This window comes from Klebsiella sp. YJ (genome assembly GCF_002108615.1).
Classification (GTDB): Bacteria; Pseudomonadota; Gammaproteobacteria; order Enterobacterales; family Enterobacteriaceae; genus Klebsiella; species Klebsiella planticola.
In genome coordinates this window covers 173,015-229,040 of the sequence record NZ_MTEG01000011.1, presented here as the reverse complement: position 1 = coordinate 229,040, position 56,026 = coordinate 173,015, and the positions used below count along the sequence as shown (strand labels likewise).

General features: G+C 58.6%; 46 protein-coding genes (1 of these 46 only partly in view). 24 read left to right on the top strand and 22 right to left on the bottom strand.

Translation table 11 applies throughout. The features are described from left to right. Positions 1-357: 357 nt before the first annotated feature. The 5 genes from BV390_RS13495 to BV390_RS13475 form a co-directional block, all read right to left on the bottom strand. Positions 358-1,362, bottom strand: coding sequence for a LacI family DNA-binding transcriptional regulator (locus BV390_RS13495; RefSeq protein WP_032696477.1), 1,005 nt, complete (start codon positions 1,360-1,362; stop codon positions 358-360). Between the two features lie 30 nt (positions 1,363-1,392). Next, positions 1,393-2,793, bottom strand: a complete 1,401-nt coding sequence (locus BV390_RS13490; protein ID WP_046852994.1) for a sucrose-6-phosphate hydrolase — start codon at positions 2,791-2,793, stop codon at positions 1,393-1,395. Next, on the bottom strand, positions 2,793-4,163 hold the full coding sequence (locus BV390_RS13485) for a sucrose-specific PTS transporter subunit IIBC (RefSeq protein WP_032689082.1): 1,371 nt from the start codon (positions 4,161-4,163) through the stop codon (positions 2,793-2,795). The genes BV390_RS13490 and BV390_RS13485 overlap by 1 nt, the downstream gene beginning before the upstream one ends. Before the next feature lie 136 nt (positions 4,164-4,299). Next, positions 4,300-5,817 (bottom strand): carbohydrate porin, encoded by a 1,518-nt coding sequence (locus BV390_RS13480; RefSeq protein ID WP_032696475.1) that lies wholly within the window; start codon positions 5,815-5,817, stop codon positions 4,300-4,302. Between the two features lie 166 nt (positions 5,818-5,983). Further along, positions 5,984-6,907 carry an aminoimidazole riboside kinase gene (locus BV390_RS13475; protein ID WP_085397019.1) on the bottom strand — a complete coding sequence of 308 codons (924 nt, stop codon included), beginning with the start codon at positions 6,905-6,907 and terminating at the stop codon, positions 5,984-5,986. A 365-nt stretch (positions 6,908-7,272) separates the two neighbouring features. Here BV390_RS13475 and BV390_RS13470 point away from each other — a divergent pair, with 365 nt between their 5' ends. Beyond that, positions 7,273-7,662: a hypothetical protein gene (locus BV390_RS13470; RefSeq protein ID WP_032689078.1), complete on the top strand. Its 390-nt coding sequence runs from the start codon at positions 7,273-7,275 to the stop codon at positions 7,660-7,662. A gap of 201 nt (positions 7,663-7,863) precedes the next feature. Continuing rightward, positions 7,864-8,379 carry an RcnB family protein gene (locus BV390_RS13465; protein ID WP_032689077.1) on the top strand — a complete coding sequence of 172 codons (516 nt, stop codon included), beginning with the start codon at positions 7,864-7,866 and terminating at the stop codon, positions 8,377-8,379. A 99-nt stretch (positions 8,380-8,478) separates the two neighbouring features. On the opposite strand, the gene BV390_RS13460 is transcribed toward BV390_RS13465, so the two are convergent. Further along, on the bottom strand, positions 8,479-9,069 hold the full coding sequence (locus BV390_RS13460; RefSeq protein WP_085397018.1) for a lipid-binding SYLF domain-containing protein: 591 nt from the start codon (positions 9,067-9,069) through the stop codon (positions 8,479-8,481). A gap of 573 nt (positions 9,070-9,642) precedes the next feature. Here BV390_RS13460 and BV390_RS13455 point away from each other — a divergent pair. The 3 genes from BV390_RS13455 (at position 9,643) to BV390_RS13445 (ending at position 12,703) form a co-directional block, all read left to right on the top strand. Then, positions 9,643-10,821, top strand: a complete 1,179-nt coding sequence (locus BV390_RS13455) for a M20 aminoacylase family protein (RefSeq protein WP_085397017.1) — start codon at positions 9,643-9,645, stop codon at positions 10,819-10,821. A 19-nt stretch (positions 10,822-10,840) separates the two neighbouring features. Beyond that, entirely contained in the window at positions 10,841-11,617 is a 777-nt protein-coding gene (locus tag BV390_RS13450; RefSeq protein WP_032689073.1) for an ABC transporter substrate-binding protein, read from the top strand. 132 nt (positions 11,618-11,749) lie between these two features. Beyond that, positions 11,750-12,703: an aldo/keto reductase gene (locus tag BV390_RS13445; RefSeq protein WP_032689070.1), complete on the top strand. Its 954-nt coding sequence runs from the start codon at positions 11,750-11,752 to the stop codon at positions 12,701-12,703. Between the two features lie 40 nt (positions 12,704-12,743). Here the strand turns inward: BV390_RS13445 and BV390_RS13440 are convergent, their stop codons facing one another. From BV390_RS13440 to BV390_RS13425, 4 genes are all read right to left on the bottom strand, one after another. Beyond that, complete coding sequence (locus tag BV390_RS13440) at positions 12,744-13,535, bottom strand: MoaF C-terminal domain-containing protein (RefSeq protein ID WP_032689069.1); 792 nt, start codon at positions 13,533-13,535, stop codon at positions 12,744-12,746. Between the two features lie 25 nt (positions 13,536-13,560). Then, entirely contained in the window at positions 13,561-14,337 is a 777-nt protein-coding gene (locus BV390_RS13435; RefSeq protein WP_085397016.1) for an SDR family NAD(P)-dependent oxidoreductase, read from the bottom strand. An 85-nt stretch (positions 14,338-14,422) separates the two neighbouring features. After that, a complete protein-coding gene (locus BV390_RS13430; RefSeq protein ID WP_064384198.1) occupies positions 14,423-16,156 on the bottom strand; it encodes an arylsulfatase in 1,734 nt (577 codons plus the stop codon). Between the two features lie 76 nt (positions 16,157-16,232). After that, a complete protein-coding gene (locus BV390_RS13425) occupies positions 16,233-17,420 on the bottom strand; it encodes an anaerobic sulfatase maturase (protein WP_085397015.1) in 1,188 nt (395 codons plus the stop codon). Between the two features lie 478 nt (positions 17,421-17,898). Between BV390_RS13425 and BV390_RS13420 the strand changes: the two genes are divergently transcribed. From BV390_RS13420 to BV390_RS13410, 3 genes are all read left to right on the top strand, one after another. Beyond that, positions 17,899-18,582 (top strand): helix-turn-helix transcriptional regulator, encoded by a 684-nt coding sequence (locus tag BV390_RS13420; protein WP_032689061.1) that lies wholly within the window; start codon positions 17,899-17,901, stop codon positions 18,580-18,582. A gap of 117 nt (positions 18,583-18,699) precedes the next feature. Next, a complete protein-coding gene (locus BV390_RS13415; protein WP_046852989.1) occupies positions 18,700-19,887 on the top strand; it encodes an MFS transporter in 1,188 nt (395 codons plus the stop codon). Position 19,888: 1 nt separating this feature from the next. Further along, complete coding sequence (locus BV390_RS13410) at positions 19,889-21,004, top strand: class II histone deacetylase (protein ID WP_032700622.1); 1,116 nt, start codon at positions 19,889-19,891, stop codon at positions 21,002-21,004. Positions 21,005-21,080: 76 nt separating this feature from the next. Here the strand turns inward: BV390_RS13410 and BV390_RS13405 are convergent, their stop codons facing one another. The 4 genes from BV390_RS13405 to BV390_RS13390 all read right to left on the bottom strand — a co-directional run bounded on the left by BV390_RS13405 (position 21,081) and on the right by BV390_RS13390 (position 24,987). Beyond that, positions 21,081-21,638, bottom strand: coding sequence for a DUF3156 family protein (locus BV390_RS13405; protein ID WP_047664295.1), 558 nt, complete (start codon positions 21,636-21,638; stop codon positions 21,081-21,083). Beyond that, entirely contained in the window at positions 21,616-23,115 is a 1,500-nt protein-coding gene (locus BV390_RS13400) for an APC family permease (RefSeq protein ID WP_032700620.1), read from the bottom strand. Before BV390_RS13400 ends, BV390_RS13405 begins: the two co-directional genes overlap by 23 nt. 191 nt (positions 23,116-23,306) lie before the next feature. Then, a complete protein-coding gene (locus BV390_RS13395) occupies positions 23,307-23,672 on the bottom strand; it encodes a cupin domain-containing protein (protein ID WP_032689054.1) in 366 nt (121 codons plus the stop codon). A 13-nt stretch (positions 23,673-23,685) separates the two neighbouring features. After that, a complete protein-coding gene (locus tag BV390_RS13390) occupies positions 23,686-24,987 on the bottom strand; it encodes an NAD(P)/FAD-dependent oxidoreductase (RefSeq protein WP_032689053.1) in 1,302 nt (433 codons plus the stop codon). Between the two features lie 150 nt (positions 24,988-25,137). Between BV390_RS13390 and BV390_RS13385 the strand changes: the two genes are divergently transcribed. From BV390_RS13385 to BV390_RS13355, 7 genes are all read left to right on the top strand, one after another. Further along, positions 25,138-26,631 carry an aldehyde dehydrogenase family protein gene (locus BV390_RS13385; protein ID WP_168185415.1) on the top strand — a complete coding sequence of 498 codons (1,494 nt, stop codon included), beginning with the start codon at positions 25,138-25,140 and terminating at the stop codon, positions 26,629-26,631. Positions 26,632-27,038: 407 nt separating this feature from the next. After that, positions 27,039-28,121, top strand: a complete 1,083-nt coding sequence (locus tag BV390_RS13380) for a YncE family protein (RefSeq protein WP_032689050.1) — start codon at positions 27,039-27,041, stop codon at positions 28,119-28,121. A gap of 57 nt (positions 28,122-28,178) precedes the next feature. Next, positions 28,179-30,374 carry a TonB-dependent receptor gene (locus BV390_RS13375; protein WP_032696463.1) on the top strand — a complete coding sequence of 732 codons (2,196 nt, stop codon included), beginning with the start codon at positions 28,179-28,181 and terminating at the stop codon, positions 30,372-30,374. 163 nt (positions 30,375-30,537) lie between these two features. Then, the gene (pheP, locus tag BV390_RS13370) at positions 30,538-31,914 is read left to right on the top strand and encodes a phenylalanine transporter (protein WP_032689048.1); all 1,377 of its coding nucleotides are present in this window, start codon (positions 30,538-30,540) and stop codon (positions 31,912-31,914) included. Between the two features lie 152 nt (positions 31,915-32,066). Beyond that, positions 32,067-33,308 carry an MFS transporter gene (locus tag BV390_RS13365; RefSeq protein ID WP_032696461.1) on the top strand — a complete coding sequence of 414 codons (1,242 nt, stop codon included), beginning with the start codon at positions 32,067-32,069 and terminating at the stop codon, positions 33,306-33,308. 15 nt (positions 33,309-33,323) lie between these two features. Then, the gene (locus BV390_RS13360; protein WP_032696460.1) at positions 33,324-34,352 is read left to right on the top strand and encodes a sugar phosphate isomerase/epimerase family protein; all 1,029 of its coding nucleotides are present in this window, start codon (positions 33,324-33,326) and stop codon (positions 34,350-34,352) included. Further along, positions 34,349-35,500, top strand: a complete 1,152-nt coding sequence (locus tag BV390_RS13355) for a Gfo/Idh/MocA family protein (RefSeq protein ID WP_032689044.1) — start codon at positions 34,349-34,351, stop codon at positions 35,498-35,500. Before BV390_RS13360 ends, BV390_RS13355 begins: the two co-directional genes overlap by 4 nt. 38 nt (positions 35,501-35,538) lie before the next feature. Here BV390_RS13355 and BV390_RS13350 read toward each other — a convergent pair whose 3' ends face one another. Beyond that, a complete protein-coding gene (locus tag BV390_RS13350) occupies positions 35,539-35,955 on the bottom strand; it encodes an Exc2 family lipoprotein (RefSeq protein ID WP_064384191.1) in 417 nt (138 codons plus the stop codon). Between the two features lie 244 nt (positions 35,956-36,199). On the opposite strand from BV390_RS13350, the gene BV390_RS13345 reads away from it, so the two are divergent. Beyond that, on the top strand, positions 36,200-37,180 hold the full coding sequence (locus BV390_RS13345; RefSeq protein ID WP_049265961.1) for a LacI family DNA-binding transcriptional regulator: 981 nt from the start codon (positions 36,200-36,202) through the stop codon (positions 37,178-37,180). Between the two features lie 3 nt (positions 37,181-37,183). Here the strand turns inward: BV390_RS13345 and BV390_RS13340 are convergent, their stop codons facing one another. Both BV390_RS13340 and BV390_RS13335 read right to left on the bottom strand, forming a co-directional pair. Continuing rightward, a complete protein-coding gene (locus BV390_RS13340) occupies positions 37,184-38,428 on the bottom strand; it encodes a mechanosensitive ion channel family protein (protein WP_032689040.1) in 1,245 nt (414 codons plus the stop codon). Positions 38,429-38,505: 77 nt separating this feature from the next. After that, positions 38,506-39,930 (bottom strand): MFS transporter, encoded by a 1,425-nt coding sequence (locus BV390_RS13335; RefSeq protein WP_085397013.1) that lies wholly within the window; start codon positions 39,928-39,930, stop codon positions 38,506-38,508. Positions 39,931-40,039: 109 nt separating this feature from the next. Between BV390_RS13335 and BV390_RS13330 the strand changes: the two genes are divergently transcribed. Together BV390_RS13330 and BV390_RS13325 are read left to right on the top strand one after the other, a co-directional pair. Next, entirely contained in the window at positions 40,040-40,921 is an 882-nt protein-coding gene (locus BV390_RS13330) for a helix-turn-helix transcriptional regulator (RefSeq protein ID WP_032689038.1), read from the top strand. A 15-nt stretch (positions 40,922-40,936) separates the two neighbouring features. Further along, a complete protein-coding gene (locus BV390_RS13325) occupies positions 40,937-41,980 on the top strand; it encodes a DUF2157 domain-containing protein (protein ID WP_085397012.1) in 1,044 nt (347 codons plus the stop codon). Here BV390_RS13325 and nfsB read toward each other — a convergent pair. From nfsB to BV390_RS13310, 3 genes are all read right to left on the bottom strand, one after another. Beyond that, entirely contained in the window at positions 41,977-42,630 is a 654-nt protein-coding gene (gene nfsB / locus BV390_RS13320) for an oxygen-insensitive NAD(P)H nitroreductase (RefSeq protein ID WP_032689034.1), read from the bottom strand. The genes BV390_RS13325 and nfsB overlap by 4 nt on opposite strands. A gap of 128 nt (positions 42,631-42,758) precedes the next feature. Next, the gene (locus BV390_RS13315) at positions 42,759-43,139 is read right to left on the bottom strand and encodes an MmcQ/YjbR family DNA-binding protein (RefSeq protein ID WP_032689032.1); all 381 of its coding nucleotides are present in this window, start codon (positions 43,137-43,139) and stop codon (positions 42,759-42,761) included. After that, entirely contained in the window at positions 43,139-43,720 is a 582-nt protein-coding gene (locus BV390_RS13310) for a TetR/AcrR family transcriptional regulator (protein WP_047664308.1), read from the bottom strand. Before BV390_RS13310 ends, BV390_RS13315 begins: the two co-directional genes overlap by 1 nt. Before the next feature lie 190 nt (positions 43,721-43,910). Between BV390_RS13310 and BV390_RS13305 the strand changes: the two genes are divergently transcribed. Beyond that, positions 43,911-45,011, top strand: a complete 1,101-nt coding sequence (locus BV390_RS13305) for an MBL fold metallo-hydrolase (RefSeq protein WP_032689029.1) — start codon at positions 43,911-43,913, stop codon at positions 45,009-45,011. A gap of 30 nt (positions 45,012-45,041) precedes the next feature. Then, on the top strand, positions 45,042-45,383 hold the full coding sequence (locus BV390_RS13300; protein ID WP_004859189.1) for a RamA family antibiotic efflux transcriptional regulator: 342 nt from the start codon (positions 45,042-45,044) through the stop codon (positions 45,381-45,383). 42 nt (positions 45,384-45,425) lie between these two features. Here BV390_RS13300 and BV390_RS13295 read toward each other — a convergent pair whose 3' ends face one another. Further along, entirely contained in the window at positions 45,426-47,567 is a 2,142-nt protein-coding gene (locus BV390_RS13295; protein WP_032696619.1) for a TonB-dependent siderophore receptor, read from the bottom strand. A gap of 154 nt (positions 47,568-47,721) precedes the next feature. Here BV390_RS13295 and BV390_RS13290 point away from each other — a divergent pair, with 154 nt between their 5' ends. Further along, positions 47,722-49,344, top strand: coding sequence for an alpha/beta hydrolase-fold protein (locus BV390_RS13290; RefSeq protein WP_032700613.1), 1,623 nt, complete (start codon positions 47,722-47,724; stop codon positions 49,342-49,344). On the opposite strand, the gene BV390_RS13285 is transcribed toward BV390_RS13290, so the two are convergent. Beyond that, the gene (locus tag BV390_RS13285; protein ID WP_085397011.1) at positions 49,273-49,521 is read right to left on the bottom strand and encodes a DUF1158 domain-containing protein; all 249 of its coding nucleotides are present in this window, start codon (positions 49,519-49,521) and stop codon (positions 49,273-49,275) included. The two genes, BV390_RS13290 and BV390_RS13285, sit on opposite strands and share 72 nt — an antisense overlap. Before the next feature lie 501 nt (positions 49,522-50,022). Between BV390_RS13285 and BV390_RS13280 the strand changes: the two genes are divergently transcribed. The 3 genes in view from BV390_RS13280 to BV390_RS13270 are tightly spaced (at most 60 nt apart) and all read left to right on the top strand, a layout consistent with a single transcriptional unit that may run on beyond the window. After that, entirely contained in the window at positions 50,023-52,746 is a 2,724-nt protein-coding gene (locus BV390_RS13280; RefSeq protein WP_046852980.1) for a cation-transporting P-type ATPase, read from the top strand. Between the two features lie 60 nt (positions 52,747-52,806). Then, positions 52,807-53,886 (top strand): efflux RND transporter periplasmic adaptor subunit, encoded by a 1,080-nt coding sequence (locus BV390_RS13275; RefSeq protein WP_032696453.1) that lies wholly within the window; start codon positions 52,807-52,809, stop codon positions 53,884-53,886. 13 nt (positions 53,887-53,899) lie between these two features. Continuing rightward, positions 53,900-56,026: the 5' portion of an efflux RND transporter permease subunit gene (locus tag BV390_RS13270; protein ID WP_047664314.1), read on the top strand. Its footprint extends 966 nt past the window's final position; 2,127 of the gene's 3,093 nt are visible here — the first part of the coding sequence; the start codon lies at positions 53,900-53,902; its stop codon lies off the right edge, out of view.

The following is a 56,026-nucleotide window of genomic DNA, read 5'->3' as shown; positions in this document are numbered from 1 at the left end:
GGGCCTACGGAAAACGCATAGCCTGCGGATATTAGGGGTTTTGTAGGCCGGGTAAGGCGCTAGCCGCCACCCGGCAAAAATGCGAGCACGGTGTCTAAAACGGGTTGGTCATCAGTCTCAGACGGCGAAAGTCGTCGCCGATGGCTGACAGCATGCGCTTTTCCGGAATCGCCCGGCGGCGCGTGGCTTGCGCGGGCCTACGGAAAACGCATAGCCTGCGGATATTAGGGGTTTTGTAGGCCGGGTAAGGCGCTAGCCGCCACCCGGCAAAAATGCGTGCACGGTGTCTAAAACGGATTGGTCATCAGTCTCAGACGACGAAAGTCGTCGCTTCGACACATCCGATGCCGCGTCATTTCAACGATGCCGAATCTGCAGCGTCGCGGGCAGGTAGCGCCGTAGCGGCTCAGGCGTGTTGCCGTCGATCAGCTGGCTTATCAGATCGTAGCAGTGCCAGGCCAGCTGACGGTTATCCTGCTGGACGGTGTCGATACGCAGCGACAGCGAATCGTAGAGATAGTGATCGTCAAAGCTCGCCAGATGAATATCGCAATCCAGTAAATGGTGCTGACTCATATAGCGCAGCACCCCTTCCAGCAGACCGCAGGCGGCGGTGAACAGCGCCTTTGGCGGCCGCCCGAGACGCGCGCAGAGGGCGGCGAACATCTCGTAGCCGGAGCTCGGATGATAGTTGCCGTTAATCACCCACTCGGGACGCAGTTCGACACCGGCGTTTGCCAGCCCCTGAGTAAACCCGGCCAGACGATCGCGGGAGGGCGACAGACGCGGCTGCCCGCCGAGAAACCAGAACTCGTCGCGATGCTGAGGCGCGATGCGGGAAATCAGATCCGCCGTCGGGCTGATGGAGTCGGTCATCACCAGCGGCAGCGTGCTGTCGCTGGGACAGCGGTCAAACAGCACCACCGGCAGCTGTTCGCTGAGCTTGAGGTAATCGGCGTCGTTGTGCATACAGGAGGCGACGATCAGCCCGTCAACCTGGCGGGCAATCATATTATTGACCACCATGGTTTCCTGGCCGGGGTTTTCGTCGGTACAGGAGATCAGCAGTTGAACGCCCGCCTCGCGGCAGAGCATTTCCAGCTCATGAGAGAAGACGGCAAATCCGTAGTTGGTGATTTCAGGCACCACCAGACCGATGGTGTGGCTGCGGTTATCGCGCAGCGAGCGGGCGTGAATACTGGGCTGATAATGTTGTTCGCGCGCAATCGCCAGCACGCGCTCGCGGGTATCCTGCGCCACGCGTAGCTCTTTGCCACGACCGTTCAGCACCAGGCTGGCGGTGGCTTTCGAGACACCCGCCAGCTCGGCGATATCTTTAATGGTAACGCGTTTGGTTTTCATCACGACAACATGCGCCTGAATTTAAAACGCTTATTCTACCATGCATGGCTCCAGCGACCAGTAGCAGAATGTTACCGGCGTCGCGCCGCTGAAAATCAGCTGTGCCGGATAGTCCGGGAAGAGGCGGCTGCTCATTACCCCTTCGCCGTCGTTAATGAAAATCTCCACGCTCGACCGGTCGACGAAGATCCGCAGCGAGCGAACCTCGCCGCGCCAGTAGCGATAGAGCATGTCGTCGCTGGCGAGGCTGCGCCGCGCCAGACGAAGGCCGCGGGTATCGCGCTCGAGGGTCAACGCGCCGCCGAAATCGAGGCTAAACGCGTCGTCACCGGCGGTATCGAGGGCTATCTCCAGCGGCGCCAGCGGCAGAACGTTGCCCTGCCAGCCGCGGACTTCGCCGCGCAGGGCGCTCAGTTCGCGCAGCGGGCGCTGATAGAGTTTGCCGTCCACCCACTCCAGTTCGCGCAGGCAGGTCATTTGGTGGATCCAGCCGTTGGCCCGCGTCGGCTGGCGCATCTCCTCGCCGTCCGGGACGCCCATCCAGCCAACCAGCAGCCGGCGGCCGTCGGTTGTCTGCATGGTTTGCGGGGCGTAGAACTCAAACCCGGCATCCAGCTCGTGCAACTCGCCGTGCGTGAAGGCGGCGCTGGCGTAGTCGAAGCCGCCGGCCATCCACACCGCCGGATAAGTGTTGAGGTAGCGCTCTTTCTCGCGGGTAATCCCCTGCGGGCAGCAAATCAGAATATGCTGGTCGCCAAGCGGGAACAGGTCCGGACACTCCCACATGTAACCGGCATCGTGCAGTCCGTTGATACCGGCGCCGGCGATTTCGCCTTCGTTGGTCCATTGGGAGAGGTCCGCAGAGCTGAACAGCAGCACCTTGCCGCATTTTTGCCGATCCTGTGCGCCTAAAACCATGTACCAGCGGTCTTCATGCCGCCACACTTTCGGGTCGCGCACGTGGCCGGTATAGCCCTCCGGCAGCGGCAGGACCGGGCCGGTTTTGCTGAAGGTGCCGTCGGCATTTTCCGTCGCCAGGCACTGCCAGGCGGTCCGGCTGCCGTCTGCAAACTTGACGTTGCCGGTGTAGCACAGAGTCAGCGTCCCGTTGTTATCCACCGCGCTGCCGGAGTAGCAGCCGTTGCGGTCATACTCTTCGTCCGGCATCAGCGCAATCGGTTCATGCCGCCAGTGCAGCAGATCGGCCGAGCTCCAGTGCGCCCAGCACTTGAAGGTATGATCGCAGGCGAGCGGATTCCACTGATAGAACAGGTGGTAGCGCCCGGCAAATTCGATAAAGCCGTTGGGGTCGTTCATCAGCCCGGTGACCGGCGCATGGTGCCAGCGGGGATAGTGGCTATCGGCCAGCGCACGCGGCTGGCCCTGCATTACGGCCTGCAAAATCGCAGGCAGGCGTGATGGAAGTGACATTATTCCGCGTCCGTTTTGTATTTCAGCAGCAGGGAGACGACAAAGGCAACGCCGAAGGCGATGACCATCCCGATAATGTAGTTCAGCAGTGAACTGGCCTGCACGATTGCCATCCCGGGAATGGCCGTCAGGCCGACCGCAGTCATGTAGACATGCATGGAGACCACCCACGCGCCGCCCGCCGCGCCGCCGATCAGCGCTGCAATAAACGGTTTCACAAAGCGTAAGTTGATACCAAAAATCGCCGCTTCGGTGATGCCCAGCATGGCGGAAAACGCTGATGGCAGGGTAATGGCTTTGATTTTGGCATCTTTGGTTTTAAACCACACCGCCAGACAGGCTCCGCCCTGAGCGACGTTGGCCATCGCCCAAATCGGCAGCAGGAAGTTGACGCCGATGGACGGGTTACCCAGCAGTCCGGCTTCGATAGCGTGGAAGCTGTGGTGAATACCGGTAATCACGATAACCGAATAGAGACCACCAAACAGCAGTCCGGCCAGCCAGCCGGCGTGGGTAATCAGCGTGCTGAGCACGAATGAAATGCCGTCGCCCAGCGCGCGGCCCGCCGGACCGATAATCAGCAGGGCGATAAAACCGGAAATAATCACCGTCAGGAACGGGGTCAGGATCAGGTCCAGCGCGTCGGGGATGACGCGGCGCAGCTGCTTCTCAACAATGCTCATAAACCACACCGCCAGCAGCACCGGGAACACCGTACCCTGATAGCCGATCATCGCAATCTCAAGGCCGAAGAAGTTCATGGTATGGAAACCGGCGGCCACGCCCCAGGCGTTGGTGAGCGCCGGGTGGGTCAGAATGCCGCCGAGCGTCGCGCCGAGGTAAGGGTTGCCGCCAAATTCGCGGGCGGCGGTAAAGCCAATCAGGATCGGCAGAATAATAAACGCCGCGGAGCTGCACATATCCAGGATAATGTAGATAGCGTTGCTCGGGTCGACCCAGCCGTAGGTTTTTACCATGCCGAGCAGGCCCATCAGCAGACCGGAGGCAACGATAGCCGGAATAATCGGTACGAAGATATTCGACAGCAGGCGGGCAATACGTTGGAACGGATTAAGCTTTTTCGCCGCGATATTGGCGGCTTCCGACTTGCTGGATTCGCCGACGCCAGCGGCCTGAATAAAAGCGGCGTACACTTTGTTCACCACCCCGGTGCCAAAAATAATCTGCATCTGTCCGGCGTTGCGAAAACATCCTTTTACGCCTTCAATTTTGCCGATAGCCTGCTGGTCGGCGAGCGCATCATCGACCAGCACCAGACGCAGGCGCGTGGCGCAGTGCGCGGCGCTGGCGATATTTTCCTTGCCTCCCAGAAGCGGAAGCAGCGAGCGGGAAATCTGTTCAAAATCCATAGTACCCTCTGAATGCGTAATAATTTTCGTGTTGTGGTCCCGGGTTTACGGGGGCGCAGTCTCTGCGTCGTTATTGTGTCCGGGACGAGGGCCGGCATGCCGCCGCCCCGGTTTTTCTGGCATCAGGCGTTAACCGTCAGAACCAGGTTTCCATTTGCATACCGAACGACCATTCGCCGCCGGATTTAAAACCGCTGCTGCCTAACGCATCATCGCTGGCGTAATTATCCAGTTTTTTGCTCCAGTCCATCCACGAGGTGTAGAGACGGATCTCCGGGCGGCTGAAGAAATCGCCGATGCTACCGACCTTAAAGGTGGGGGCGAAGGTGAGTTTATAGAAACTACCGTTCACCGCATGGCGGTCGTTGTAGCCTTCGGGTTTGAGATCCATGTACTGGTAGGTACCTTCGTAAGCCAGGGCGAAGTTTTGAGTGATCTCCTGAATCAGACGCAGGTTGAGCGTCGCCCACTGGTAGCTGTCGCCATCGACATAGCGATCTTTACTGCTCTGCGCCAGTACCGCCGGGGCGATAAACCAGTTCTCGCTGAGCGGCGTGGTGCCGTAGCTGGCGAAGCGCCAGGTATTTGCTCCCGGGCGCAATCCGCCGTCGGAACCGACGCCTTTCACTTCGGCCCCTAGCCCGTGGCCATAGAGCAGGGCGGTTTTGCTGAGCCCTTCACGCAGGCCGTAAAAGCTGTCGTTGTGCAAACCGAGCAGCGTATGCACCCCGGTATTCGCCGCATCGCCTTTGACCAGATTACCGTTGGTATCTTTACGCTCGTCATTATCTTTCGCCCGCATCCCGCTGACCATCACCTGCACCGGGCCGATGAAGTTGTTCATGCTGAGGATGTAGTTCTGCACGCTATTGCTCGAATCATCAATATCGCCGAAGTTGCGTCCGTATAATGAGAAGTTACTCCGCAGGCTGTCGTTCCACTTCACGTCATAAATACCACCGCCGGTCCCGGCGAGGAATACCACGTCGGAGTCGACCCAGTGAATATCAAAGTTGTCGCGGTCGAAACGTTTCCCGGCCCACAGGGTTGAACCTTTGAAGGGACCCTCGAAGGTGGGCAGATTGCCCAGCTCGACGAAGGCCTGGCGCACGTTCAAATCGCTGCTGCTTGCCGTCCAGTCGTTGTAGGTGGTTTGACCGTCGGCCACCATCACCTTGAAGCGCGTTGTTGCCCCGTTATCCAGGGTCTGCTTATGTTCGAGATTCATTTCGACATAGGTGTCGGCCTGGTTCCCCAGACGGCCGATGGCTCCGCCGGTTTCCCCCGCCGGTGTCATATAGGCGCCGGATTTGGTACTGGCGGCGGAGTCATTCATTATGACGCCGGAACGGGCGTAGCCGTGGAACTCAAACCCGCTTTTTTCGTCGGCTTTTTTCTCCAGGTTAGCGGTGCGTTGAACGACCTGCTGGGTCGTGTCCTGCGTTTTTTGCTGCTGCGTGGTGAGCTGCTGGACTTTTTTCTCCGCCGACTCGGCGCGGTTTTCCGCGGTTTGAGCCCTGTTTTCCGCATCCTGCAGGCGTTTTTCCAGGGCGATCAAACGGGCTTCGATACTGCTGAGGTCCGTTTGCGCATGAGCTGAGGCCGCGCCGGTTAGCAAAGTAATAACAACCGCGAGTGTGCTTTTTTTATACATGTAGGTCGCATCCCAAACGTAAAATTGACATTATTGTGTTTTTTGCTAAACCGGTTTAAGTGCTATGTTAAACATGACCTTTAACATCTGGGAATATAAATTGCTAAACCGATTTAATAAATGTGATGGATGCAACAAAGTGGGCTGCGAGGGCAGCCCTAAAGGATCAAAATGAGGGGTTAAGATCGTGCAGGTAGGGCAGGGCGGTCATCGCCCCTTTGGCGGTAGTGGCCAGCGCCCCGCAGGTTTGCGCCTGCATGATTGCCGGTTCCAGCGCCGCGGGATCCGTTGGCATTCCCTTAGCGGCAAGGCTGGCAAGCAGTCCGGCGACAAACGCATCGCCTGCGCCGGTGGTATCGACGCTGACCACCGGCTGTGCGGAGAAGTGGGTGTACTGCTGCTGAAAAGCGGCGAGTACCCCGGCTTTACCCTGAGTGACCAGCAGTAGCTCAGGCTGATAGCGCTGGGTCAGGGCGGTTACCCCTTCGGCTAAATCCTCTTTTCCGGCGATCAACGCCAGCTCTTCTTCGGACAGTTTTACCACGTTCGCCAGACGCAGGGCGCGATCGAGGCAGGCGTGCAGCAGCTCCGGGTCCTGCCAGAGATCCGCGCGGATATTGGGGTCAAAGCTGACCCGACCGCCGGCTAATTTTATTCTCTCCATCGCCGCGAAGGTGGTGCTGCGGCTGGGTTCGGCGCTGAGCGCAATGGAGCAGACGTGCAGCCATTCGTTGGCGGCGAAGGGCGGAAGGTCTTCCGGCTGTAAAAACAGGTCCGCGCTGGGGCGAACCATAAAGGTAAAGGTTCTTTCTCCCTCGCCGTCGAGATCGACCACCACGGTAGAGGTCCGGTGCTGCGGATCGCTGCGCATGTAGCGGGTATCCACCTGTTCCTCGCGCAGAGTGTGCTGCATAAAGCGGCCAAAAGGATCGTCGCCGACGCGGCCGATAAACCCGCTGTTGCCACCCAGGCGGGCGATACCTACCGCCACATTGGCCGGCGCGCCGCCGGGACACTGCAACAGGCGACCGCCGCTTTCCGGCAGCAGATCCACTACCGCATCCCCAAGCACCCATACTTTTGCATTCATACTGTTTCCACCTCAATGCTAAACTTAATTAAACCGGTTTAGCTTATTTAAGCATAGCCCGCTGATGAACGAAACGCTGCAATAGATAAAGTGAGAAGCAGGGCAAAAAAACGGCGCGGCCGGCGCGCTGTTTTTGTCCGTCGGTAAGCGGGACGTGGTTCCTTCACCCCCGATGCCTGGCTGGCGTCGCAGGCAGATGGCCTCCGTCTCGCTCTCTGGCGGTAGCAGGCGTCTGAGGAACGGTTGGTCTGAAAATGGGGATAAACGGGAGGATCTGGTTTTAAGAACTATCCCTAAAGTCATGAGCGGAATGTTATGCCATGCTGTTGATGACTCATAACATTAAGCACGTTAGAGAGGAAATGATGAAAAAAGCAATGATTGCGTTATCTGCGATTCTGGTAGCAGCCCCTGTTTTTGCTGCGACAACACACGCAACTGATGATACCGTCGCGGCGGCCCATGAAGGGGCGAACACGGCGAAAGAAAAACTGCACCAGGCCCAGAACGAGGGCGAAGAGCAGAAGCTGAAATCCGAACACGCGGCGCAAGGTAAAAGCGACAGCGTAGGCAGCCAGGTGAGCGAAGGCGCTCAAAAAACCTGGAATAAGACCAAAGAAGGAACGGAGAAGGGTTGGGATAAGACCAAAGAAGGGACGGAAAAAGGCTGGAATAAGACTAAAGCCGCCACCGAAAAAGGCTGGGATAAAACCAAGCAGGGTGCGGAAGAGCTGAAAAATAAAGTCACCGAATAATCCCGGTAGCGTTGCATAAAATAAGGTCGCGAAAGCGGCCTTTTTTTTGCGCCCCATCTGCGGCGATGGATATGACGCTACGGTGATGCCCCTCGCGGTTATGACGCGAAACGAGAATGCCAGGAATTGTCCTGGATATCCTGATACTCACTTTTTCTCCACATTCCGACGGTAAAAAGGAGGCATATCAGGAGGTGTACGATGAAAAAAATGATTTCTCTGGCCGTTATGTTGTCCTGCGCATTAAGCTCGTTAGCCTGGGCCGACGGCCCGAACGGCAACGGTAACCCAGGCCAACAGCAGGTGTGGCAAAACGGTTCTGGTCACGGTAGTCCGGACGGTAATCGCCAGCAGGGACCGGGTAATAATGGTCCTCAGGGCAACGGCGACAGCCATCGCCAGGGCGCGGATAATCGCGGCCCGGAACGTAACAACCCCGGCGACAATCGCGGCAATAATCATGCGCAAGGAAAGTCGCATCAGGAACGCCATGAACAAGACCACTTTGCGTGGAACGGGCATGACTTCCGTAAGGGGCAGCCTGCGCCGGAGCGTTACCGCGGTAATGATTATCGGGTCAGCAACTGGAACGATCGCGGCCTGCCGCCGCCTCCGCAGGGGCAGCACTGGTCGTATATTAACGGCAACTATGTCCTGATTGCGGCGGCCACCGGCATCATTACGTCTATTCTGGTGAACGGCGTCCTTTCACATTAATGTCGCACCGATGCTGCGGAGGCGAATCGGCCCACGGCAAACCCTCTCCCGCTCAGGGAGAGGGGATTACCGCCGGGTGACCTGTTTATTCCGTGAGGTCTATCTTTTATTCAGCTCCTCATCCGGCCAGTACTTATAGCCATTGAGCATCGCCTGAGCGGCGAGCCCTTTCTCGGTAATTTCATAAACGTTCACTTTCGACGGCAGCGAAGAGGTATCCTTGGCAACGCCGCTTGTTGAGGCAGCGACCGGCGCGACACCTTTATCATCATATTTCGCCGCGGCATTAGCGTCTGCGCCGACCATATAGCCCTGGGTAATAAAGGTATGAAGTGCCGCTTTATCGTGGAACACCAGTACGGTACGCTGCTGCTTCACGCCCATCCCCAGCCCCGCGCCGCCCTGGGCCATTTTCATATAGGTATCTTTGCCGGTGCGCAGGTCTCTAACCACGCCGTAGCCGCTGCCAAATCCTAATACCAGAATTTTGCTGCTGTTGCTGGCAAATACGGCATAGCCATCGGCGTGCTGGATATCGCTACGGGCTTCCGGGTAGAGCGAATAGAGTTTGCTCAGCGTTTCGCTGCGTATTTTTTGGATACTGGCGCGCTGCTGGCTGGCGGTATCACCCTGGGCGCTACAGCCGGCCAGCGCCAGCGCTGACGCCAGGAAAAGAGCCTGATATTTCATGTTTGAGTTCTACGCTATTCTGCGTCCATCTTATGGCGCGCGTTTATTTTTCCGTTGGTTCCAGAGGAGGCGTCGCGAATCATCTTCAGGGATGCCCGGGTGATTGCGCTGCGTGCGCTACCGGCGAGCTTGCTGCCCACAACATGGCGCCGCCTGAGGAAATCTGCAGGTATTTAATAAGCTGATTTAAGCGTGGCGATCGTAGAATAAAAACGCGGTAATAATCCAATAGTTAAAAGTTTATATTTAAATTTTGCCTTATTTATGGTCTTAATCACTATTATAATAAGGTTTATTAGCAGAGTGGTGCTGGCCTTTTTTACATTCTGTTGAACGTCCCACTTTTTTTCACATTACCGGTAACCTTCTGAATAATCATTAGTAAACGAGATGAAGCGCACGCCGGAAATCAGAAATCTTGCTTGCATTAAACGCTTATCCAGATAAGTTATTGAGTCTGAGTTTATTCTTCATACTTCACGTTTTGGGGTTCTGGCCCCCCACTTTTCGACAACCGTTTACCTGAAGCCTGAATGCAGCAGAATATCTATTTTTTATTTCCCGGAGACCGGCATGAGCAATTTTGTGATTCCAGAAATTAAAGCAGCTGAAGAAGAAATGATTGCGATCCGGCATTATTTACATGCCCATCCGGAATTAAGTCTGGAAGAGTTTAATACCAGCGAACTGGTAGCGGAAAAACTGGCGGAGTGGGGTTATGCGGTGACCCGCGAGCTGGGGAAAACCGGGCTGGTGGGATCGCTAACGAAAGGGCATTCAGCGCGCACGATTGGGCTGCGCGCCGATATGGACGCCCTGCCTATTTTTGAAACCACGGAATTACCCTGGGCCAGCACCGTTGCGGGGAAAATGCACGCCTGCGGCCACGACGGTCACACCACTATTCTGCTGGCGGCGGCAAAATATATTGCCTCGCCGGCCTGCCAGTTTAACGGCACGGTACATGTGATTTTCCAGCCAGCGGAAGAGGCGATTGGCGGCGCAAACCTGATGATAAAAGACGGGCTGTTTGAGCGCTTCCCCTGCGATTGCGTGTTTGCGCTGCACAATATGCCGGGGCTGCCGGTCGGCAAGCTGGGCTTCTACGCCGGCAATTTTATGGCGTCGGCGGATACCGTCAAGATAACCATTCACGGCTACGGCGGCCACGGCGCCCACCCGGAGCGCGCGGTCGATCCCATTCTCGCCGGCTCGGCGCTGGTGATGGCCCTGCAAAGTATTGTCGCTCGTAACGTGCCGCCGGGGGAAACCGCCGTTGTCACCGTCGGCACCTTCCAGTCGGGCATCGCCTCCAACGTGATCCCGGAAAGCGCGGTGATGGAACTGACCGTGCGGGCGATGAAGCAGGAAGTACGCGACCTGCTGATTAAACGGATTCACGACATCACCGAATTTACCGCCAAAAGCTACGGCGCTACCAGCGAGATTGAGGTCTACGACTCCTACCCGGTGCTGACCAATAGCGTGGAGGAGACCGCATTCGCCAAAGCATTAGCGACGGAAGTCTTTGGCAACGAGCAGGTGCTGGAATCCATTTCACCGATGAACGCCAGCGAGGATTTTGCCTTTATGCTGCAGGCGCGTCCGGGCTGCTATTTCCTGCTGGGAAACGGCGAGAAGGGCGATAAAGGCGGCTGCATGGTGCATAACCCTGGCTATGACTTTAACGATGACATTATTACCACCGGGGCGTCGTTTTTCGCCCGGTTAGTTGAAACACACTGCCGTTGATCTCTGGAGCTCGTAAATAATGAAAAAATCACTACTGCTGTGGGTCGCGCTGATGGCGTCCGCATCGACGCTGGCCGCAGAACAAAAAGAAATTCGTTTTGGCGTCGATCCCACTTTTGCGCCGTTTGAATGGAAAGACCCGCAGGGCAAGCTGGCGGGGTTCGATATTGATTTAGGCAACGCCATCTGCCAGCAGCTGCAGGCGAAATGCGTGTGGGTGGAAAGCAATTTCGACGGCATTATTCCGGCGCTGAAGGCGCGTAAATTCGATGCGATTCTCTCCGGCATGTATATGACCGAGAAACGCAAAGAGCAGATTGGCTTTAGCGACAAGCTGTATAACGGCCCGGTGTTCCTCGTGGCGCGCAAAAATACGCTGACCGGCAATACGCCGGAGCAGCTCAAAGGCAAAACGATCGGCGTGGAGCAAGGCTCGGCGCAGGAGACGTACGTCAATCAGCACTGGCGTCCGGCGGGAATTAATATCGTGGCCTATCAGGGCGCTGACAGCGTGGTTCGGGATCTGGAATCCGGGCGTATTGATGGCGCGGTGCTCTCCGGAATGATGGCGGACTACAGCTTCCTGCAGCAGCCGCAGGGTAAAGATTTCGCCTTTGTCGGCGGAAGTTTGCAGGATAATAAGCTGTTCGGCGCCGGCGCGGCGATTGGTCTGCGTAAAGAGGATGACGCGCTGCGTCAGGAAATTAACCGCGCGATCGCGCAGATTCTCGCCGACGGAACCTATAAAAAACTGTCGGGTAAATATTTTAGCTTTGACGTCTATTCCGGGACATAATGTTGTGATGCGTCCGGCGGGCACGGATGGGCCCGCCGCAAGATTCCTTTTCTGACTCTCCACTCATGGTTCTTTCCCGCCCCTTGCGGCCTGGCGAAGGATGCAGAATATAAGCGATAAGGAGTGAACGGCATGAATACACGTCCATTGGGTAAAACCGGATTTTCCATCGCGCCGCTGGTCTTCGGCGGCAACGTGTTTGGCTGGACCTGCGATGAAAAAACCAGTTTTGCCATTCTTGATGCTTTTGTCGACCACGGCTTTGACGCCATTGATACCGCCGATGTCTACTCCCGCTGGGCGGATGGCAATCAGGGCGGTGAGTCGGAAACCCTGATTGGCCGCTGGCTACAGGCGCGTCCGGGGATGCGTGATAAGGTAAAAATCTTCACCAAAGTGGGCTCTGATTTAGGGTTACCTGGGCAAAAAGGGTTGAAGAAAGCCTGGATCCAGCAGGCCGTGGAAAACTCGCTGCGCCGTCTGAACACCGATTATATCGATCTCTATTTCGCCCACTGGCCGGACCCGGAAACCCCCATTGCCGAGACGCTGAGCGCTTTTCACGCGCTGCAGCAGGCGGGGAAAATCCGCGCGACGGGGGCTTCTAACCTGGATGCCCAGCAGCTTTCCTCGGCGCTGGAAGTGGCGCGGAAAGAGGGGCTGCCGGCCTGGCAGGTGCTGCAACCGGAATACAACCTCTATCACCGCTCCGCTTTTGAGGGGGCGCTGTGCGACCTGTGCATCAGCCGGGAAATAGGCGTCGTCACCTACTACAGCCTCGCCTCCGGTTTCCTGACCGGTAAATACCGTCAACCGTCCGATCTGGCGCAAAGCCAGCGCGGCAGCGGCATCGGGAAATACCTTAATCCGCGCGGAATGCGCATAATCGATACCCTGGAAGAGGTTGCCGCTCAGCACCATGCGAAACCTGGCGAAGTGGCGCTGGCCTGGCTGATGGGCCGGGAAGGGGTGACCGCGCCGATTGCCAGCGCCACCAGCGTGGCCCAGGTCGAGAGCTTTGCTCGTGCTGCTCAGCTGACGCTGAATGCCGCCCAGCTGGCGCGGCTGGAGATTGCCAGCGCCTGACGGAGGCGTGTGCCGGAGCCGTCGGGCTCCGGCGTTACGCTCAGGACGAAGGGTTCGTCACATTCAGAATCTGCGCGCTGGCCCCGACCGGGAAATTGCTCAGCGCGGCAAAATCACTTCCCTGATAGCCGAGAATCTTGCCGTCGGTGCGCATCTGCTGCAGATCGATAAGGATCACGCCCAGCGTCGGAATGATTTTCTCGCGCCAGACGAACAGCGTCAGATCGTCGGCCACCTGCACATAGTGACAGCGATCGACATCCGCCAGACCTTTCTCGACACCGTCCAGACACTGCCAGGCATAGAAGTTATCGTTGAGATAAATATGCTCGTAGCGTTCGGTCGGGCTGTAGGTGTACTGGTTACGCATCCCCACCAGCGCGCGGGTGAAGGTCGGCAGCGGCCCCGGCTCGCGGTTCAGACGGGCAAAATGGAAGCGGGCTTCGACTGCCGTCAGCGGCAGACCCTGCTCGACGCGGCTGAACGCATCGAGGCGTGCGGCTTGCTCCGTCGGTAGCTGACCGTAGACCAGGGTGGCGTTATTTTGCGCCAGGTTGCACACCGCGCTGATGCTGGCGTTCTCCTTGCCGGGATCGAGAAAATCGATAAACAGCACATCGGGGCGAATGGCGGTCACGCGCCCGGAAACGGGCTGGCCGTCCCACAGCAGGGTGTGGGTATCGGCCATCGTCAACTGATGACGGGCGCCATCGGCCAAATAAAAGGTCAGGGGCTTGCCGTCAGGCAAAGAGGTCACCGGCAGGACGTTGCCGTGAGGCGCAAAGCCGTCCGCGAGCGCGCCGACCTGAATAAATACGGCTTCTGAAGTCATGTGAGATCCTTGTTGTGTAAGAACGTTAAGCAAACGCCAGCGTCGGGACATCAACCGAACTGGCGCCGCCGTCGGCAACCAGCATCGCACCGCTGATAATCGACGCCTGCGGGGAACAGAGGAACTGGCAGGCGAGCGCAATCTCCTGCGCGCTGGCCGGGCGGCGCAGCGGGACGTCGCGACACACCTGCTGGTAGGCCTGCTCAAGGCTCATACCCTGCGCGTCCATCAGCGGCTGCATCTCCTCATCGGCCATCGGCGTGGTCACCCAGCCGGGGCAAATGGCGTTGGCGCGTACCCCTTGTGGGCCATAGTCCCGCGCGACCGAACGCATCAGGCCAATCACTGCATGCTTGGCGGTGACGTAACCGCAGGCCTGCGGCCCGGCGGCGAGGGAGGCGATCGAGGCGACAAACAGCACGTTGCCGCGCCGGGCAATCAGCGATGGCAGGCAGGCGCGGACGCTGGCAAACGCGCTGTTGAGATTGCTTTCCAGCGCCGCACGCCACTGCCGGTCGCTGGTCTCCACGACGGCGCCGTTGCCCATGCCGCCCGCGCTACAGATTAAAACGTCGATATGGCCCGCGCGTTCGAGAATCGTCGGCAGCAGATGAGCCTGCCACTCATCGCCGCTGGCGGCATCGCCAGCCAGCGCCACGGCGCCGGTCTCTTCCGCCAGCGCTTGCAAAGGAGCGAGACGGCGACCGGTAATGAACACCGTCTCGCCCGCCGCCGCCATCAGTCGTGCACAGGCGGCGCCAATCCCGGTGCCGCCGCCGGTAATCACTACCACTCTACTCATTGTTTCTCTCCCGGAACGCCTGCTTTGTACCTTAGAAAGGGGATGCGCTCCCGGCTATCGCCCGAAAGAACGAGCGCCGGATGAATCAATCGTGCTGCGGCGCCGGTATCGCCTGCGGCGCGGCAACGGGTTTCATGGTCTGCGGATCCACCGCGAGGTAGCGGCCGGTTTTCGCGTCGATGCCGACATAGTCGATGGCTTTGCCATCGGCGTGAACCACCATGGTGCGTCCGGCAAACGCCGCGTAATCCTGACTCATGGTCTGCACCCGCTGTGGATATTGCGTGGCGAGATCATGGGTTTCCAGCGGGTCCTGCTTAAGATTGAACAGCCCCCACGGCGCGTCCCCCGCCTGCGGGAAGGTTTTTACCAGCCGCCGCAGCTTCCAGTCGCCGTCAATCCAGGCCGCCTGGTTATGCAGCTCGACGCCGTAGCGGGAGCGCGGCGGCTGTAAGGTTTCGCCGGTCAGATAGCGTTTAAAGCTGACGCCGACCATCGGCAGGACCGGTTTTTTCGCCAGCGCTTTGGTGGCATCGATACCGGCGAACTCATAGAGGGTGGGCGCGACGTCATACACCGCCATGGTGGTGGCGTCGATTTTGCCGCGATGGACAATCCCGGGCCCGGCAATCATAAAGTCGGTATTGATGCCGCCCTGGCCGCTGGTGGTTTTGTGGTAGCGCGCGTACGGGGCGTTGCTGACGTTCGCCCAGTGCGGGCCGTAGGAGACGAACGAACCTTTGCGGCCAATATTCTCGTAGCGATTGTCGAACTGCTGCCAGAACGTGGGTTCGGATTCGTAGTAAAAGCCTTCTGCCGGGTTGGCGCCGTTATCGGTTAAAAAGATCAGCAGGGTATTTTTATCACGCCCGGTTTGCTTCAACGTTTCCATCACCGTACCGATCTGCGCATCCATGTTGGCAATCATCGCGGCGTATACCTGCATCACTTTCGCGGTGTATTTTTGCTGCTCCGGCGTCAACGCCGCCCACTCTTTATCGAGATCCAACCCAGGGAGCGGCGTGTCGTCATGGAGGATCCCTGACGCCTTCAGGCGGGCAATTCGCTGGCGATAAACCTCGCCATAACCTTGCTCGTACTGACCTTTAAAACGGGCAATCCATTCATCCGGCGCCTGCAGCGGGTCGTGGGGGGCGGTAAAGGCCAGCCAGGCAAAAACCGGCTGTTGCGGCGGTGTCTCTTTGATCCACTGGTTCATCTGGGCGGCGTAGGCCTCGCTGGAGTAAAAGTCGGCGGGGAGCGAAACCCGCTGGCCGTCGCGGGTGTAGTAGGTGTGGAAGGCTTCGACGGTACCCAGCGGTATCGCATCGTCAAAATGGCTGGTGCCGCCGCCCATAAAGGCGAACGAGTGGCGAAAGCCGCGATCCTTTGGCGTGGCGCCGGGCACAAAGCCGAGGTGCCATTTCCCGGTCATCAGCGTGTTATAGCCGGCATCTTTAAATCGTTCGGCCATAGTGGTGACGCGATCGGTGAGGCGCAGTTCATACCCCTCTTTGCCAAGGGTACTGTCATACCACCACATTCCGCCCATGCCGGCCTGCTGGTTAGTATTCCCGGTCAACAGCATCGAACGGGCAGGGGCTGACATCGGCGACGTGTAGTACTGGCTCATGCGCACGCCCTGTTCGGCCATCGCCTGCAGGTTAGGCGTCGGGATTTCGCCGCCGAAGGGGCTGATATCGGAATACCCCATATCGTCGGCGATAATCACGATGATGTTGGGGCGTTCGGTTTGCGCGCTGTGCGCTGCGCCGGAGAGGATCATGCTCAGCGCGGCGGCCACTGTTTTTTTATTCACTACCGGGTCTCCTGTTCAGGCTCGGGGATGCATCGCGCCCGAAGATGAAGGCGGCGCGACCATGGAAAAATATCGGTTAGCGCGTCGCCCGGCTGCCGATAAAGCGGGCGCGCCAGGCGCGCAGCCCCTTCAGATCGCGGGAGTAGGGGCGCAGCGGAGCAAGAATTTCGCTAAAAAAATGGAAGTAGCCAGCGCACAGCCGGTTGTAGCCCGCGTCGTTAAGATGGGCCGGACAGCCGCCCTGGCAGACGATTTTTACCGCGCACTGCTGGCACTCCCGGCGTCGGCTTTTTTCGCTGCCGAAGGGCAGACGGGTCGCGCTATCCACCGCCTGAGCCAGCGGGCGGTCGTCGAGCTGGCCGAGATGATGCCGGTCGTTAATCAGGTGATCGCAGGCGTAGAGCCGGCCGTCGGGCTCCATCACCAGGTTGCTGCCGCAGCGGGCGGCATGGACGCAGGTGGCGCTGGTGTGGGTAAAATATTGCCCCCACGCCTGCTCAATATTCATCACAAAAACCCGCCCGATATCGCCGCGTTTACGCCACTGGCGCCAGATAGCGACCATAAAGCGCCCCCAGTTATCGGCGCTGAGCCGATAGCCCTGCGCCAGGGCATCGCCCTCGCTCATCAGCGGCTGAAACTGCAGGTAGCGGGCGCCAAGGCTCACGACGTGGTCGTAAACAGAAGCGGCGTGCCGGGTCATCTCGTCGTGGACCACCACCAGTAAATTAAATTCCACCTGATGCCGGTGCAGCAGGGCGATGCCGCGCAGCGCCGCCGGGTAGCTGGCCTGGCCGCGTTTATCCGGACGGTGGTGGTTTTGCAGCGTTTCACTGCCTTCCAGACTGACGCCGACCGTGAAATGATGTTCACGGAACAGGCGGCACCACGCATCGTTGATGAGCGTGGCGTTGGTTTGCAGGCTGTTGCTGATGGTGACGCCCGCGGGGGCATAGCGCTGCTGCAGCGCCAGCGCCTTCTGATAAAAGCGCAGTCCGGCCAGCAGCGGTTCGCCGCCTTGCCAGACGAAATTAATCTCCCGGGCGCCGGCGGGCTGGGCGGCAATATAGCGGCGGATAAACGACTCCAGCGTCGCATCGTCCATTTTCCGCACCGGGGTCTCGCCCTGCGGGTAATAACAGTAGCGGCAGGCGAGGTTGCAGGCCGGGCCAATGGGTTTGATCAAAAGATGAAAGGGCACCGTTGCCCGGGGCTCCATAGCCAGCGGAATTTGTTGCTGGCGTAATGCGGCGATATTCAGCATCGTTTTGATCCTGTCCGGTGAGGTTATTTTATTGGCCATTCTGGCGCGAGGCCGTACTCGGTCCCCGGTTATTTCTTTCTGCCTGCGGCCCTGTTTGGGCAGCAGAAAAACCTGCGCTTCCCTGCAAAGTTAAGCGCCTGATGAAAATGACCTGAGTGATATTTATCAGGTATAGAGGAGTCGTTTAAAAAGACACTCGTTCTAAAGGACGAGATTGGCGCTGAAAAGCGTAAGAATGTGAACCGTGCGACGCCCGCGAATAAAGTTAATAACTTTTGTTTATGTTTTAATGTTATGTCGATAACTCAACGATATGTGGAATAATAATGTCTTAAATAACAATTCATTAAATAAAATTTTGCAACCAATATCACATTGTTAATATGTTAATGATTGTGTTACTTAAATGTGAAATGTATGCTTCCTGTATCGTTGGTCATCCGCGTTTCACGCACTTTAACCTCGACGGGAGGGGATCATGTCTGCTTTATTAAAAGCCAGTCGTAATGATGCGATAATTGCCCGTTGTTTACAGACTATTTCACAGTTAATTCCACTGTCGTCGGCGGTGTTTTATCGGGTTAATCATCGTTTAAAACCAGAACACTATATTTTGCATAATATTTCTGCTAATACGCACCAGCAATATCTGGAGTGTTTTCAGCCGTTAGATCCGCTGCTGCCGTCCCGCTTTAGCCATCAGGCGATTACCATGGCGGCGATGACGCCAGGCGTCTGTGACCGTAACCGTCATTACTATCATGAGTTTATGTTGCCGAATAATGTTCGCGACATGACGGAGGTCTTTATTCGCCGCGACCGACGGATTATTGCCGGCATCTCCTTAATGCGCGACGTCGCTTTCTCCAGCGAAGAGCGTCTGCGCGCCCAGGCGGTGCTGCCGTTGGTGGAGCTGGCAATCCACGATTGTCTCCGGGAAGAGGATGACCTGCCGGCGATGCTGACGGCGAAAGAGCGTGAAATTGTGGGCATGGTCCGTGAAGGGGCCAGTAATAAGCTAATTGCCCGTCAGCTGGATATTTCTCTCTCCACGGTGAAAACCCACTTACGCAATATTTTTGCCAAGACCGAAGTGGTCAATCGTACCGAGCTCGTTTCCCGAACCTGGATGCCATCCGCTCAGCGCACGCTGCATCTGTAATCTGACTCATCGCATCCCGCGCGCGCCGCCGACCGCGGCGTTTTCCTGATGCCTGACGGTATCACTCCCTGGACTGCTGCCCGGGGGGAGACTTTTTTGACTGGAGCACGCACCACGATGTCGAGTATGCCTGTTGCTGAAAAGCCTTTATCCCAGCCGTCAGGGCTGGTTTTTACCGCCCGCCTGCTGGCGGCCATCGTCATTTTCGCTGCCGTTGCGCCGGGGATTCTGATGACCGCGCCAGCGGTCGCGGCGCAGCTGGCCAGCGAATGGCAGCTGACGCCGGCGGAGATTGGCTATCTTTTCTCCGCCGAACTCGGCGCCATGAGCCTGGCGACGCTGCCGGCATGGTGGTGGATGAGTCGTCTGAACTGGCGCCGCGTGGCCCTGTGCGCCTGCGCGGTATTTCTCGTCGCCAATCTTGTTTCGGCGGCGGTCAGTCAGTACGAAACGCTGCTGATCGCCCGCTTCATCGCCTCGCTGGCGGGGGGCACCCTGATGATTCTGTGTATCAGCTGTGCGGCCGGGACGGCCAATCCTTCCCGGGTGTATGCCTTCTGGGTGCTGGGACAGCTGCTGCTGGGAATGGTGGGACTGCTGGTGTTACCCGCGCTGTTTGCCAGCTTTGGCCTGAAGGTGGTGTACCTGATCCTCGCCGCTATCATGCTCTGCTGTCTGCCGCTGGTCCCGGCTTTTCCCCAACGTTTTCAGCCGATGTCCGCCTCCCGCCTGCGGCCGTCGGTCGCCCCGCTGCGTAAGCTATTAGCCGTGCTGGCGGTGCTGACGTTTTATATCAGCCTCAGCGCGGTGTGGACCTTTATCGGCACCATTGGCAGCGCGGCGGGATTGACCGCGGCGCAAATTGGTATGGTACTGGCGGCCGCGACGGTATTCGGCATTATCGGCGCGGGCGGGGCGGCTTTGCGCGGCACGCGGCGTCCGGACCGGATAGCGGTCTGGCTGGGCTACGGTCTGCTGATCCTCAGCATAGTGCTGCTGGTCAGCCATCCGCTGCTGGTGCGCTTCGCGCTGGCGGCGCTGCTGTTCAAATTCACCTGGACCTTTGTTCTGCCTTTTATTCTCGCGCGCGTTGCCGGGCTGGATAACAACGGTCGCCTGATGAACAGCATCAATCTGGTGATTGGCGGCGGAATGGCGGCCGGTCCGGCGCTGGCCGGGGCGCTGCTACAACGTTTTTCCAGCGCCGATGCGCTGCTTGCGGCGGCAGGCGGCTGCGCGCTGATCTCAGCGGGATTAATTCTGGCGGCATCGTCCGCCGGAAAGAGTGAGCCAACGGGAGGATAGAGTGAAAAGAAAAACCGGTTTCTTCTTTGATGAACGTTGTTTCTGGCACAGTACCGGCCTGCATGCGGTGACGCTACCGGTCGGTGGCTGGGTACAGCCTCCGGCAGGGGGCGGCCATGCGGAATCGCCGGAAACCAAACGTCGGATGAAAAACCTGATGGATGTCGCGGGGCTGACTTCGCAGCTTCAGCTACGCGGCGGCGCGGCCGCCAGCGAGGAGGATCTGCGCCGCATTCACCCGGCCCATTATCTGGAGCGCTTTAAGGCGATCAGCGATAGCGGCGGCGGTCTGCTGGGCAAAGAGGCGCCGCTGGGACCGGGCAGCTATGAAATCGCCTGCCTTTCTGCCGGACTGGCCTGTGCCGCGGTAGAGGCGGTGCTGAGCGGCGAGCTGGATAATGCCTACTCTCTGTCGCGGCCGCCGGGTCACCACTGCCTGCCGGATCAATCGATGGGCTTCTGTTTTCTTGCCAACATTCCCATTGCCGTGGAGCGGGCGAAGGCGCGGCTCGGGCTGGGGAAAGTGGCGATCCTCGACTGGGATGTGCACCACGGCAACGGTACGCAACATATCTATCTGCATCGTGACGATGTGCTGACTATCTCGCTGCACCAGGACGGCTGTTTTCCGCCAGGCTATGCCGGAGAGGAAGATCGCGGCACCGGCGCCGGCGAAGGTTACAACATCAATGTTCCGCTGATGGCCGGCGCGGGGGACGACGGCTGGCGCTATGCGCTGGAAACGATCGTTCTGCCGGCGCTGGCGCGCTTTGAACCGGAGCTGATTATCGTCGCCTGCGGTTACGATGCCAACGCGATGGATCCGCTGGCGCGAATGCTGCTCCACAGCGATAGTTTCCGCGCCATGACCGAACGGGTGCAGGAGGCCGCCGATCGCCTGTGCGGCGGTAAGCTGGTGCTGGTTCATGAAGGGGGCTATGCCGAATCCTATGTACCGTTCTGCGGGCTGGCGGTGATGGAGGCGTTGAGCGGCGTGAAAACCGAGGTTGAGGATCCGCTGCTGGCGTTTATTCAGCAACAGCAACCGCGTGAAGCCTTTACCCGCTTTCAGCGTCAGGCGATTGATGAACTGGCGCACCGGTTTGGGCTGAAGTAATGTCCGTTCGCTTCTCCGCTATGAAGGCGGAGAAGCGCTCTCCTGTGCGGTGCTCTTTTTCACTGTCTCTTTGATGTCACTTCTCTGTCGCCGTCTGCGCCATCCACTGACCGATCGCCTGATGCAGCATATTCATAACGCTCAACAGCAGCATCCGCTGGTGTTTTTCGAGGCGCAGATAGCGGCGCAGCGGCGGCATTTTGCAGACCACTTCGCTGGCGGCCCACGGCTCAATGCAGCAGCGCCAGCGCTGGTTATCGATGGTTAAGGAGAAGCGGCGGTAGTCCAGTTCGCTCAATGTCTGCTGTAAACGCGGAAAACGGTTGAGGTAATGAGCGAGGTCGGCGGCCGGTTTTGCCGCCCGAAAGGTCACCGGCTGGCGTTTAAGCCAGCCGGATTGATGGGCGCGAATTCTCCCCTGAGCGGGCCGGGTGACCGGCCCCTCGACGACAAATTCGCAGCTGTGAATGCTGGCCATAAACAGCCGTTTCTGGCGAACGCTGAAGGTGACATCGGTGGTGGCGTTCAGGTGCAGCACCGCGCTGCGCTCGCTGAGCTTTTCGCTATCCCAGCCGGCCAGATCGCGCTGCACCGCATTCATCAGCGGCGTACTAAATGAGGGGACGGAGGGCATCTGGCGTCATCTCCCCTTGGTTCTGTTTCTCATAGTTGCCAATCGCGCGTTCCACCACCTCTTCAACCGGCACCGGACGGAACGGGTTGACCCGCTGGACGCACACCGTCCAGAAAAGGGCATAGGCGGCGGTCAGGCCGAGCATGATGCCGAATGGCACCAGCACTTCGCGGCTGTCCATCCCCGGCGGGGTGATATTGATGATGGCGATAATAATCCCGACGCTGGAGATAATCTGCGGCAGCGGGAACCACGGCGAGCGGTAGGCGCGGGGCAGATCCGGACGACGAATACGCAGCAGTACCACCGAGAGGGTCACCAGCAGATAGGCGACGCCCCAGGCGCAGACGGCGGCGAGGATCAGCGGCACGATACGATCGATATTGCCGTTCAGATACCAGGCGTGCAGGCAGGGAATCGCCACGCCAATGGCAATGGCGATAACCGGCGTCTTGAAGCGAGGGTGCAGCCAGGTCAGGAAGCGCGGGAGCGCGCCATCCAGCGCCATGCCGTAGATAATCCGCGGTACGGCGGCCATCAGAGTATTAATGGTTGCGCAGCCCGCCAGCAGCAGGCCGACGCCCAGCCAGTACTGTCCCGCGTGACCCATCACCCGTTCAGCGAAGGCCGGAATAGCCATCGGCGTATCCAGCAGATGGACGTTGTTGGCCGCGTCCAGCATCACGTTCTCGACCTGACGGTTAATGGCCGCGCCATAGATAAACATGCAGCTTGCGACGCCCAGCAGGCCGAGCGCCATCGCGCGAGGAATGGTCCGGTGCGCTTGTTTAATTTCCGGGGCCATGGGGGTCACCAGTTCACAGCCGACGAACATAAACATCGCCATGCCGATATAGCCGAACAGACCTGAAAGATCGCTGACATTCAGCGGCGTGCCGAACCAGCCGGAGAGATGGGTCACCGGCGCCATAAAAATCCCGCACAGGCCGAAGATGGTCAGCGTGCTCCACATCCCGAAGGTCAGTACGACTTCGACCTTTCCGAAGATCTCGACGCCAATGGCGTTCAGCAGGCCGAACACCACCACCATCCCGACGCCGACCATCCAGGTATTCTGGTGGACGGCCATCTGGCTGCTGATGGACTCAAAGTTCACCAGCGCCATCACCCCGGCCAGGATGGTTTCCGCGGTGCCGGCAAAAATATGCACGATCAGATAGGCGCACAGCGCGCCGGTAATGGCGAAAAAGCGCCCCATCCCGCAGGCGATATAGTCATATACCGAGCCGGTAGTGGGGATCAGCGTCGCCGCTTCGGCAAAGGTGGTGACCTGTGCCTGCATCATGATAAACGCCAGCAGTACCGCCAGCGCGAAGGTATCGCCGCCCATGCCAAAACCGCTGGTCACGGTCAGGATCACCGGGCTGGCCATAATCAGTCCGACGGAGCTGGCGAGGGTAGTTGGAAAGCCGACGACGCCGCGTTCGAGATGGCCGGCGAGTCTTTTACTGAACATAGTCAACCTCTGCACAAGATAGGTAAGGGCAGGGAGTGGCTGGAAGTGAATAGCCATTCCGGATAGTCATAATTTAGGTTGGCATCCGGCTCAATGAATATCGTCCTGAAGGTGGAGAACGGCGGTTGAATCTGTGACCAGGTGCATGAATACAATCCCCGCCGCCGGGCACCGGGGATTGTCTGCGTGGGTTAGCGGCTTTCGACGTTCGCCAGGTAGTGTTTGACGAAGCGTGGGGTGAGGATTTTCCACTCCACTTCGGTGCCCTGCTTGACGAACCAACTGTCGCCCGGCGCGAAGCGCTGCGGCTCGCCGCCCGACACGGTCAGCTCAACTTCGCCTTCCAGCACGGTGGCGTGTTCGGTAAACGGGTAGGTCATGGTGAAACTCCCCTGCGTGGATGAAAACAGACCGCAGGTAAAGGCGTCCTGCGGTTCGCCGTAAACCATAGCGCCCGCCACCTGCGGATCGCCTTCGGTCGGCGTTGCCCCCAGCAGGCTGACGCTGCCGATAGGCTGCAGTTCAGGAACCGGTTGATCGAGTTTAAATGCTTGCATGATGTTCTCCTGGTTAACTCCGGCCTTTCCAGTAACCGGCGGTTTGATGCATGAGTTTTCCGGCGCTGACCAGCAGCAGACGCAGGCTGTCACGACCGTGGATTGTTGCGTGAGGAATACTGCTCATCAGGCGGTAACGATCTGAGCCGCCGTTAATTCCTTCGGCGAGAATTTTGCACACGATATGCGAGGGGGTGACGCCAAACCCGGAATAACCCTGAACGTAGAAAACGTTATTGTGGTCGCGCAGAGTGCCGATTTGCGGGAACAGGTTCGCGCTACAGGCCATCGGGCCGCCCCAGGCAAAGTCGATTTTGACATCCTTAAGATAGGGGAACACTTCCGCCAGCAGCGTACGATTCCAGGCGGCAAAATCGTTCGGCGTATATTCAAGGTAGCGCGTGGCGCTGCCGAACAGCAGGCGGTTTTCCCGCGTAATACGGTAGTAGTTGATGACCGGGCGAATATCGCTGAAGGCGCCGCGCAGCGGGCTGATGCGTTCGATCAGCTCATCGGAAAGGGGTTCCGTTGAGACCTGATAAGAGTAGGTGACCAGCGTCTTGTTATAGATCTCCGGCTCCAGATTATTGAGGAAGCTGTCGCAGGCCCACAGCAGTTTAGCCGCCTTCACGCTGCCCATCGCCGTGCGAACCCGCACCTCTTTGCCGTAATTCACCTCAACGACCGGAGAGGATTCGAAAATTTTCACCCCTAATGAATGCGCCGCTTTTGCCGAGCCCAGCAGCATATTCAGGGAGTGAATCTGCCCGCCGCCCATATGCTTGAGCGCGCCGCAGTAGACGTCGGAGCCGACAATTTGCTGCACATCGCTGCCGGTATAGAGCGCGATATCCTCATCCGGAGTGGCGGCCTTAAACTCTTTTTCCCACTGGCGCAGGGTCTTCAACTGACGCTGGTTATAGGCCAGATAACCGTAGCCCGGAACAAAGTCGGCATCGATATTGTATTTCTTAATCCGTTCGCGAATGATGCCTGCGCCAAGGTTCGAGATTTTAAACAGCGTCTCCAGCCCCTCTTTGCCCACGTGTTTTTTCACCGCTTCGATATCGTGACCAATGCCGGCCATGACCTGGCCGCCGTTGCGACCGGTGCCGCCGTAGCCTAAATGACGGGCTTCGAGTACGACTACGTTGGTGATGCCCTGTTCGGCCAGTTCCAGCGCAGTGTTGATACCGGAAAAGCCGCCGCCGATGATCACCACGTCGGCGGCAATATCATCCTGCAGCGCCGGAAAATGCAACTGATATTTTTTGGTGGCGCCGTAGTAGTTCAGCGCATCGATTTTGATATTCATAGCGTTACCCTGTCTGTCTCGCCTGGCTAAGACCCCCATCACAGCACGGCGGCGGGGCGCTGAATATCGTCCGAAAGAATGACGTTCTTTAGAACGATAGGCAGCCTGTTTCCGGCGTGATGTGATGAGGAACATTTCCTGAAAAAACGGATGCCACCGATGAGCGACGTGACCTTACTTGCTGAAGTAGCAGCTTTTTTACGCCAACCGCACGGGCAGTTTATTGCCGGAGAGGCTGTGCCCGGCAACGGACCGACGCTGGCGGTGATAAACCCCGCCACCGGCAAAGCGATTGCCGAAGTGACGGCGGCGGATGTCGGGCAGGCGGATGTGGCGATGGCCAGCGCCAGCCAGGCGTTTGACTCCTGGCGCGCGATGCCGACACTGCAGCGCGGCACGCTGCTGCTCAGGCTGGCCGATCTTCTGGCCAGCCACCGTGAGGAGCTGGCGCAGCTGGAGAGCCTGTGCTCCGGGAAAACCATCGGCCTGGCGCGAATGCTTGAGCTGGATCAGTCGGTGGCGTTCCTGCGCTACTTTGCCGGCTGGGCGGGCAAGGTCACCGGCGAAACGCTGGACGTCTCGCTCCCGTCGATGGCGGGAGAGCAGTACACGGCCTTTACCCGTCGTCAGCCGGTTGGCGTGGTGGTTGGGATCGTGCCGTGGAACTTTTCGATAATGATCGCCATCTGGAAGCTGGCGGCGGCGCTGGTGTGCGGCTGTACCATCGTGATTAAGCCGAGCGAGTATACGCCGCTGACGCTGCTGCGGGTTGCTGAGCTGGCGAAAGAGGCGGGGATCCCGGACGGGGTGATTAACGTGGTGAACGGCGCGGGCGGTGAAATCGCCCAGCGCTTGATTGCCCACCCGACCTGCGCGAAGGTCAGCTTCACCGGTTCGGTGGCGACCGGCGAGAAAGTCCAGCAGGCGGCGACCGGCGCCGGAAAACGCGTCACCCTCGAACTGGGGGGCAAAAACGCCGCGCTGTTTCTCGACGACCTCACCCCCGAGGCGATGACGGACGGCATTATTGAAGCGGGCTATCTGAATCAGGGGCAAATTTGCGCCGCCGCCGAGCGTTTTTATCTGCCGCAGGGCAAGCTGGATGCGGTGCTGGAAATACTGAAGCAGCGCCTGTCTGCGCTGCGCCCCGGCTCACCGCTGGATGAGCAGACGCTGATGGGGCCGCTGGCCAATCGGGCGCAGTTTGAGAAGGTGCTGCAGCTGATTGAGAAAGCGCGGGAAGAGGGCGACACCATTGTCTGCGGCGGCGAAGCGCTGCCCGGCGACGGCTATTTTGTCTTACCGACGGCGGTGAAGGTCCGGAGCGAAAACAGCACGCTGATGCAGGAAGAGACCTTCGGTCCGGTATGCAGTTTTATCGGCTACCAAAGCGAAGAGGAGGCGCTGTCCCGCATTAACGCTTCGCCGTTTGGCCTGGCCGCCAGCGTCTGGTCGGAGAATATCCGCAAGGCGCTGCGCTATTCCGACGCGATTAACGCCGGAATTGTCTGGGTGAATATGCACACATTCCTCGACCCGGCGGTGCCGTTTGGCGGCATGAAAGGGTCGGGGATTGGCCGCGAGTTCGGCAGCGCCTTTATCGATGATTACACCGAACTAAAATCGGTGATGGTGCGCTATTAATCTGCCGTCACCGGCCGCTATTGTTCTGCGGTGAGCGTATATCGGGCCGTGCGATTGGCAGGCGGCGGCCCGCTTCTTCCCCTTACCCCGCACGGTCAGCGCGCGGGGTCTGTTGTTCTCTCCCCCCGCTCGTGAGAGCCGCTCCCCCACATAAGAATGCCTTGTTTTCAGCCGATTATCGCTTTTGCGCGGGTCGGTCGTGATTAGACTTGCACGCTACAAGATAATGAGTATAGTTCTCATTCTTCTTTTTGTTTGCAGGCTAAGAATGGACTAACCTGCGCCAGTGAGTCGCTCACAAGGAAACAGCGAAGGCGTAGGGTGGGGTTCAGACTTGCTATGCCGGAACAACATAATATCGGCGCAGAGCTACCACCGGTTTATTGATTTTGTTAAGGATTTCAATGATGAAATACACCATTCCGGTATTAGCTCTGGTCATTTCTGCCGTCTTAAGCGGCTGCGCCACCCCCCCTTCCACGAGGGTAACCCCGCCGGTCGCCGAGAAAAACGCCGTTACCGTCATACAGCCGCTCAAACGTGAACTGGCTGAGGGGCTGTACGAAATGGCGCTCAGCCCGCAGGGCGATGCGTTGTACGTGGCCAGCGCCGAAGGGTTTAAAGATGTGCAGGGCGGCGCTGTCTACAGGCTTGACCCGAAAACGCTGAAAACCATCGGCCTGAGCCATACCGACCTGAAAAACTTTGCCGTACAGATGACGCCGGACGGCAAAACGCTGTTCGTTACTCATTCGCTGGACGGCGGCATCAGCGCCATCGACACCGCGACCGGGAAGGTCAAAAAACGCCTGCTGTTTAGCGAGCGTAATGAGAAAGGGATGCCCTACGGCGCGCGCCAGATCCTGCTGCTGGACAATACCCTGTACGTCGGCGCCGTCGCCGACCCGGCGCAAATCTGGGTCGTTGACGCGACCACGCTGAAGCTGAAAACGCGGATTAAAAATACCGGCAAGTGGATGACTGGCCTGCACTATTCCACGCAAACCGGCCGCCTGTACGCCGCCAACGGCAGCGGCGAGATCCTGGTGATTAATCCGCGCAGCAACCGGATTGAACAACGCTGGAAACCGCTGGGCGACAAACCGGCTCTGCTGCTGAACATCGCCGAAGACAGCGAGACCGGGCGCCTGTTTGTGACCGATAACTCGAAGGCGAAAACCACCCTGGTGCTGGATATTCACAGCGGCAAAGTGATTAAGCAGCTGGAGGTGGGTGACTCTTTGGCGGTGCTGTTCAACCCGAAACGCAATGAAATTTATATCTCCCAGCGTGAATCCGGCAAGGTTATCAGCCTCGATGGCACCACTTATGCGCTGAAAAAACAGTGGGATATCCCTGCGAATCCAAACAGCCTGCTGCTCGATGCCGAGGGGCAGACGCTGTTTGTGACCGTTAAACAACCGTTCAACAAAGATCACTCCACCAAAGGTCCGGACAGCGTTGTCCGCATCGACCTGAACGCGCAATAAAAAATTCTGGCCCGGCAGCGGGCCATTTGTTTCATTTATCTTCATCACGGACTCATTATGCACATCACGTCTTCCCCATTCCCGCTGCGCAAAACGCTGCTGGCGTTAACCATTGGCGCCATTACCCATAGCGCTGCGGCAGCAGACAACACCGCGGATAGCCCCAAAAACGAAGAGGTTATGCTCGTTCAGGCGACCGAAGGCAGCGATTTTAAAGCCGGCGGCGACCTGGTGGTACCGGCCTTCCTTGACGGACAAATTGCCCACGGCGGCCGTATTGGTATGCTTGGCGAACAAAAAGCGATGGACGTGCCGTTTAACGTTATCGGCTATACCTCGAAACTGATTCAGGATCAGCAGGCGCAAACTATCGCCGACGTGGTCAGTAATGACGCCGGCGTTCAGGCGGTGCAGGGCTACGGTAACTTTGCCGAAACCTATCGCATTCGCGGGTTTAAGCTGGATGGCGATGATATGACCATGGGCGGTCTGGCGGGCGTGGTGCCGCGTCAGGTGATGGATACCCAGATGCTGGAGCGCGTTGAAGTCTTCAAAGGGGCTAACGGTCTGCTCAATGGCGTCGCCAGCAGCGGCGTCGGCGGGATGATCAACCTCGAACCGAAACGTGCGGATGATATACCGACCACCCGCGTTGGCGTGGACTATACCGCCGATTCCCAGGTCGGCGGCAGCCTCGACCTTGGTCGTCGCTTTGGCGAGGATAATCAGTTTGGCGCCCGGGTGAACCTGGTTCACCGCGAAGGTGAGGGGGCGGTTGATAATGACAAGCGCCGCACGACGCTGGCGTCGCTGGGGCTGGATTATCGCGGCGACCGTTTCCGCTCCTCTCTTGATTTCGGCTATCAGAAAAAGACGTTCCATGGCGGAACGATGGGAATCAATATCAGCGGCATCGATTTTGTTCCTGCGCTGCCGGATAACAGCAAAAACTACAGCCAGAAGTGGGGCTATAGCGATATCGAAAGCGAATTCGGTATGGCCAAAGCCGAGTATGACCTGACCAACAGCTGGACGCTGTACAGCGCCCTCGGCGGCCAGCACTCGCATGAAACCGGCATCTACAGCGCGCCGAAGCTGGTTGACGAGAACGGCGATGCGACCGTCGGGCGTCTGGATACCAACCGCATCATCGACTCGATCAGCGGAATGGGCGGTGTGCGGGGTAATTTCAACACCGGTGTTATCTCTCATCAGGTCAACGTCGGCTATGCCGCCCAGGTCAGAACCGATGCCACCGCGTGGCGTATGTCGGCGAAAAACCCGACCACCAATATCTATGACAACCATGATGTGGCGATGCCGAATAACGCTTATTTTGGCGGCAACTACTTCGACCCGCTCACCACCTCACGCAGCCGTACCCAGGGCTGGCTGCTGAGCGACACGCTAGGTTTCTTTGATAACAGCCTTCTGCTTACCGCCGCCGCGCGTCATCAGAAAGTGGTGGTGCGTAACTACAGTAATCAAACCGGTCTGGAAGATACCTCTTCCCGCTATACCCAGAGCCGCTGGACGCCGACGGTCGGCCTGGTCTACAAGCCGTGGGAGACGCTGTCGCTGTATGCCAACCACACCGAGGCGCTGCAGCCGGGGAGCGTGGCGCCGAATACCGCGACAAATGCCGGGCAGAGTACCGGGATCGCTCATTCGAAACAGGATGAGGTGGGGGTGAAAATTGATTATGGCACCCTGGGGGGGTCGCTGGCGCTGTTTGAAATTAAAAAGCCTAACGCCATCTCCGATGCTAACGGCTACTACGGTCTGGATGGCGAGCAGCGTAACCGCGGTGCCGAACTGAACGTCTTCGGCGAGCCGACGCTGGGCCTGCGCCTGAACGGCAGCGTGCAGTGGCTGGATCCGAAGCAAACCAAAACGGCGCAGGGTATCAACGAGGGTAAAGATGCCATCGGCGTTTCTCGCTTCTACGCGGTGTTAGGTGCGGAGTATGACATCAAGCCGGTTGACGGGCTGACGGCCACCGCGCGGGTGAACCACACCGGTTCACAGTATGCCGACGCGGCGAACAGCAAAAAGCTCGACAGCTATACGACCCTCGATTTGGGCGTACGCTACCGTCTGGCGCTGAATCAGAATCAAAACCAGATGGTCCTGCGTGCCGGGGTGGATAACGTGACCAATGAGAACTACTGGTCAGGTATTGATGATACCGGCACCTATCTGTTCCAGGGGCAGCCTCGTACCGTTAAGGTATCGATGAGCTACGATTTCTGATGGTAAAATCCGGGGCGGGCCAACGCCGCTCGCCCCTTCTGTTTATCCCTTTTTCGCCGCCCGTCGCCATCCATTGCCGCGCAATCAACGCATCTGCAGCTTGAAGTCGGGCGAGCAGAAGTGTTAAAAGGTGCCCCTTCATAAAAACTCACAGGGGAAAGACGTGAAAGACGCGTCAACGCAGTCAGATGCCACAGCGGAGAGCGGCCCGACGCTTCATCGCGGTTTACAGAACCGACATATTCAGCTCATTGCCCTCGGCGGCGCTATCGGTACCGGCCTGTTTCTCGGTATCGGACCGGCGATTCAGATGGCCGGCCCGGCGGTCCTGATCGGCTATGCCGTCGCCGGGATCGTCGCTTTTCTGATCATGCGCCAGCTTGGCGAAATGGTGGTCGAAGAGCCCGTCTCCGGCTCCTTTGCCCACTTCGCATATAAATACTGGGGGCCGTTTGCCGGTTTTCTCTCCGGCTGGAACTACTGGGTGATGTTTGTGCTGGTGGGGATGGCTGAGCTCACCGCCGCCGGTATCTATATGCAGTACTGGCTTCCGGATGTGCCGACCTGGGTCTGGGCGGCGGCCTTCTTTGTCATCATCAATGCCGTTAACCTCGTTAACGTTCGCCTGTATGGCGAGGCGGAGTTCTGGTTTGCCTTAATTAAAGTGCTGGCGATTATCGGCATGATTGGCTTTGGCCTGTGGATGCTGTTTGGCGGCCACGGCGGCAGCAAAGCCGGATTTGATAACCTGTGGCGTCACGGCGGTTTCTTCGCCACCGGCTGGCATGGCCTGGTGATGTCCCTGGCGGTGATTATGTTCTCTTTCGGCGGTCTGGAGCTGATTGGTATTACCGCCGCCGAAGCGCAAAATCCGCAAAAGAGCATTCCGAAAGCGGTCAACCAGGTGGTGTACCGTATTCTGCTGTTTTATATCGGTTCGCTGGTGGTGCTGCTGGCGCTCTATCCGTGGGTGGAAATTAAGTCCGACAGCAGTCCGTTTGTGATGATTTTTCATAATCTTGACAGTAACGTCGTAGCTTCTGCGCTGAATTTCGTCATTCTGGTGGCATCGCTGTCGGTCTACAACAGCGGCGTTTACTCCAACAGCCGCATGCTGTTCGGTCTGTCGGTCCAGGGCAATGCGCCGAAGTTTCTGGCCCGCGTCAGCAAACGCGGCGTGCCGGTCAATTCGCTGATCCTCTCCGGGGTGATTACCTCGCTGGTGGTGCTGCTGAACTATCTGCTGCCGCAGAAAGCGCTGGGTCTGCTGATGGCGCTGGTGGTGGCAACGCTGCTGCTGAACTGGATAATGATCTGCATGGCGCACCTCAAGTTCCGCGCGGCCCAGCGCCGAAAAGGGCGGGAGCCGAAGTTCAAAGCGCTGCTGGCGCCGGGCGGCAACTACCTCTGTATTGCCTTCCTCGCGCTGATTCTGGTGCTGATGTGCACCATCGACGGCATGCGCCTGTCGGCCATTCTGCTGCCGGTATGGATCCTGTTCCTGTTTATGGTCTTTAAGCTGCTGCGCCGTCCGGCGTAATGCCTCCTTGCCCCGGCGTTCGCCGGGGCGATCTGCCTATTATTGTGATCGTCTTCGCGCTTAGCGTATTTTGCGCAGGATCTTCTTTTTGTAATCGATTACTTTCCATCTGGTGACGTTTTGTAATCGATTACTTTTTGAGGGCGGACAAAATGGTATCAACGACGGAAGGGCGTGAAAGCGTTGGCGTACAGCACCGGTTTCTGGTGCCGCGCCTGGCGCTAATGATGTTTATGCAGTTCTTTATCTGGGGAAGCTGGTCGGTGACCCTGGGGCTGGTGATGACGCGCTACGATATGGCGCTGCTGATTGGCGATGCGTTCTCTGCCGGGCCTATCGCCTCGATTTTATCGCCGTTTGTGCTGGGGATGCTGGTCGATCGCTTCTTTGCTTCGCAGAAAGTGATGGCGGTGATGCATCTGGCGGGGGCCGCAATCCTGTGGTTCGTTCCCCAGGCGCTGGTCGCGCACAATGGCGCGCTGCTTATCGGCCTGCTGTTTGGCTATACGCTGTGCTATATGCCGACGCTGGCGCTGACCAACAATATTGCTTTCCACAGCCTGAATAATGTCGATAAAACCTTCCCGGTGGTCCGCGTCTTTGGCACCATCGGCTGGATTATTGCCGGGATTTGTATTGGCGTGAGCGGAATTTCCGATACCACGGCTATCTTTAATCTGGCGGCGCTGTGTTCGGTCTTACTGGCCCTCTACAGCCTGACTTTGCCACATACGCCGGCAGCGGCGAAAGGCATTCCGCTGAAGTTTCGCGACCTGCTCTGCGCCGATGCGTTTGCGCTGCTCAAGACGCGCCATTTCTTTATTTTCTCACTCTGCGCCACGCTGATCTCGATTCCGCTGGGTACCTACTATGCCTACACCGCCTCCTATCTGGCGGATGCCGGCGTGGCGGATGTCAGCACCGCGATGTCATTTGGGCAGATGTCGGAAATCGCGTTTATGCTGGTGATCCCGCTGCTGTTTCGCCGCCTCGGGGTCAAGTACATGCTGCTGGTCGGGATGGCGGCGTGGTTTGTGCGCTATGCCTTCTTTGCCCTTGGGGTGAGTGAAGAGGGGCGCTTCCTGCTCTATCTCGGCATCCTGCTGCACGGCGTGTGCTACGACTTCTTTTTTGTTGTCGGCTTTATCTATACCGACCGCGTGGCGGGGGAGAAGGTCAAAGGCCAGGCGCAAAGCATGATCGTCATGTTCACCTACGGCATCGGGATGCTGCTGGGATCGCAAATTTCCGGCGCGCTGTATAACCAGCTGGTGGCCGGGCAGAGCGTGCCGCAGGCGTGGGTCACCTTCTGGTGGATTCCGGCGGTGGCCGCGGCGGTTATTGCGCTGATTTTCCTTTTCTCTTTCCAGTACCGTGAGAAAGAACAGCATTAACTATCAGGAGGGGGTATGAAAACGATGAAGGGACCGGGGATTTTTCTGGCACAGTTTATCGGCGCTCAGGCGCCGTTTAACACCCTGGACGGGATCGCCGCCTGGGCCGCCGGACTGGGCTATCAGGCGCTACAGATCCCGTGTAATCATCCGGCTATTTTTGATGTTGAACGGGCGGCGACGAGCCAGACCTACTGCGATGACATTCGCGGGCGGCTGGCGGAACATGGCCTGACCATCAGCGAGCTCTCAACCCATCTGGAAGGGCAGCTGGTGGCGGTTCATCCGGCCTATGACCAAGCGTTCGACGCCTTTGCTCCCGCCGCGCTGCGCGGAAATCCGCAGGCGCGCCAGCAGTGGGCGGTGGAAAAAGTGCGCCAGGCGGCGGTGGCATCGGCGCGCTTAGGCCTGCAGGCCCATGCGACATTTTCCGGATCGCTGGCGTGGCCGCTGTTTTACCCCTGGCCGCCGCATAATCCGGCACGGATTGATGAGGCGTTTGATGAACTGGCGCGGCGCTGGCGTCCGCTCCTCGATCTCTACGATGAGCAGGGGATCGACCTTTGCTATGAAATTCATCCGGGTGAGGACCTGCACGATGGCGTGACCTTTGAACGCTTTCTGCAGCGGGTAGATAACCATCCGCGCTGCAATATGCTCTACGATCCCAGCCATTTGCACCTCCAGCAGATGGACTACCTGGCGTATATCGATATCTACCATTCGCGGATCAAAGCCTTTCATGTCAAAGATGCCGAGTTTCGTCGCGACGGCCGCAGCGGGGTATACGGGGGATATCAGCCCTGGCTGCAGCGGGCGGGGCGCTTTCGCTCGCCCGGGGATGGGCAAATTGATTTCAAGAGCATTTTCAGCAAGCTGACCGAATACGACTTTGACGGCTGGGCGGTGCTGGAGTGGGAGTGCTGCCTGAAGGAGGCGGAGGCCGGCGCGCGCGAGGGCAGCGAATTTATCCGCCGCCATATTATTCCCGTCTCCGAACGGGCGTTTGATGATTTTGCCAGCGGTCGCGAGGGGCAAGCATGATTCAGGTCGGCATTATTGGGACAGGATTTATTGGTCCGGCGCATATTGAAGCGCTGCGCCGGGTCGGCGACATCGAGGTGGTGGCGCTGTGCGACAGCAATCTGGCGCAGGCGCAGCAAAAAGCGCGGCAGCTCAATGTAGCGCAGGCTTATGGTCAGGTTGAGGCGCTGCTGGCTCATCCCGGCTTACAGGTGGTACATAACTGCACGCCGAACCACCTGCATGCGGAGATTAACCGCCAGGCGCTGCGCGCCGGGCTGCATCTGTTCTCGGAAAAACCGCTGTGCATGCTTCCGGATGAGGCGCGCGAACTGGTCGCGCTGGCGGAGAAGGCGGGGGTGGTGCACGGCGTAAGCTTTGTTTATCGCCAGTTCGCGATGGTCCAGCAGGCCGCCAGCATGATGCGTGCCGGACAGGTCGGGCGGCTGTTTTCGGCGCACGGCAGCTATCTGCAGGACTGGATGGTGCAGCAAAGTGACTACAACTGGCGGGTGGAATCGGCGCTGGGCGGCGCCTCGCGGGCGGTGGCGGATATCGGCTCCCATTGGTGCGACACGGTGCAGTTTATGACCGGCAGGCGCATCACCGAGGTCATGGCGGATCTTTCTATCGTCTGGCCGACGCGCCACGCGGCCGTTTCCGGCGAGTCCACCTTCAGCCAGACGGGTGAATCTCAGCGTTTTGAGGTGCGCGAGGTGGATACGGAAGATATGGGGTCCGTGCTGTTTCGCTTTGATGACGGCAGCAAAGGCTGCTTTACCGTTTCGCAGGTCAGCGCCGGGAGAAAGAACCGCCTGGCGGTTGAAATTAACGGCAGCCGCTGTTCGCTGGCGTGGGATCAGGAACTTCCGCAGCGGCTGTGGATTGGCCAGCGCGCGCAGCCAAATCAGCTGCTCAGCGATGATCCGAGCCTGATGCAGCCGGACGTCGCCGCCAGCGCCCACTTCCCCGGCGGGCATAATGAGGGGTGGCCGGACGCTTTCAAGAATATGATGTTGAGCTTCTATCAGGCGGTACGCGCCGGGAAGATGCCGGCCGCCGACGAGCGGCGTTTCGCCTCATTTTATGAAGGGGCGGATGTGATGTATATCGTTGAGGCGATTTTGCAAAGCCATCGGCAGCAGCGCTGGGTCAGCGTCAGGCGATAGCCGGCAGGTTGTGCGCCACGTCGGTGGCGCGCAATGGCTTATTTCACGCCAAGATACCCGTCCAGATAGGCGGCGGAAAGCTCGTTGCCGAACAGCACCGCGTCTTTATTCTCCATGTCATTATTCCAGCTATCGCTGGCATTACCGGTAAAGGTGTGTTGTGACCGGGTACCCTTCGCGACCTGTTGCTTAATGGCATCGGCGTTGCGTCGGGCATCGCTTTCGCTGATGCCGGCGGTCCGGTCCTGTTTGCCGCGGTTATAGATCCCGGTGAAGGTCGGCAGATTTAAGCGGTAATTTTCCTGACGATTTACGGCAAAATTACCGCCGACAAAATCAGAACGATGGGCGACAAAATAGTACGCGTGGCGCTCCGGCGATGATTTTGAGGCGGTGCAGCCGGTGAGGGCGGCGAGAGATCCGCCGAGGACAAGCAGTGCGACTTGAATCTTCATTGATGACATCATCCCTAACGTATTGATAATAAGCTTTTATAATTTTCGGCGCCCGAGCGCGGTGTTTATTTTACCCGCAAAATCATCGCGCTTAACGCCCGGGGAAAATAGCCCTGATAATTAATAGTTTTCCATGGCGATATGCAGGGGCATCAGCGGGCTTGCGCGCGCTCCCGCTGCACACCGACGGCCCGTTTATGGTAGCCTGCGCATTATCCCCCTTATCCCAGGAAGTGCCGCCTTTATGTCAATTCAGAAAATCGCCCGTCTGGCGGGTGTCTCAGTGGCAACCGTATCGCGGGTGCTGAATAACAGCGATACCGTCAAACCGAAGAACCGCGAACGCGTGCTGCAGGCGATTAAAGAGAGCAACTATCAGCCTAACCTGCTGGCCCGCCAGCTGCGGACGGCACGGAGCTACATGATTCTGGTGATGGTGTCGAATATTGCGAACCCGTTTTGTGCGGAAGTGGTGAAGGGCATCGAAGAGGAGGCGGAACGGCACGGCTACCGTATATTACTGTGTAATTCCGGGTCCGATCTGGCGCGCTCGACTTCCGGGCTGCGGCTGCTGTCGGGGAAAGTGGTCGACGGGATTATTACGATGAACGCGCTCTCCAGCCTACCGGAACTGACGATGATGATCGGCGATGCGCCGTGGGTGCAGTGCGCCGAGTATGCCGATGCCGGCAGTATCTCCTGCGTCGGCATAAACGACATCGATGCGGCGCAGGGGGCGGTGTCGCGGCTGGCGGAGAGCGGTTATCGGCGCATTGCCCTGATTAACCACGATCTGAGCTATCGCTATGCCCGCCTGCGCGAGCGCGGCTATAAAAACGTGCTCCATGTGCGTGAGCTCGCCTGGCAGCAGGTGGCCTATGCCAGCGACCTCAGCGCTGCCGCCGGTAAAGCGGCAATGGAAACGTTGCTGGCCTCCAAAGAGCGGCCGGATGCGGTATTTGCCGTCGCCGATTCGCTGGCGGCAGGCGCCCTGCGCGCGATTGCGCAGGCCGGACTGCGGGTTCCGGACGATATTGCGGTCATGGGGTTTGATGGCACGGAGCTGGCGGAGATGGTCTCGCCGCAGCTGACCACCGTGGAACAGCCGTCGCGCGACATTGGCCGCACGGCGGTGACCCTGCTGCTGAAGAAAATCGACAACCCGGATGCCACCGCCGAACGGGTGATGATGGACTGGCGCATCATTGCCCGCGCCAGTGCCTGAGTATTACCCGTGATGTGCCGCCGCCAGCGAACGAATATCGTTGCCGGTCGGTGACTGGTGAATACGCAGCCCGAATTCGTCAACCACGGCGAAAATATGGTCGAAAATATCAGCCTGGATGCTTTCATATTCTGCCCATACTACGGTGCTGGTGAAGCAGTAGATCTCAATCGGCAGGCCGTTGGCGTCCGGCGCCAGCTGGCGCACCATCATCGTCATATCTTTGCGCAGTCGCGGGTGGTTGCGCAGATACTCCTGTAAATAGGCGCGAAAGGTGCCGATATTGGTCATCTTGCGCAGGTTCAGCACCGAATGGTCGGCGGCATTTTGTTGGTTCCACTCGCTAATTTCCTGATAACGCGAGTCCATATAGGGCTTAAGCAGCCGGGCCTGAATTAAGCGCTGCTGCTCCTGCTCATCGAGAAAATGGATACTGGTGGTATCAATATTCAGGCTGCGTTTAATGCGGCGCCCGCCGGAGGCGGACATCCCGCTCCAGTTTTTAAAGGAGTCGGATACCAGCGACCAGGTGGGGATCGTGGTGATGGTATTGTCCCAGTTGCGCACTTTCACCGTGGTAAGGCCAATATCAATGACCGCGCCGTCGGCGCCGTATTTCGGCATTTCCAGCCAGTCACCGAGCTTCAGCATGTCGTTGGCGGAAAGCTGAATGCCGGCAACCAGGCCAAGGATCGGGTCTTTAAATACCAGCATCAGTACCGCGGCCATGGCGCCGAGGCCGCTGATCAATATCGCCGGCGACTGGCCAATCAGTAATGAGATAACCAGGATGCCAATAATAATCGCGCTGACCAGCTTAATGCCCTGGAATATCCCCTTCAGCGGCAGCTGGGATGCGGTGGCGAATTTCTGCGATAAATTGAAGACCACATCGAGCAGCGAAAAGAAAGACAGCAGGGCATAGATCATGACCCACAGCTGGGCGCAGGTGGTTAATATATTGGCGGCTTCACTGCCTTTTTGCAGCCACAAAACCGCCTGCACATTGACGATAATCCCTTGCAGGGTAAAGGCCAACCGGTGAAACAGTTTGTTCTGGGTGATGATTTGCAGCCACAAATGGCTGCTGGCCTGCGCGCGTTTTTCGAAGGCGCGCAGCACGCCTTTATGCAAAATAAAATGAACGACAATGGCCGTCAGTAAAATAATGCCGAAGATAATAATGAGCGAAGTGGTGGGGGTAATTTCGATGCCTAATGCGGCAATGTGTGAGATTAATTCCTGCATAACGTCTCCTGTACATCCAGCGGTAATGATGACCGCTGGATGTATATTATGCAAATCAGGCGTCATGCCATTTTGAATTATGAGGCGGTCGCCACCGGACGAATATTGAGATGATGGCGAAGCCACAGGGCAATCGCGCCTAAGAGCAGCATCATTGCCACCTCCACGGCCAGGAAATCGATCAGCGCCTGCGGATAGGTGCCGCCGCCTCGGGCGAGGGTTAAAAACAGCGAGCCGAGAATTGCCGGACCTAATCCCAGCGTCGCCTGTTGCAGGGTGCTGAGAATGGCGCTCCCGGCACCGGCATCGCTGGCGCTGATATCGCGCATGCCAATGCGATAAAAACTGTTAACGATCAGCGCCTGGCCGTAGCCGATAAGCGCGGTAGAGGGCACCATCGCCAGCGACGAGGTTTGTGCGCCGAAGTGACCGAAGGTGGCCATCAGCAGCAGCAGGCCGGCTATCTGAACCGCCAGCCCAATCAGCAGAATGCGTGCCATGCTGAAGCGGGCAATTAGCCTCGGCGCGTACAGCGCGGAGACAAAATAGGCCACGCCGAGGGCAATAAAGCTGTTGCCTGACTGCCATGGCGCCATGCCGAGACCGGCCTGCATGGTCAGCGCCATGCAGAACATGAAGCCGGACCAGGCGCTGAAGAACAGCAGGGCGATAGCCATGCCAAAGCGAATACTGGTGAGCTTCAGCAGCCGGGGCGGCAGCAGAGGCTGTTCGCCGCGCTGCTGCTTACGCAACGCGCTGGTCCGCATCCAGGCCAGCAGCGGCAGTATGGCCACCAGCAAAAGCTGGAACGTCCACGGCCAGTGAAGTTCCGGACCCAGCGCCATCGGAAACAGCAGGCAGCAGAGGATCAGCGCCAGGCTGAAGGTGCCCTGCCAGTCGATAGCCGAATGGGCTTCGCGGCGGGTTTCCGGGACATAACGGCGGCTAAACGCCAGCACCAGCAGGCAGATCGGGACATTGATAAAGAACGCGTTGCGCCAGCCCAGGCCGGCGATATCCGCCGAGACCAGCCAGCCGCCGCCCATCTGCCCGACGATAAAAGCAATCCCGCCAATCCCGCCATACAGACTGATCGCGCGCGCATGGGCGCTGCCTTTCAACGTCACATGCAGGGTGGTGAGGATTTGCGGCACGATCAGCGCCGCGCCTGCGCCTTGCAGCGTGCGGGCCGCCAGCAGTCCGCCGATGGAGTTGGCCATGCCGCACAGCAAAGAGGCGAGGCCAAAAAGCGCGACCCCCCACATAAACAGACGGCGGCGGCCGTAGTTATCGCCCAGCTTGCTGCCCATCGCCAGGCACACCGCAAAAGAGACGCCGTAGAGGGCGACGATCAGCTCCAGCTGGGTGGCGCTGGCATCCAGTGAATGAGTAATGGAGTCCAGCGCCACGTTGGTAATTGAGGTGTCGATCAGCGGCAGCATCTGGCCGGTCAACAGAAGCAGTAAACCGGCGCGGCCGGGTGAAACAGCAGACGAATTCATCGGATCTCTCCATTGCGTCATTCAGCGGATAGCCGTAGCATTACCGATAAATTAAACGGGTACCAGTTCCTGTCTATACTGGTATTGGTACTACCATGCTGGAGTCAATATGACGGGAATGCCGCAACGTGAAACGGTGCCGATAGCGCCCGACGATAGCCGTAAGCAGCTGGGCGCCTTTCTGCGCTCCCGGCGTGAAAGCCTTGACCCGCAGCGTCTCGGCCTGCCGCGAGTGGGCCGGCGACGCACGCCGGGGCTGCGTCGGGAAGAGGTCGCGATGCTGGCCGATGTCGGCGTGACCTGGTACACCTGGCTGGAGCAGGGACGGGAGGTCAATCCGTCGGAATCGGTGCTGATGGGCGTCGCGAATGCGCTGCAGTGCAGCCCGCTGGAGACGCGCCATCTGTTCGTGCTCGCCGGGCTAACGCCGCCGGAAACGACGCAGGTGAGCATATGCGAGGGGATTGCTCCGGGGACCCGGCGAATGCTCGATAGCCTGATGCCGCAGCCGGCCAGTATCCAGAAACCCAATTTCGATATCGTGGCGTGGAACGACAGTTTTTGTCGGCTGATGGGCGTCGATTTTGCCGCGCTCCCCGAAGAAAACCGTAACTGTATTTATCTCTATCTCACCCACGACACCTGGCGTAGCCGCATCGAGAACCGCGATGTGCTGCCGACGTTTGTCTCCTATTTCCGCGCGGCCATGGCCGAACACCGGGGCGACCCGCTGTGGGAAAATAAGCTGGCGCGCTTTTTTGCCGCCTCCGCCGAGTTTGAAACGCTGTGGCATCAGCGCTATGACGTTCGCGGCGTGGAAAATCAGGTGAAGAATTTCAACCATCCTCAGCTCGGGCGCTTTAGTCTGCAGCAGATGTACTGGTATTCCGCCCCGCGTAATGGCTCACGGCTGCTGGTGTACCTGCCGATGGACGAAGCCGGCGAGCAGGCGCTGGCGTGGCTGGATAAACAGGATTCTCTCTACTCATAACGACAGGGAACGCAGATGAACGTGACCAGGAAACAACAGCGGGTGATTCAGAGCGCGCTGGACGAATGGCAGGCCGCGGGGGCGTTGAGTCACGCGGAAAACCAGCGGCTGGCGGCCACCTTGCGCGTGAGCGCCTTTGACTGGCAGCGCCTGAGCCGCTACGCCTTCTGGACGGCGCTGGCCTGCCTGCTGATCGCGCTGGGCAGCATGCTTGCCGATAGCGAACTGATCGCCTGGCTGGTGAGCCTGTTCAGCGACTCGGCGCTGGCGCGGATTGCGCTGCCTGCGGCGGTGGCGCTGGTTTGCTACCTGTGGGGATTCCGCCGCCAGCGGCGGGCCGCCTACTGGCACTACAGTACCGAGGCGATTCTGTTTGTCGGCGTGGTGTTTACCGCGCTGGCGCTGTGGCAGCTCGGCGAGCGGCTGGATGACGGCAGCGGCCATATTGCGCCACTGTTTCTGGTCGGCTGCGCTATCTATGGCGCTATCGGCCTGGCGGCCCGTTCCGGGCTGGTGTGGCTGTTCTTCCTGCTGGCGCTGGGCAACTGGTTCGGCGCGGAAACCGGCTACGTGTCGGGGTGGGGGGCCTATTGGCTGGGCATGAACTATCCGATTCGTTTTGTGCTGTTTGGCGGCGTGCTGCTGGCGCTCTGTTTTATGCTGCAAAAGTGGCTGCTTCAGCGCCGGCTGTTTACCGTCAGTAAGGCCATGGGCCTGACGTATCTGTTTATTGCGCTGTGGATTCTGTCGATTTTTGGCTATCGGGATCTCGACGCCTGGTACAGTATTTCACCGCTGCAGCAGCTGCCGTGGGCGCTGCTATTCGGCGTCGCGGCGGGCATCTGTATTTATATCAGTCTGAAAACGGATGACGGAATGCTGCGCGGTTTTGGCCTGACCTTCCTGGCTATCAATCTCTATACGCGTTTCTTCGAGTTTTTCTGGGACGGGATGCACAAGGTGGTGTTCTTCCTGATTCTGGCCGTTTCGCTGGCGGTGATTGGCCGCTATGCCGAACGAATCTGGCACGCCGGCGAGCGGCGTGCGCGGGAAGATTAAATCTCGGTGATGGTCGTTGCCTGCGGCAGGCGCGATTTCGGCAGCCCGGCGTTGAAATCTTCTACGCTGTGGTGGCCGACCGGAACAACCACCAGGCTGGTATAGCCCTGCGCTTTCAGGTCGAACTCCGCATCGAGGATCGTGAAATCGACGCCTTCGATCGGCACCGCATCCAGCCCCATCGCTGCGACACCGAGCAGGAAGTTGCCGACGTTGAGGTAAACCTGCTTCGCCATCCAGTGGTTATCGTCATGCAGATCTTTGCGGTGCATATCGGCAAAGAAAAGGCGGCCTTTGTGGTTAGCGGCTTTGGCTTCCGGGGTGGCGAAGCGTCCGTCGGCCTCTTCCTGGTCCACCACGCGCTCCAGCCAGGCGTCGTCCATGGCCGTTTTGGCACAGAAAACCACGACATGAGAAGCATCAAGAATTTTACGTTCGTTGAAAACATAGGTGCCGCTGGCGGCTTTCGCCACGCGGGCTTTCCCTTCATCCGTGCTGGCAACGATAAAGTGCCACGGCTGAGAGTTGGTGCTCGACGGGCTGTATTGCAGCAACGTTTTCAGCTTTTCGGCTTCTTCAGCAGTCAGTTTTTTTGTGGCATCGAAGGCTTTCGTGGAGTGGCGCTTTAAGGCAACGGAGACGATATCCATAACTCTTCCTCACGGTTTATGCTCAAGATAATTCGAGTTTACAGCCCCTTAAGGGGCGTTTAGTGGGAGAAGAGTACAGCGAAGGCGGGGAAATGATAAGAGACAAAAATGCGATAACACTTATCGCGCTAGCCTGAAAATCCCGCCGGACGTAGCCGCAGCCGATCTTTTTTTGCCAGTTTATTCACCACCTGATTCCAGGAATCATCGATAAGTTCGGCCAGCAGACTCTCGCTGATATCCTCGCCAGGAACCACGGTAATCCAGTGTTTTTTGTTCATGTGATATCCCGGCTCAATACTGCGGTAAATCTCCCGATTGAGCAGGGATTTTTGCGGATCGGCTTTCAGATTCACCAGCGCCCGACCGCGAATGGTCATGGTGAGCATAAAAATGCGCCCGCCAACTTTGAACACATCATACTCGGGGCCGAACGGCCAGCAGTGTTCGGTAAACGGGTAGGCGAGCGCAATCCGGTGGGCGCTGGCGTGCAGCGAAGCGCGGTCCATCAGGCGTCGTTCTCGTGAAGCGCCTGCCACATGGTCTCAAAACCGAGGGCGATCAGATCGGGGGCACGCTGCGGATCGTGGCTGGCAAATTCGATAGTGGTTTCCGCCAGCGACAGAAACAGGGCGTCGCCAAAGGCGCTGTAGGCATCGCTCAGAAAGACCGGCTTGACCGACAGCTGGCACATTTCGTTGAGCTCGGGGAACATCTCTCTTACGCGGGTTCGGGTTTCATCGGTGATGCGTTCGCTGAGCGCCATCCGGCGAATCGCCTTGTGCTCCATCGGGTGGCGAATACTCCAGTCGATATAGCCGTCCCAGATATTGCGGGCGTTCTCTTTCGGCCGTTTTTCGTTTGGCGTCAGTCCGGAAACCATCGCTTTAACTAAACCTGATTTGATAGAGAGGTACAGTTCGTTGAGTAACTCATCCTTGGTGGCGAAATAGCGGAACAGCGTCCCCTCGGCAACTCCGGCGCTACGGGCAATGGCCGACGTTGAGGCGGCGACACCCGACTGGGCAAAGGCGGCCGTTGCGGCCTCCAGCAACGCTTGTTTTTTATCTTCACTCTTAGGACGAGCCACTACATTTTACCTCACGCGAAATCAAACCCCGATCTAAACATGCCATGTCAGGGCACTGCAACGGTGGATGTTAAAAAATTGAAAATCGTCTTGACGACTTTCATATTCATCTTAATAATGAGTGCTTACTCACTCATAATCAAGTTATATCACTAAACTCTCATAATAGGGAGTTTCATCTGGTCAGGTTATGAACCGTGTCACTTTCAGCGTGGTCGCCATTATGTTATTAGCCTCAGCAACCGCTTTGCCGTTTGTCTTAAATGCCGGGTTTGGCCGGGCGCCGCAGGGTGCGCAGCTCAGTCTGGTGGAACAGTCGCCGCACTATCGCGATGGCCAGTTTCATAATCAGCTCCCCACGCCGGGCTTCACCGGGCAGAAAAATATGCTGGCCGCCTGGTGGGAGTTTCTGGTGACTAAACGCGAAAATGCCCGTCCCGCGCAGCCGCTGCCGCTGGTCAATACCGATCTCGCCAGCCTGCCTCTCGGGCAGGATACGATGGTGTGGCTCGGCCACTCCTCCTGGTATTTGCAACTGGCGGGGAAACGCATCCTGATCGACCCGGTCTTCAGCGACTATGCCGCGCCGTTCTCATTTATTAATAAAGCTTTCCCGGGTGACTATCCGTGGCGTGCAGAGCGTATGCCGGAGATAGACCTGCTGATTATTTCGCACGATCACTACGACCATCTGGATTACGCCACCATCAAAGCGCTGATGCCAAAAATCAAGCGCGTGGTGACGCCGCTCGGCGTGGGATCGCATCTGCGCTACTGGGGCATGGAGAGCGCCATCATCAGCGAAGCGGACTGGAATCAGGCGGTGCAGATCAGCGACGAACTGACCGTGCATGTCCTGCCGGCCCGTCATTTCTCCGGTCGGGGGCTGAAGCGTAATCAGACGCTGTGGGCCAGCTTTATGTTCGTCACGCCGCAGCAGAAGATTTACTACAGCGGCGATAGCGGTTACGGCCCGCACTTCAAAGCCATCGGCGAACAGTTTGGCGCCGTGGATCTGGCGATTATGGAGAACGGTCAGTACGACCAGGACTGGAAATACATTCACATGATGCCTGACGAGACCGCCCAGGCCGCCGACGATCTCCGTACGCGCGCGGTGTTGCCGGGACATGCGGGGCGCTTCGTGCTGGCGAAACACAGCTGGGACGATCCCTATAAGCGGCTGGCTGCGGCCAGCGAGCAACGACCGTGGCGGTTGTTAACGCCGATGCTTGGCGAGCCGGTTTGGGTTGCCGATAAGACGCAATCATTTAATCGCTGGTGGCGATAAATACGGGTTTGATTCAAGAGGAGAGGACTTATGACTATTTCCGCTCAGGTGATTGAGACTATCGTTGGGTGGATTGATGACAATTTGCATCAGCCGCTGCGTATTGATGATATTGCTCGCCACTCTGGTTATTCGAAATGGCATCTGCAACGACTCTTTTTGCAGTACAAAGGGGAGAGTCTGGGGCGCTATATCCGCGAACGTAAACTGCGGCTGGCGGCGCGCGATCTGCGCGATACCGATCAGCGGGTTTATGATATTTGCCTGAAATACGGCTTTGATTCTCAGCAGACGTTTACCCGCATTTTCACCCGCACCTTTCATCAGCCGCCGGGTGCCTACCGTAAAGAGAATCACAATCGCGCCCACTGAGGCGCGTCCGTCGGGGAAACCGGCGGACGCGTTTTTGTCTTTCTACCAGGCGTAGTTTACCGTCATCGTAACCGTACGACCCACGCCATAGAAACAGGCGCTATCGCCGGCGCACGAGGCAACATATTTGGTGTCGGCAATATTGTTGATGTTGAACTGCGCTTTCGCCCCTTTCAGGCTCGAGCTCAATTCGCCTAACTCATAGCTGACCATCGCGTCATACAGATCCACCGCCGGTACCTTGAAGGTGTTTTTCGCATCGCCGTAGCTGGTGCCGATATAACGCACGCCAACCCCAGCGGTCAGGCTTTTTAGCACGCCATTGGGCAGGGTGTAGCTGGTGAACGCCGAGGCCATATGGGTCGGAATACGCGCCGGGGTTTTCCCTTCGGTGCCGGCGACGGTGGTATTCACGGTTTCCGCATCGGTCCAGGTGTACGAAGCAATCAGGTTGAGGTTATCAAAGAAGGTGGCGTGCGCTTCGGCTTCCACCCCCTTCGAGCGGACCTTGCCGCTGTTCTCATACCATCCCGCCGCGCTGTTCCAGGTCGCGACGTTGCTTTGGGTCAGGTTGTACATCGCCAGAGTCATCAACGCCGTCGGCGTAGGCTGATATTTCACGCCCACTTCCAGCTGTTTCCCTTCGCTGGGATCGAACGGAGCGACGCCCGGCGCCCGGTTGGTTTGCAGGTTGGGCTCGAAGGAGGTGCTGTAGCTGATATAGGGCGACAGGCCAAAGTCAAAGGCGTACAGCAGACCGGTACGCCAGGTAAACTTGCTGTCGTTTTTCTGGCTGCGACTGCTGTCGGTAAAGTCGGTGGTACGCACTTCCGCCCAGTCGTAGCGGCCGGAAAGCAGCAGCTCCCAGTTTTCCAGGCTCAGCTGATCCTGCAGGTAGAGGCCAACCTGATCGAGATTCTGCTGTTCATCGCTGGCGGTACGGAAGGTGCTTTCATCGACCTTTACACCATAGACCGGGGCACGCCAGTCGAGATCGTACTGCGAACCGCCGGCGCGACCGAGGTACTGCTTATCCTTGCTGGTTTTGTAGTCCAGGCCGCTGAGAACGGTGTGCGCCAGTTGACCGGTCGCGAACTGCGCCTCAAGCTGGTTATCAATACCGAACTCATCGGTTTGCCGCTCCTCATGCTGGGCGCGGCGCGAGAGCACGGAGCTATTGGCTTCACTGCTGGAATAGACCAGATAGCGATATTTCTGCTTTATCGTCCCATAGCGCGCGTTCTGCCGTAGGGTCAGCATATCGTTGAGCTGATGCTCAAATTCATAACCGATTAGCGTCTGTTCGCGCCAGGATTGATTGTAGCTGGGGTCACTGACGTTAAAGTCGCGCGGAATATAGCTGCCATCGACGTTGTTGACGGTGCCGTAGCGCGGAAGAAAGTTGCGATAACCGGCGTCGGGATCTTTTTGATAGCTGGTCAGCAACGTGAAGCGAGTGGCATCGTTGGGATACCACGTCAGCGCCGGCGCAATGGCGACGCGCGTCTCTTTATAATCCTCGACCTGGCTGTTCTGGCTGCGGGCGATACCGTTGAGGCGATAGAGCAGGTGGCCGTCGTCGCTTAACGGCCCGCCGAGATCAAACGCGCCTTCCGCCAGATTGTCGTTGCCGGTACGGAACTGGATTTCATGCACCGGCTGGCTGGTGGGACGCTTGCTGGTCATGCTGATAAGCCCGCCGGGGTTGACCTGGCCAAACAGCACCGAGGCCGGGCCGCGTACCAGCTCGACGCGCTCCAGCAGCCACGGATCCATCGTGCCGGTTTGCGACGAAGCGGTGGCGCCATAGCTCAGGCCGTCGAGATACTTCGGTACATAGCTGAAGCCGCGCACGAAGACTTCGTCATTGCGGTTGGACGACCCGCGATACTCGGTGAACACCCCGGCGCTATAGCGCAGAGCCTGTGACACCGACGTCACGTCCAGCGCCGCCATCTGATCGCGGGTGATGACCGAGACCGACTGCGGGGTTTTCACCAGCCCGGCGGCGGTTTTCGTGGCGGAAAGGGTTTTCGTCGCCACGATACCTTTGACCGGAGCCGTGGGATCTTCGCTACTGCTGGCGGTGACCACCAGCGTCTCCTCCGCCAGCGCCTGCCCGGCGAGTGTTGCCACGGCAAGACCCGTGACCCAGAGTTTAGTTATCTTATTATATTTAAACATTTTTTTCGCTATGTCCTTGGTTGAAATTGCCATAATCATCCCTTTCCCCCATCAGAAAAATCTAATGGCCTGAACGAGCGGAATTGATGTTATTGCAAATCATTACCATTTGCATTAGCGTTAGTAACAAATTTTTACAGGGATAAATCGGGCGATGAAAATGGCATGGGGTGGTCTGCTGATCGGTATGAGTGCGCTACCGGCGGTGGCAATGAACTGCGAATCTTCTTCGCGGCAGGGAGAGCTGCAGGGAAAATTCGATGCCAGCGGCGAAGTCTGTTTTGATCTGCCGACGTTAGGGGAAAACTACGTCTCGGCGACGATTTCCGGGGTAACGGATGCCCGCCTGCTGGATGAAAATAACCGTCGGCTGCGCACGCTGCTGGCGGGAGGGCCGCCGGATGGCGAGCAAACGCTGCTGTTCTCCCTGCCGGTGAACCGCGCTTCTGCGCTGGTGCTCCACGGCGAAGAAGGCGCCCGCTGGCGTTTCCGCTGGCGGATGAAGGAGACCACCGCGCTGGCGAAAACCCAGGCACTGGATCCCGTCAGTCCTCGTTTGCAGCAGCTGATGCAGGAACTGGCGGCGGGCGGTTCTACGGCGCGTTTCTGGCAGGAGCGCGAACAGGAAGGGACGCCGATGGTCGAACCGGTGGATGCCGGACACCAGCGCGTCACCTTCCTGTGGCGCGGGGCGAGAAAAAACGTCTTCCTGCTGGGATCCCCGGCGGGCGATCACGATCCGCTGTTTCGGCTTGGCCATTCCGATGTCTGGTTTCGCAGCTACGTGGTACCGGCAGATACGCTGATGCAATATAAGCTGGCGCCGGATGTCCCGCAGGTTGACGGCGTCGGACACGAGCAGCGGCGTGCGATTCTGGTCAGCGCTCAGGCCGATCCGCTGAACCCGCACAGCGTCAACCGCGCCAGCGATCGCTGGAACCGCTATTCGCTGCTGGCGCTCAATCCGGCGCGCTACTGCACGCCGCAGCGGATGGCGCAGCCGCTGCGCTATGGCACCTTGACCCGCCATCAGCTGCGCAGCGATTTTTTGCATAATACCCGGGAAGTGATGATCTACCGCCCGCGCCTGCCGCAGCCCGCGCGCTGGACGCTGATGTTGTTTGATGGCAAAACCTACCAGGATGAATACCGCTTTGCCAACGTGCTGGACAGCCTGATCGCCAGCCATGCGTTGCCGCCGATCAACGTGGTATTTATTGATAGTCTCGATCACTCGCGGCGGGCGAAAGAGCTGCCGCCCAATCCCTTCTTTGCCGATTTTATGGCCCATGAGCTGCTGCCCTGGCTGCGACAACAGGGGCTGGATGCCATCCGCCAAAAAACCGTTGTCGCCGGCTCCAGCTACGGTGGCCTGGCCGCATCGTGGGTCGCGCTGCGCTATCCGCGGCTGTTTGCCAATGTTCTCAGCCTGTCGGGCTCTTACTGGTGGGCGCCCAAAGGCGAGGAAGCCGGCTGGCTGACGCGCCAGTATCAGCAGTCGCCGCGCTATCCGCTACGTTTCTGGCTCCAGGCGGGCCGGTTTGAAACCTCGGGAGCTGATGGCGGAATCTACAGCAATACCCTCGCATTTGAACAGGCGCTACGCGATAAAGGCTATCGCGTTAGCTTCCATCCTTCATCAAGCGGCCATGATTATGCCGCCTGGTGCGAGGCGCTGGTGGTGGGAATGCGTGACTTTACCGGGTTAGCGCTCAAGGGAAAACCAGCGGCGCCAGACCCAGCGCAACACCACATATTCTACCGTGCCCAGCGCTAAGAACCACAGGCAAAAGAGCAGGGTATAAAACTGGTTGAGATCCATCAGATGGAAGGTATCGACCAGTTTTTGCGTCAGCGTTAACCCAAGGGATGGCGCTGGCAGCAGTAAACAAGAGATCAGGGCCAACAATAAAATGCCTGCGGCGGCGATCAGCGTTTCGAGCGGATGTTTCATTACTTGTTAATCATCAGTTAAAAAACATATTGTCAGGTAAAATGACATTTTACGCAATATACTTTCCTGAGTGATTGTTTTACGCCATTATGCGTAGCACTAATATTATGCTTTTTATTCCTTCTGTTAATATTGTTGGTATTATTTGTAATTAAATTAATGGCATTTAAATGTCAATTAATGTCACTGCTAAAGCGTGTACTTTACAAAACTATAGGTGCTATATCCCACCAGCGTGGCAATAATGATAGCCAGCAGAATGTACAGCGCCAGGCGGCGTCCGCGGTAGATTCCAAACATAATTGACCTCGTTTAATATATGTTTATTAATATTCTGTAATAGTTGTTTGAAGAATTAACTTATCACGGATTTTAAATTTTGCGAGGGGTTGTAAATTGTCCTGGATCAACTTTTATCGCGCTATATAAAATCATATTTATTCATTGGCCAGAAATGATTTCAGGCTTTCCGAATAACGGAATTTATAAGGAAAATTTAATTTGACCAAAATCTATCACCCCCATAATTCGCCTCCTGCGGGAGACACTGCACCGCAGCCAGCCTACCGGCAGACCGTTGAACAGGTACTGGCGCAGAAAAACAGTCGCGCCGAGGGATTGCGCTCCGCCGAGGCTGCGGAGCGCCTGGCCTCCTTTGGCCCTAACGCGCTGCCGGAAAAGAAAAGCAAGCCGGCCTGGCTGCGTTTCCTGGCCCACTTTAACGACGTGCTGATTTTCGTCCTGCTGGCCGCGGCGGCGCTGACGGCGGTGATGGGGCACTGGGTCGATACCCTGGTTATCCTCGGCGTCACGGTCATTAACGCCCTGATCGGCCACGTGCAGGAGAGCAACGCCGAGAAATCCCTGCAGGGGATCCGCAATATGCTCTCCAGCAACGCCCGGGTGCAGCGCAATGGTAAACACGAAACCCTGCCCACTCGCGACCTGGTGCCGGGAGATATCGTTATTCTGCGGGCGGGTGACCGCGTTCCGGCGGATATGCGCCTTATCGAAACCCATAACCTGCGCGTAGAAGAGGCGATCCTGACCGGCGAATCAACGGTGGTGGATAAAATCACCGATGCGCTACAAGGCGAGCTGCCGCTGGGCGACCGGACCAACATGGTGTTTTCCGGTACCACCATCAGCGCCGGCGGTGGCGTCGGCGTCGTGACGGCGACCGGGCAGGATACGGAGCTTGGGCACATCAACCAGATGATGGCCGGTATCGAGAAGCATCGCACGCCGCTGCTGGTACAGATGGATAAGCTGGGTAAAGCCATTTTCGTCATTATCCTCGCCATGATGGCGGCGCTGTTCGTCTTCAGCCTGGCCCTGCGTGATATCCCCATGGGGGAGCTGCTGCTCTCCCTGATTAGCCTGGCCGTCGCGGCGGTCCCGGAAGGTCTGCCGGCGATTATCTCGATCATTCTCTCCCTCGGGGTGCAGGCGATGGCGCGCAAACACGCCATTATTCGCAAGCTCCCGACGGTAGAAACGCTGGGCGCGATGACCGTGGTCTGTTCGGATAAAACCGGAACGCTGACCATGAATGAAATGACGGTCAAAGCGATTATCACGGCCGACTGCTGCTACCGGGTTGAGGGGGACAGCTATGAGCCACAGGGCAATATCTATCTGGAAGGCAGCGATGAGCCGGTACAGGTTCATGCCGGAAGCGTGCTGGAAACGTATCTGCGCACCATTGACCTGTGCAACGATAGCCAACTGGTGCAGGATGCGCGCGGCCTGTGGGGCATCACCGGCGGACCGACCGAAGGGGCGTTAAAAGTGCTGGCGGCGAAGGCAAAGCTGCCGTCGGTTGCGACGCAGCTGATTGCCAAAATTCCGTTTGATTCACAGTATAAGTACATGGCGACGCAGCAGAGAATCGACACTGCTGAGCGCGTGCTGATCACCGGCGCCCCGGATGTGATTTTCGCGATGTGCCGCGAGCAGATGACCAGGCAGGGCACGGCGCCGTTCGATCGCCAGTACTGGGAGGATGAGATCTCTCGCTTCGCCAGCCAGGGGCTGCGCATGGTTGCCGCCGCCTGTAAACCGGCGCGGGCCGGCAGCACGACGCTGACCCACGACGATCTGCGCGAGGGTCTGGTGTTCCTCGGCATCGCCGGGATGATGGATCCGCCACGTCCGGAGGCCATTGATGCGATTCACGCCTGCCAGACCGCAGGGATCCGCGTGAAAATGATCACCGGCGATCACCCGCAGACGGCAATGAGCATCGGCCAGATGCTGGGGATCACCAACAGCCATCAGGCGATGACCGGCTATCAGCTGGAGCACATGGATGATGGCGAACTGGCGAAAGCCGCCGTGGAGTACGACATTTTTGCCCGTACCAGTCCGGAGCATAAGCTGCGGCTGGTCAAAGCGCTGCAGGATACCGGAGAAGTCGTCGGCATGACCGGTGACGGCGTAAACGATGCCCCGGCGCTGCGTCAGGCCGACGTCGGTATTGCGATGGGGATCAAAGGCACTGAAGTCACCAAAGAGGCGGCCGACATGGTGCTGACGGACGACAACTTCGCCACCATTGCCAGCTCGGTGAAAGAGGGGCGTCGCGTCTACGACAACCTGAAGAAAACGATTCTGTTTATTATGCCCACTAACCTGGCGCAGGGGCTGCTGATTATCATTGCTCTGCTGGCGGGGAACATTATTCCGCTGACGCCGGTGTTGATTCTGTGGATGAACATGGCGACCTCCGCCACGCTCTCTTTCGGTCTCGCTTTCGAAGCCGCGGAGCGCAACGTCATGAACCGTCCGCCGCGGAAAACCGGCCAGCACGTCATGGATGGCTTTGCCATCTGGCGCGTCGCCTTCGTCGGAACCATGATTGCCGTCGCCGCCTTTATTCTTGAAGCCTGGCTGGCGCCGCGCGGCCATAGCGCCGAGTTTATCCGCACCGTGCTGTTACAGATGCTGGTGACCGCGCAGTGGGTGTACATGATTAACTGCCGCCGTAGCGAGGGCTTCTCATTAAATACCGGCCTGCTGCGCAACAAAGGCATCTGGCTGGTCAGCGGCGTGCTGCTGCTCCTGCAGCTGGCGATTATCTACCTGCCGTTTATGCAGACGATGTTTGGCACCGAGTCGCTGCCGCTGCGCTACTGGTTTATCACCCTGGCGATTGCCATCGTGATGTTCCTGGTGGTGGAAGTCGAGAAGCGTCTGACCCGCCCGTTACGTAAAACCGCCTGATCCGCCCGGCGTCCCTCTCCGTTCAGGGGAGGGACGCCGCACCGCCAGCAAGGAATCCTGATGAGAAACATTTTGCGCCTGGTCTTCCTGACCTTTGGCCTGGCAGGCTGCGCCCTGACGGCCACCGCCGCGCCCGCCATCCCGGTACGCGCGACCGTCGTTCAGCTGCTGCCGCATGTGGCTGAACGTCCGCTTCCCGGCCGTATTGAAGCGATTCATGACGTGGAGATCCGCGCGCGCACGGAGGGAACCATTGTGCAGCGCCACTTTCAGGACGGGCAGTACGTCAGGAAAGGCGATCGGCTGTTCACCCTCGATGATGCCCAACCCCGGGCTGCGCTGGCGCTGGCCGAGGCCGAGCTGAAAAGCGCGCAGGCTTCGCTGCGTCAGGCCCAGCAGCTGCTGACCCGCTATCAACAGCTGAAAAACAATCACTCCATCAGCCGCAACGATGTCGATAACGCCCGGATGCAGCGCGATGTGGCCGCCGCCGCCGTGGAGCAGGCGAAGGCGCGCGTCACCACGCAGCAAATTACGCTGGAGTATACGCGCATCGACTCCCCGGTCAGCGGACGCATTGGCCACAGCCGCTTTCACGTCGGCAGCCTGGTGGGGCCGACCAGCGGCATGCTGGTGGATATCGTCCAGCTCGACCCGATTCGCGTCTCTTTCGCCTTAGATGAAGCCGCCTTTTACAGTAAAGCCGGGCAGCATGCCGATATCGGCGCGCTGAAGCAGGCGTGGCTGGCGCAGATTGAACCCGACGGCAGGCGGGAAGACGGGGTGTTGACCTCGGTCGATAACCGGATTGATACCCGCACCGCCAGCGTAGTGCTGCGCGCCGAATTCGCCAATCCGCAGCATCGCCTGCTGCCGGGCGGCAACGTGCCGGTCATTCTTCGCCCGCGACAGGCGCAGGAGAGTCTGATGATCCCGGTTGCCGCCGTCCAGCAGGATGCGCAGGGGTTTTATAGCTGGGTGGTGACGGAACGTAACACCGTTGCGCTGCGCCGTTTGACATCGGGCGGCCAGCAGGGGCAGCAGTTTGTTGTGGCGAACGGTCTGCAAGCGGGCGAGCGCGTGGTGACCGACGGCGCGCAGCGTCTGCATGACGGCGCAGCCGTTCAGTTGCTGAAATAAGGAAGGAGAAGGGATGCTGACGTTTTTTATTCGTCGCCCGCGTTTTGCGATGGTGATCGCGCTGCTGCTGACCTTTATCGGCGCGGTATCGCTGAAGCTGATTCCGGTGGAGCAATATCCGCAGATTACGCCGCCGGTGGTCAACGTCAGCGCCAGCTGGCCGGGGGCCAGCGCGGCGGACGTCGCCGAGGCTATCGCTGCGCCGCTGGAGACCCAGCTCAACGGCGTTGACCATATGTTGTATATGGAGTCCACCAGTTCCGATGACGGTAGCTACAGCCTGAGCCTGACCTTTGCGGCAGGCACCGATGCCGATTTGGCGGCGATTGACGTGCAAAACCGGGTATCGCAGGCGGTGGCGCAACTCCCCGTCGATGCACAGCAGAACGGCGTACAGGTGCGCAAGCGGGCGAGCAACCTGCTGATGGGCGTCAGCCTGTACTCGCCGCTGGAGACGCTCTCTCCGCTGTTCGTCAGCAACTACGCCAGCACCCAGGTGCGCGAGGCGCTGGCCCGTCTGCCGGGCGTCGGCGAAGTGCAGATGTTCGGCGCCCGTGATTACAGCATGCGCGTCTGGCTGCGCCCCGATCGCATGAACGCGCTGAATGTGACGACCGACGATATCGCTCAGGCGCTGCGGGAGCAGAACGTGCAGGGGGCGGCGGGGCAGGTAGGCACGCCGCCGGTGTTCAACGGTCAGCAGCAGACGCTGACCATCAACGGCATCGGCCGCTTGAGCGATGCGGAAAGCTTCAGCCAGATAGCGATCCGCAGCGGGGAACACGGTCAGCTGGTTCGCCTCGCCGAAGTGGCCACTATTGAACTGGGGGCGCGCAGCTACAGTTCCGGCGCGCAGCTGAACGGCAAAGACTCCGCCTATCTCGGTATCTATCCGACGCCAACCGCCAACGCCCTGCAGGTCGCCAATGCGGTGCGCGCCGAACTGACCCGCCTGCACAGCCGCTTTCCGGCGGATCTGACCTGGGAGGTGAAGTTCGATACGACGCGCTTTGTGGCGGCGACGATTAAAGAGATTGGCGTTTCGCTGGCGCTGACCCTGCTGGCGGTGGTGGCGGTGGTATCGCTGTTTCTGCAAAGCTGGCGGGCCACGCTGATTGTCACTCTGGCGATCCCGGTGTCGCTGATTGGCAGCTTTGCCGTGCTTTATCTGCTGGGCTATAGCGCCAATACGCTGAGTTTATTCGCCATTATTCTCGCCCTGACCATGGTGGTCGATGATGCCATCGTGGTGGTCGAGAGCGTAGAAACCCATCTCGCCGAAGGCGTGGGGCGCGCGGAGGCGACCGCGCTGGCGCTACGGCAAATCGCCGGGCCGGTGATCGCCACAACGCTGGTGCTGCTGGCGGTGTTTGTTCCGGTGGCGCTCCTGCCGGGGATTGTCGGTGAGCTGTATCGCCAGTTTGCCGTCACGCTGTCGACGGCGGTGACGGTGTCGAGCATCGTCGCGCTCACCCTGACGCCTGCGCTGTGCGCGCTGCTGCTGCGCCCGCGTCCCGCGCAGCCTGCCGCCATCTGGCGGGCTTTTAACTGCGCCCTGGCGACGCTGCGTGACGGCTACGGTGCGCTGGTCGAATGGATGAACCGTCGTCTGTGGCTGGCGCTGGTGGCGACGCTCGCCGCCGCCGGTCTGGTGGCCTTCAGCTTTAGCCAGATGCCGAAAGGCTTTCTGCCGCAGGAGGATCAGGGCTATTTCTTTGCCAGCGTACAGCTGCCGGAGGCGGCGTCGCTGGAGCGTACCGAAGCGGTGATGGCCCAGGCGCGCGAGCTGCTGCTGGCCAATTCTGCGGTTGAGGATGTGATTCAGGTGTCCGGCTTTAATATTCTCAACGGTACCAGCGCCTCCAACGGCGGCTTTATCTCGGTGATGCTGAAAGAGTGGCATCAGCGGCCGCCGCTGAATGAGGTGATGGGCAAATTGCAGGGGCAGCTGATGGGCCTGCCGGAGGCGACCATTATGGCCTTTGCGCCGCCCACGTTGCCGGGACTGGGCAATGCGTCCGGGTTCAATTTACGCATCCTGGCACAGGCCGGGCAATCCTCAGCCGAGCTGGAGCAGGTAACGCGGCAGGTGCTGCGGATGGCGAACCAGCATCCGCAGCTGAGCCAGGTGTTCACCACC

Coding starts and splice junctions, on each gene's coding strand:
- BV390_RS13495 (WP_032696477.1), bottom strand. CDS start 1,362: ATGAAAACCAAACGCGTTACCATTAAAGATATCGCCGAGCTGGCGGGT.
- BV390_RS13490 (WP_046852994.1), bottom strand. CDS start 2,793: ATGTCACTTCCATCACGCCTGCCTGCGATTTTGCAGGCCGTAATGCAG.
- BV390_RS13485 (WP_032689082.1), bottom strand. CDS start 4,163: ATGGATTTTGAACAGATTTCCCGCTCGCTGCTTCCGCTTCTGGGAGGC.
- BV390_RS13480 (WP_032696475.1), bottom strand. CDS start 5,817: ATGTATAAAAAAAGCACACTCGCGGTTGTTATTACTTTGCTAACCGGC.
- BV390_RS13475 (WP_085397019.1), bottom strand. CDS start 6,907: ATGAATGCAAAAGTATGGGTGCTTGGGGATGCGGTAGTGGATCTGCTG.
- BV390_RS13470 (WP_032689078.1), top strand. CDS start 7,273: ATGAAAAAAGCAATGATTGCGTTATCTGCGATTCTGGTAGCAGCCCCT.
- BV390_RS13465 (WP_032689077.1), top strand. CDS start 7,864: ATGAAAAAAATGATTTCTCTGGCCGTTATGTTGTCCTGCGCATTAAGC.
- BV390_RS13460 (WP_085397018.1), bottom strand. CDS start 9,069: ATGAAATATCAGGCTCTTTTCCTGGCGTCAGCGCTGGCGCTGGCCGGC.
- BV390_RS13455 (WP_085397017.1), top strand. CDS start 9,643: ATGAGCAATTTTGTGATTCCAGAAATTAAAGCAGCTGAAGAAGAAATG.
- BV390_RS13450 (WP_032689073.1), top strand. CDS start 10,841: ATGAAAAAATCACTACTGCTGTGGGTCGCGCTGATGGCGTCCGCATCG.
- BV390_RS13445 (WP_032689070.1), top strand. CDS start 11,750: ATGAATACACGTCCATTGGGTAAAACCGGATTTTCCATCGCGCCGCTG.
- BV390_RS13440 (WP_032689069.1), bottom strand. CDS start 13,535: ATGACTTCAGAAGCCGTATTTATTCAGGTCGGCGCGCTCGCGGACGGC.
- BV390_RS13435 (WP_085397016.1), bottom strand. CDS start 14,337: ATGAGTAGAGTGGTAGTGATTACCGGCGGCGGCACCGGGATTGGCGCC.
- BV390_RS13425 (WP_085397015.1), bottom strand. CDS start 17,420: ATGCTGAATATCGCCGCATTACGCCAGCAACAAATTCCGCTGGCTATG.
- BV390_RS13420 (WP_032689061.1), top strand. CDS start 17,899: ATGTCTGCTTTATTAAAAGCCAGTCGTAATGATGCGATAATTGCCCGT.
- BV390_RS13415 (WP_046852989.1), top strand. CDS start 18,700: ATGTCGAGTATGCCTGTTGCTGAAAAGCCTTTATCCCAGCCGTCAGGG.
- BV390_RS13405 (WP_047664295.1), bottom strand. CDS start 21,638: ATGCCCTCCGTCCCCTCATTTAGTACGCCGCTGATGAATGCGGTGCAG.
- BV390_RS13400 (WP_032700620.1), bottom strand. CDS start 23,115: ATGTTCAGTAAAAGACTCGCCGGCCATCTCGAACGCGGCGTCGTCGGC.
- BV390_RS13395 (WP_032689054.1), bottom strand. CDS start 23,672: ATGCAAGCATTTAAACTCGATCAACCGGTTCCTGAACTGCAGCCTATC.
- BV390_RS13390 (WP_032689053.1), bottom strand. CDS start 24,987: ATGAATATCAAAATCGATGCGCTGAACTACTACGGCGCCACCAAAAAA.
- BV390_RS13385 (WP_168185415.1), top strand. CDS start 25,138: ATGCCACCGATGAGCGACGTGACCTTACTTGCTGAAGTAGCAGCTTTT.
- BV390_RS13380 (WP_032689050.1), top strand. CDS start 27,039: ATGAAATACACCATTCCGGTATTAGCTCTGGTCATTTCTGCCGTCTTA.
- BV390_RS13375 (WP_032696463.1), top strand. CDS start 28,179: ATGCACATCACGTCTTCCCCATTCCCGCTGCGCAAAACGCTGCTGGCG.
- BV390_RS13365 (WP_032696461.1), top strand. CDS start 32,067: ATGGTATCAACGACGGAAGGGCGTGAAAGCGTTGGCGTACAGCACCGG.
- BV390_RS13360 (WP_032696460.1), top strand. CDS start 33,324: ATGAAAACGATGAAGGGACCGGGGATTTTTCTGGCACAGTTTATCGGC.
- BV390_RS13355 (WP_032689044.1), top strand. CDS start 34,349: ATGATTCAGGTCGGCATTATTGGGACAGGATTTATTGGTCCGGCGCAT.
- BV390_RS13350 (WP_064384191.1), bottom strand. CDS start 35,955: ATGAAGATTCAAGTCGCACTGCTTGTCCTCGGCGGATCTCTCGCCGCC.
- BV390_RS13345 (WP_049265961.1), top strand. CDS start 36,200: ATGTCAATTCAGAAAATCGCCCGTCTGGCGGGTGTCTCAGTGGCAACC.
- BV390_RS13340 (WP_032689040.1), bottom strand. CDS start 38,428: ATGCAGGAATTAATCTCACACATTGCCGCATTAGGCATCGAAATTACC.
- BV390_RS13335 (WP_085397013.1), bottom strand. CDS start 39,930: ATGAATTCGTCTGCTGTTTCACCCGGCCGCGCCGGTTTACTGCTTCTG.
- BV390_RS13330 (WP_032689038.1), top strand. CDS start 40,040: ATGACGGGAATGCCGCAACGTGAAACGGTGCCGATAGCGCCCGACGAT.
- BV390_RS13325 (WP_085397012.1), top strand. CDS start 40,937: ATGAACGTGACCAGGAAACAACAGCGGGTGATTCAGAGCGCGCTGGAC.
- nfsB (WP_032689034.1), bottom strand. CDS start 42,630: ATGGATATCGTCTCCGTTGCCTTAAAGCGCCACTCCACGAAAGCCTTC.
- BV390_RS13315 (WP_032689032.1), bottom strand. CDS start 43,139: ATGGACCGCGCTTCGCTGCACGCCAGCGCCCACCGGATTGCGCTCGCC.
- BV390_RS13305 (WP_032689029.1), top strand. CDS start 43,911: ATGAACCGTGTCACTTTCAGCGTGGTCGCCATTATGTTATTAGCCTCA.
- BV390_RS13300 (WP_004859189.1), top strand. CDS start 45,042: ATGACTATTTCCGCTCAGGTGATTGAGACTATCGTTGGGTGGATTGAT.
- BV390_RS13295 (WP_032696619.1), bottom strand. CDS start 47,567: ATGTTTAAATATAATAAGATAACTAAACTCTGGGTCACGGGTCTTGCC.
- BV390_RS13290 (WP_032700613.1), top strand. CDS start 47,722: ATGAAAATGGCATGGGGTGGTCTGCTGATCGGTATGAGTGCGCTACCG.
- BV390_RS13285 (WP_085397011.1), bottom strand. CDS start 49,521: ATGAAACATCCGCTCGAAACGCTGATCGCCGCCGCAGGCATTTTATTG.
- BV390_RS13275 (WP_032696453.1), top strand. CDS start 52,807: ATGAGAAACATTTTGCGCCTGGTCTTCCTGACCTTTGGCCTGGCAGGC.